Source organism: Methanolobus bombayensis (assembly GCF_017873415.1).
GTDB lineage: Archaea > Halobacteriota > Methanosarcinia > Methanosarcinales > Methanosarcinaceae > Methanolobus > Methanolobus bombayensis.
The window spans coordinates 230,686-288,356 of the sequence record NZ_JAGGKD010000003.1 but is presented as its reverse complement, the minus strand read 5'-3'; the positions used below and the strand labels follow the sequence as shown (position 1 = coordinate 288,356).

The window sequence follows — 57,671 nt, the reverse complement described above, 5'->3', positions numbered from 1 at the left end:
CGGGAATCAGTATGTCACTATTGTTAAGTCCCAATCCTGAAACGGCAGAATAAATAACTGGGGACGGATACACAAGATTATACGAGGCCAGCGTTCCAAATACAAGAACGGATGCTGTGAGAACTTTTGGAAATCCTTCTTTTAATTTTATTTCTCTTGCAACAGGGATGAATATTACATAGGCAAGGATGCAACACATAAGTGGCACGGCAAAGATAAATCCAAGGATATTCAGTCCGAAAAGTGGTTTTTTTGATATCCTGATGATATCAGATGCAATTAACTTTGCTCCACCTGTCCTGTGTAATATAAGACCAATAATGCTTCCTGAAGCGATAATTATGGCAAAATGTGAGAATACTTTTCCCATTCCGGTTGTGATTGTTTCAATTGTTGCAGATGCTTCACCTGCAAGCACACCGGTGAAAACAGAAGTTAAAATAAGACCTAAAAAAGGATGTATTCTGAGTTTCGCAGTAAGAACTAGTATTACAGCAAGTGCTAATATAAAAATGATTATAGGGTGCATTAATAGAAAATCAGTTTTAGAGCAGTATATACTTTACTGCTCTAAAAAGTTCTATTCTTATTCTTCAACGTAAAGAAGATACAGACAGCTGTTCTCCCTCATTTCCATGAATCCCTGGGTTTCGGTAATTCCTGCTTTTTCCAGTAATACCTTCTTCCATGATTCAGGAGGAAGTGCTATCTTTCCGGTGTATGCCTTTGCTGCTATCTGAGCATACTGGAGTGGTTTCCCTCCGATCTTTATTCTCTTAGCTACTTCCTTACGGTAAGTCTGGTGCATCATACATGCACTGTGTGCAGCGGAAGGCTGTATGGTGTGATTGAAATGATCGGTTGCTTCCATGTGAACCGGGTTGAAGTTACCTATTCTTTTTATATATTCTCTAATAGCTTTGGAAAATGGGCATACCTTTGTAACAAAACCATATTTGCTGATCTGTCCTATATGTTCAAAAGATGATAGGACAGATTCACCGTTCGTAACGGCATTTGCAAAATCATCCCATGTCTGGTATTCTTCCTCAGGGACAGATTTAGCCAGTGATTCGGCCTGGCCAACCATGTAATTGGTGAAACCTTCAACACCCTGTTTATCAGAAATATCCTCAAAGAACAGATATACTGAAACATCGACAAAAGGATTGGATTCTATATTTTCAGCCATATGATCACCATCAGTCAATTATTTCCTCGCCTGCACTCTTGCCCTTCACAATAAGTGCGAACACGCAGGAAGCATTGCGCAGAATACTTTTAATGTGTCTCTCATCCACATTTATCCTTGCAAGGTTTTCCTGTACCATTTTCACTTCACCGGTCATTCCCTTGTTTGCAAGATGAAGGCATTCAAGAGCCTGCTTTGCAACGGTAATGTTATTAGCTGCAACTTCCCTGAATTTCTGGTGGGTAATGCAGTAATTTGAAACAGCTGAATCTCTTACACGGTTATTGTAGCTGTCTGCTACATCGGTGTCAGAGTCAGGTATCGGTCCGATCCTTGAAATGTATCTTCCCATGGTAGGTGCCATTGGGCACACTTTTAAAGCATAGACATAACCAATGACATCCCCATCCTTGTCAGTTATAGCAAGGTCAGTCTGGACATTAACAGCACCTTCAACTGTAAGTGATGTTCTTCCATCCTTCATTGCTACATTAAAGGCAGGCCATCCTACATATGCTTCTTTTCCCATTCTTTCTGCATAGCTCTCACCTACACGAAGCCAGTATTCAACGACACCCTCAGTGCCGGCCTTGCTGACCATGTCATCAACAAGTGAGTAAATTGCAATGTCCATCATAATTATAGATCTCCTTTATCTCTTGAGTCCAGTTAGTTATTATACAATATTTATATATTAATTGTTTTACTAGTTTTTATTCTTTACCATTGAATTAATGTATATATATTAAATTTATGTTATTTTAATCCACTTTAGTTCCGGATTATCCGGATAAAGCTGTTCAGTAGTGGCATTATCTTCCTCGATAATATCCATGGCTTCTTCTTCAGATCTTACTGACATTTCAAAAGGTGTTTCTCCAGCCACATCATATCTGAGGGATAATCCTCCATCTTCAGCCATAATAAGCCGTACACTGTCTCTTTTAGATGAATCTATTCCGAGTTCGTATGCTTCATGACTTTCTGCCATCCAGGTACATAATTGGGTTTCTGCTTTGTTGACATCAATATTACCAGTATTTTTATTCTTTTGTGAGATCCCCATGGAAATGCCTGTATGCATCTTCTCATCATTTCCTGTTCTTACAAACGAATGGAGCATCTGTGAGAATGTACTATCGCCATCATTGTCATTGGCGTTGGATTTTTCCAGATGATAAGTCCAGATATTTTTCATATAGTTCAACCGTAAGATCTGATTAATAATTAGGAATTCATTTCAACATGTCCTGTATGGAATTCTGCATCCTGTCAAGTGATTCTGAATCCAGCAGCAAGAACATATCTCCATAGATAGTACCAGCTCCAACATCCTTTTCTGAGGAGTAGACCATGAACATTGTTTCAATATTCAGTATTCCCTCAGGTTCTTCCTGCATCTTATTGAGCCCTTTTTCCAGTATGTCATCAATTGTACCGATACTAATATCCGGGACTGAATGCATTATCTTGAGGTTAAGGAATGATGAAAGGGAGTTCAGGTAGGATCCGGCAATAATGTTTCCTGTTTCAAGTAGTGCTGATTCATAGATACTCGGATCATCATCATGTTCAATACTCTGGAGCAGCAGATTACTAAGATAAACAGCATTACCAAACTCAAAAAGCAACATTGTAAGACCATTAAGATCTCCATGTACCGGAATCATAATACTTGTCATTGTTATTGAGTCGGGTATCATATCAACAATGGCAGAAGGTTCAAACAAACGTGCGTCGGAAAGATTCAACTGCACCCTTTTCTCAATGAGTTTAGAAAGGGATGTAGTAGCATTTCCCATGCCTATACTGCCGATTTCCTTGAATGCATCGGTCAGGAAATTGTCAAGCTGTCTGTCCATTAAAACTCAACCTTTTTTTCTTCAAGTATTACCTCTACATCCTGTTCCATGAAGAATTTCTCTCCAACGTAGAATCTTACGTACTCTTCCTTTCCACCTTTTACAACACGGATCTTAGCATCCTTTTCTTCAGCCAGATTAAGGAAAAGTCCTTCAAACCTTGAAACTGTTTGATCGTCATGAGCTTCTTTGTTGATCATGCCCACAAGAAGTAATTGGCTGGCAGAGAAACGCTCTACCATTTCAGAAATGAATTCATAGGTCTTTTGTTCTCCATCTGTAAGTATCAATTGGGTTATAGGTTCAAAGATAACCGCACATCCTTCAGGCAGCTTACTTGTGAGTTCAAAGAATTTCCCCATCTCATCTGAAGGTAACTTGATTATTCCATCCTCATCATTAACATGTTTAGTTGTAGAGGATATTTCAATAAACTTCATTGCGCCTATATCCATCAGGTCTCCGATCTTCTCCTTGTACATTTCAGTACGCGGTTGTGTAGATACCAACACAGTATTCACCATTTCACCGTAAAGACGAAGGCATATCTCTATTACGGAATCCTCGTATCTGGTTTTAGGAGTGTATTCGATAAGTGTGGACCTGTTGAGAAGTGTAGATACCTGTTCTACTTCCGGCAGTTCTTCCATGTCATCTTCTGCCTTGACTGGTTTTGTAAATACCATTCCTTCTATCAGGAAATTTCCAAGATTTTCCCGGGGAATTGTCTTAAATGCCTGGAACATCAAAAAACCGGCTGCTGCAAATATACTGGTGTACACAGCACTCCAGAAACCGAGGAAAAGGAATACCATTTCAGTAATATCTGTATCCTGGGAGCTAATAGCAATTGATGGGAATATTGAAGAAGTTATAAGGAAAATGGCTGTAAGTGCAAGAAGTAACCAGGCAATAGATCCTTTTTTAGTTTCAAAATAAACCTTCACCCAGAAGTATATAGCTGCCAATCCACAAGCTAATGATATGGATACAAAAATGATATGTGTTAGAGTTATTTCCGGAGTTAACATCCTGCTGTCACCTATTATTCATCCATTTGATATATTATTACGCTGTATATATTAATATATTTTTATACCTTTAAGTGCGCTCTTGACAGTAAGTTCTCCGTTTTCAGTGTCAAGCACAATAGTACGTCCATAGTTCTGTCCGGTATCTTCAGCAACAATGGGTATTTTCAGTCCATCCAATGTATTTTTAGTAGCTGTTACGTTTCTTTCCCCAATATTGAGCTGGGTATTTGAATTGAATGAGAACATGCTTGCACCACCAGCTATTTTGGCAGTGGTGCGATGTTTATATGCACCTGCATCCACCATGTCATCAACAAGTGAAGGGATACCTGTATCTGCAAATTTTGCAATGTTTTCCTTTGATCTTGCACTCTCTATGCTTGGAAGCATAATATGCACCATGCCGCCAACACCTGTACTTTTATCATATAATGAAATACCCACACAGGATCCCAGGCCGAGGGTGGTGAGCTTTTCAGGTTTTTTTACAACAGCGCTGTCAGCCATTCCCACTATTATCATATTTATCTCGTACGCATCTCTTCTATCCTGTCGATAATTGACTGCAAAGAAGCTGTATCCAGGAGCATGTACATATCTCCGCTCAAACTGTGGTACTCATCCTCACCATGGATCTCAAATAATGTTGTCAGGCCAAAGATATGGTCTATCTTACCGCTCATATGTTTTTTTGCTTTTTCGAATATCTCATCTGAATCACCTTCAGATATTGTGGGTATTGAAGGTATTATTGAAAGATTAAGGAATTTTGAGAGTGAATTATAGTAACTACCTGCAAGTATATTAGCAACTTCAATAAAAGCTGATATTTTCATGTAAGTATCTTCACCGGAACTATCTTCAAGAAGCATATCAGCCAGAATTTCAGATTGTTTCTTGCCAAGAACAAGTATGAATCCTCCATTCATATCCCCCATTACTCTGACTATAGCTCCGACCCTCTCATCATTCTGGTTCTCGGCAATATCCTTGGCTTTAAGCAAAGTCAGGGACGAGCCACTAACCTCTATCCTCTTGCTTACAAGCTGTGATAGTGCGGTTGTTGCATTCCCCATTCCTATGTTTCCCACTTCATTCAGTGCATCATAGTAGAACTTATCAAGTACTATATTCATTCATATCTCTCCTGTCAGATCATTTTATCAACACGCCCGATTATAGTATCCATGGAATCAGGATCGAACATCGTAAGGAAAAATCCATCTGTTCTATCGCCCTGGAGTATGAACAATGTGTCAAAAAGAAGTGCATACTCTACTTTCTGGCTCATTTCGATCAATATATGGTCTATGATGGCACCGAGCATGTCAAATGTCTGCATTGGTGTTGAAATCTTAATATTCAGACTCAGAAAATCAGACAATGAACTTACATACGAGCCTGCCAGGATATGTCCGACTTCTTCAATCAGTGATTGGTTTATAGGAGTCAGAATATCCGTGTTCTCTTCATGTGTTATTATTTCACAAATTGTCCGGGCTGCTTCTTCAGGAAGCATCATTATGATGTAGCCGTCGATATCACCTGTGACCTGCATGATGACGCCTGATACAACATTAGCAGGTCCTCCCAGCACCTCCGGAACATCTTCGATCAACTCTACTTTAAAATCAGGAACCTCTATCTTAACTCCTGTTTCTATCATTTTTGAAAGCGAGGTAACAGCGTTCCCAACTCCAATGTTCACAATTTCCCTTAAGGCACTCACCTGCATTTCGGTCAGGTTTGATATCTTATATTTCATTTGTAGACTCCCTAATTAAGTATAAGATGCTTGCTTTTAGTTCATCAACATCATTTCTGGTAGATTCTCTCCTTGGAATTGTATGATTTGAATTTGTCTTTTGACGGTCCTATAAGTGTCTCTGTCTTACCCATCACAAAGAATCCGTCTTTTCCAAGGGCGTTGTAAAAGTCCATATAGAGTTGCTCCTGCAATTCTTTCTGGAAGTAAATTGTGACATTTCTACAGAATACAGCATCAAATCCGCTCATTTTCGGACCTGATATTAAATCCTGCTTTTTAAATTGAGTAATCTTCTTGAGTTCATCTGAAATGAGGTATTTACCTTCTTCTTTTGTAAAATATTTTTTAAGGAAAGCAGGTCTTACATCTTTCATTTCTGCTTCAGAATAAACGCCACTCTGGGCTTTTAGAAGACTTTCTCTATCAATGTCTGTTCCGGTTATCTTGATGTTATATTTGCCGAATTCTTTTCCAAGTAAGTTATGGAAAAGCATGGCCAGGGAATATGCTTCAACACCGATGGAACATCCGGCACTCCATATTCTTATGGAACGCAGGCCACCTGTTTTCGATTTGATGATGGCTGGAAGTATTTCCTTTTCTACAATATCATAGACTTCAGGATTCCTGAAGAAGTTGGTAACATTAACTGTCAGTGTTTCCATAAGCTCAGGATATTCGTTTCGATCACTTTGCAGCAATTCCACATACTCTTTGTATGTACTGGTATTTGTTGCGCGCAATCTGACATCTATCCTCCTTTTAAAGTGAGAATCCTTGTACTGGTTTGAGTTGAATCCAAGATTTTTCTGGATAAGGTTTTTCAGTGTCTGGTAGTACTCATCATCTTTTTTCTCAACAGGTTTTAACATTTTTTATACCTCTGCAAATTCTATTGTCACATTGTTTCCATCCCTCAGTGGGGTTGTAAATCTGGCCGGAACATTGTTCACAAGAAGTCTCATTCTCTTGCCAACAAGTTCTTCCTTTTTAATATCCATAAATTCGAACAGATCCGAAAGTATCGGGTCCGCATCCTCCCCCATTTTAAATATGATGTTATCTCCATCATTTATCTTATCAAAAAGAGATGCCCTTTTTCCATTGAGGACAATTTGGGGCACTGATCCGTCGAATGTAACTTCATCACCATTGAGAAGTACACTGATCCTTTTGCCTTCTTCAGGTTTGCCAAGAACGTTTTCTATTCTGTATTCAAACACTGATTTTTCAATAATAATTATGTCATCATCACTTACATGACATTCATGAAGCTTATCTCTCTCCACTACATCGCCATTCAATCTGAATGTGTAATTTATCCTGTTCAGATACCTTGGTTTATTGTTCACGGTCACAGAGATCATTTCATTTTCTTCGTGTCCGTATTCCATCTCAAGTACGTCTTCAAGATTTGGTGCACGGATTATCACCTCTGATCTGTCAGGTATTGTATCTTCAAAAGATGCTGGTTTGCCATTGATACTGATAAAAGGTCTGAACTCTTTCTCGTTTCCATTGACATTTATCCTGTGCACGCTTTTTGTTCCCTCGATCTCCATGAGGTCTTTCACTTTAAGATGTGCATCTTTACCGTCAACAGGTGCTGTGAATTCAATGGAAGAACCATTTATTACCGGATCTCCAAGACTTGCTTTCTTTCCATTAAGCAGTATCTTTGCATGCACTCCCATGTCACCTTCAACTGTCCTGAAATCTGAATTGACAGTAAGGCTAAGGGCCATACCAGGACGCGGATAAAGGCGTGTGACCTTTGCAGCCACAAGTGCATCCATGACAGAAAGACCGTTTATGTCCATCAGGTGTATTTCCAGACCATTGACATTCAGTTCAATAAATTCGATTCCTTCATCAAGGATAGCCATGCGTGCTATGCCAAGTGGAGTTATCATGTCTGCACCGTTGACCATTCCGGTGCCATCAGCCAGTCCTTCTATCTGCTTTGGAAGACGTGACCCGATTCTCTGTACTGGTATATCAAGATGTTTCGATAAATGTTCTTTAAGTCCTGCGGTTTGTGATCCACCTCCGACCAGAGCCACAGCACTCGGTTTTTTGTTATTAATTGTAAGGATCTCTTCAGCAATATGCTGTGACAGTTTGTCAATTTCAGCTTCAATATCACTAATTACCTGGCTTACCGGTATTTCAGTTGTAACACCAAAAATATCTTCCAGCTCGATCATTTCCATATCGTTCAGGGAACGTTTGATGTTTTCTCCTTTCTTGAAATCAACAAGATAATAGTCACAGATAAAATCAGTAATTTCATCCCCTGCCTCAGGGACCATTCCATAGCCTATCACTGTTCCATTATCCGTAATGGCAATATCAGATGTTCCGGCGCCGATATCTACAAGCGCAATATTGAGTTTGCGCATATCAGAGGGAATAGCGACATTAAGAGCTGCTATTGGTTCAAGTGTAACACTTGATGCTTCAAGGCCACATCTGTCAAGTACGGCAAACATACTGCTGATAACAGCTTCCGGAAGAAAAGTAGCAAGCACTTCCACAGAAACCGAACTTCCTTTTTGTCCGACTATATTGGAAATACCTTCTCCATCAAGTTCGTAGCTTATAACCGAGTAACCAACACAATTAAAACCCTTTCCACTACCAAGTTGATTGCCAGCTCTTGCAACAGCTTCAAATTCCAGTTCAGAAATGTCCTCACGGCTAATTTCCCTGTAAGGCATCTCAACTGAAACTTTTACCTTGGATGTCTTAAGTGCTCTGCCTGCAACGGCCACTGCTACTTTGGATAATTTTGATCCTGTTTGTTTTTCCAGATCTTTTCTGACCTCATCTACAACTTTTGCAACCTTTTCGACATCATGGATCTGCCCATCCTGCATGCTGCGCTCATTGTGCTCTTTAACACATGCAGCTTTTATGTTGAGGTCCCCATCTTCTGTGACAAGTCCCACAACAGTTCTTGTTCCTATATCCAGAGCAAAATGGGCAATGTTCATTTTATCCCATCATCTTCTTCATGATAGCTGCCATAATTATATCTGTAGCTCCGGGTTCGAAAAGCATGTTAAATTCGTTCTTTGAGTTTGTAGAAGGTATCAGACATTCACCTTTTACAACGATGAATTCATCGGCAAGTTCTCCAATCTCTTTCTGAATGAAGTCACCTACACCTTCCAGGTTGACTTCCATGCTTGGATCTCCAATGCTGAGATTTATTCCCAGGAATTCATTGACAACACGCATGTAGGCACTACAGAGATTTACTCCCATTTCACGGAGTTTTTTAACCTGTTGTTCTTCAATTTTATTTGTTGTTCCTATTGGCTTTTTCATAAGAAGATCTGAAAAAGACAGTGCAGAGAATTTTGGAAGTAGTATGAGCGTTCCTCCGGATACGTCTCCTGTAATATGAAGATGTATTCCAACAACACTCTTATTTTTCCCTTCTACATTGCTTTTTGCTATTATGTCATCAAGGCTGAGCATTTCAACCACAGGAATGTCTATTTTCACATCCCTGTTCACCATTTTAGAAAGTGATGTGGCCAGATGTCCCATTCCAATGTTTCCAGCCTCCTGAAATGCTCCTTTTGCCATCTCGTCCATTTCCGCCATATTATTCCCTCATTTTAGATCAATGTAGCAATATCAAGGATCAGTGCGACACTTCCATCTCCAAGTATAGTCGCACCTGCAAATCCTTTCATGTTTTTCAAAAGTTTATTATCAAGTGATTTGATGATTACTTCCTGCTGACCGAGGAGTTCGTCAACTACCAATCCTATGTTGCTTCCCATCTTTTCAACAACCACAACAATGAGATTCTGTTTTTCTTCCTCTTCAGTAGGACATTCAAGTACATCATGCAGTCTTAACAGTGGTAGTACTTCACCCCTGAGCATGATCACTTCTTTTCCTTCTATTGTTTTTATGTCACTGGCTTTTATTCCTACATCACGGATCACATTACCCAGAGGTATTGCGTATGTTTCACCGGTCACAGTGACCATGAGTGATTGAATGATGGCAACTGTAAGTGGCAGTTGTAGTTTCATTATACTGCCCTGGCCTACCACGGAACTGATCTTTACGCTTCCACCAAGTGCTTCAATCTTTGTCTTGACAGCATCCATTCCGACACCTCTTCCTGAAATGTCGGTAACGACCTTAGCTCCGCTGAAACCAGGCATAAATATCAGGTTCAGGGCATCATTGTCAGATAATTTGTCAACCTCATCTCTTGTCATAATGCCTTTCTTTACAGCTATATCTCTAAGATGAGCGGGATCCATTCCCTTACCGTCATCCTCAACCTCAATTAGTACACTGTTTCTCTGACGTGAAGCCGCCAGTCTAACCATACCTGCCGGAGGTTTACCCAGTTCCTTACGTTCTTTCTCGGATTCGATACCGTGGTCTACAGCATTTCTGAGCAGGTGTACCAATGGGTCACCTATCTCGTCCAGCACTGTCCTGTCAAGTTCGATTTCCTTACCTTCAATAATAAGATTGATCTGCTTACCTTCGGACTTTGCAAGATCCCTGACCATTCTCGGGAATCTGCTGAATATCTGGTCGATAGGAACCATTCTTGATTCCATTACTTCGGTCTGGATCTCATTGGTAAGGCGGTCAAGGTTTGCAAGTGATTCGTCCAGATCCTTTGCATTAAGATCGGAAGCAAGCTGGTTAAGTCGGATCTTATTGATAATAAGTTCTCCAACAAGGTTCATCAGATTATCAAGACGCTCTATATTGACCCTGACACTCTGAATGCTCTTGACAGCATCAGGTCTTTTTACAGCTGAATTGCTTTTCTTAGCTTCTGAGTCTTCCTTCTCTTCATTTTCTTTCTTTGCTTCCTGTTTACCATCACTTTCTGCAATTGTTGAAGGAATTACGTCCTTGATCTCCGATATCTTCTTTATTGTGCCAACTATATCTTCATCAGCAGATTTAGTTGCAAATATTACAGTAAAGTCAAGATCGAATTTCTCGTCTTCAAGCTCTGCTTCCGTAGGGACACACTTTATTATTTCTCCCATCTTGGAAACATTGATAAGTACAAGAGTTGACCTTGCAGACTTCAGAACACAAGATTCGTCCAGGATTACTTTCATTGAAACAATACGATTTCCTTCGTTAACAGCTTCCTTTATTGCTTTTTTATCATTATCAGATAACTCTATATCATCTGCAACAGGGACAATCTCTGGCTTTGATTCGTTTTCTTCTGCTTCAGGTACCTCTGGTATTTCCTTACTTATCTCATTTTCAATAGTATCTATGCTTGAAGCTACTGATCCTTTAATGTCCTGCACAGGCATTGAACCTTCCATAGCCTGTGTAAGTGTTGCCTGAAGATGACCAATGTCCACTTCTTCTTCACTATCTACGGTTTCAACAAGTGCCTCGAGGGTGTCAAGGCATTCAAACAGAATATCTATTAAACTGTTGCTCACTTCTACCTGCGATTTTCTTACCATGTCCATCAGGTTTTCCATTTCATGAGTGAGTTCTGAAATGGTGTTAAAACCCATCGTTGCTGACATTCCTTTCAAGGTATGTGCAGAACGGAACATTGTATTGATGTATTCAAGTTCATTGGGATTCTGTTCAAGTCCCAGTAATGAATCGTTAAGCTGTTGCAGATGTTCTTCTGATTCTGCTTTAAATATTTCTTTGTATTCTGACATATCCATGGTCACACCAACCCTGAGATCATACTGATCTTCACATTTTCCAAACACATTTTAATCACCGGATGAATTCAGCATTCGTACTATTTCGGAGGAGACTTTCTCCAGAGGTACAATGCTGTCTGCAAGTCCTCTCTGAACGACTGCTTTTGGCATACCATATACCACACATGACCGTTCATCTTCAGTGATTACTTTTCCTCCTGCTTTCTTTATCTCTTCCACACCATCGGCACCGTCAGCTCCCATTCCGGTCAGGATCGCTGAGACTATGTTAGCTCCGTAGATTGGTACAAGTGATCTGAAAAGGATGTTTGCACAGGGCCTGACCCCCTGTTCACGGGGTTTTTGATTAAGTGTTACTACCTCATGGTAAATTCCACCTTTTTCAGTGGATTTGATCTCCATGTGATAATTTCCCGGCGCAAGGTAGACATGTCCCGGATGAAGTACGTCTCCTTCTTTTGCTTCGGTGACCGTTAATGCAGACTGTCCGTCTAATCTCTGTGCCAGTGATGCAGTAAATCCGGCAGGCATGTGCTGGACGATCACTACGGGAACTTTCAGGTTCCCTGGTAATTTAGGAACTACCTGTTCAAGAGCACGAGGACCACCTGTAGAGGATGCTATGGCAACGATCTTACCATTTGCATGATGAACCGCACTCTTTGTAGCAACTCTTCTCTTTGGTTTGGATGGCAATGGTTTGCTCTTCTTCTCACGTGAAATTTTCACGTGTTCTTCCATGAATCCTAGTTTCTTCAGATCCACTTTTGATGCCATCTTTACTTTTTTGCGAATATTGTCGGCGATGTCCTCAATGTTTACACTGATATTTCCCGAAGGTTTTTGTATAAAGTCTACTGCCCCATATTCGAATGCATTTAGTGTACTTTCCGCAGACCTGGAGTCGACCGCCGTTAACATGACTACTGGAGTAGGGCACTCACTCATGATATATCCAAGAGCGTGCAATCCGTCAAGTACAGGCATCTCAATATCCAAGGTCACCACATCCGGCCTGAACTGTTCGACCTTTTCAACAGCTTCAAGACCGTTCCTGGCCGTAGCTATTACGTTTATTTCCGGGTCTTGTTTCAGGATATCCGAGACGACCTTTCGCATGAGTGCGGAGTCATCGACTACAAGTGCATTTATAGTCATGTTACATTACTTTTCCAATTACTTCGAGAACCTTTGCTGCATCAAAAGGCTTAACTATAAAGTCAAGTGCTCCTGTTTTGAGTGCATCTGTGACAACTGACTGCTGTCCTATGGATGAACACATGACAACTTTTGCACCAGGATCCATCTCCATGATCTTCTTAAGTGCATCTATTCCTTCCATGTTTGGCATAACAATATCCATGAAGACCAGTTCCGGTTTAACTTCCGGATATTTGTTTACGGCATCAAGCCCGTCAACACATTCGGCAACCACTTCATGACCATTTTTTGTTAATATGTCTTTGATGACCATGCGCATGAAGGCAGCATCATCCACAATCATTACTTTTACCATTTGTTCATATCTCCCATGTTTGGTGTTGCATAACATGTGCAAAATTTGCACGCAATATCAGTAGAATATGGATTGTATTTCTACGTTATTATATAGTATATTATATAATATATTAATTTATTGTTCATTAATTACTTTTACTTAAATAGTAATTTTGTAAACCAAATTATAATATTCCATCTGGCTAAAAAATACAGCCTGTGCAAATTATGCAATTTATGTATATTGCGGCTACTATATAATATTTCTTGTTATATATTAATAAAAAAATGTTCCAACCCGGAATAGGGAATATCTAATAAAAATTAGAGTTCAACTTGCAATTGTAAGTAATATTATGAGAAAGCAGAAACGAACCAATATACTCATCCCGGTGGAAAAAGCAACAATTCTGACACCGATGCGAGGTCCGAAAATAGACACATACCTGGGCAGGAGTGTCCTGACACTGAATATCGGAAGCATGAACATACTTCCAAGCATAAGTACGATCATGGCTTGGATATAGGAAATACCATTGTTGCTTATCATTGGTCCAAGCAGTGAAATTCCAAGAATCGGGCTTGCAACATAGCTTGTCAGGGGAACAATGCTTTCTGATGGTATTCCAAATATTTCAGCAAGAGGAAGCACATTGAATATTTCAAAAGCACCATTTTCTCTAAGTATGAATACCAGCGTTGTCATTGAAAGATATATAACGGCGATTTTTGTGAAAAGCCTGCGATTACGTTTCAATGATTTCTTTATAGCATCTTTCAGAGAAACTCTCTTCTCTGAAACGTTCTCTGAATAGACACAGTCATTCTTATCCAGGAATATCCTGCTTAGTAATATTACTGTACCTACTTTTACAATGGCTGTGATTATGAAAACCATCACATAGAACCCACCAACTATGGGACCAAGTGCCGGTAGAACTATTGGTATCTGATAGGTGATAATTTCCCTGACATAGGCAGGCGTGCTGTTAAGTAAGGCACAGAGCATTGTTTCTTTTTCATTTATACATCCGCTTTCCTTAAAGTTAACAACCATTCCATTGGCAGCTACTGTGGACCCCAGAGCAACCAGAAATGCCGAAGCACAGGTATCAGGAAGATTTGTATATTTGAAAAGAGGCCTGACAATACCCGCAAATTTTTGCATGAATCCAAGTTCTATGAGAATACCTGTTCCGAATAATCCCACGAATATCATAATAAGGATAGGGACAGCAAAATCGAGTACCTTCATAAAAATGGAAAACATGGGTTATTGTACATTTCAGGTTATAAATTAAACTATCTCTTGAGGCATGATATTTTCTGGCAAACAGGTTCTATTTTGGTAGTTCAGGTGATAGAAAAACCTTATATTTATTGTAACGTATTGAAAGGTGGTGATCGAATGAAAAAGGACCTTATGGATATTCTTGCTTGTCCCATCTGCAAAGGGGACCTTGTCCTGAACATCGAAAAAGAGGACGACAATGAGGTTATTTCGGGCACCTTGTATTGTTCTGCCTGCGATGAATACTATCCCATAGAAGAAGGCATTCCGAATATGCTTCCACCTGATCTCAGGGAATGAAACTGTGAGGACATTCAATTGCAGCAGGTTCACATTAACAGACTTGGAGTAAATTCTATTGAATTCGACACAGATAGTGTCGAGTTACCTTTGTCTCCCGGTGAGGAACGCAGTTTTGAAGTTGTGCTGATCAATTATGGCGCTCCAACCCATGTCAACCTTTCTGTAAGCGACTCCCTGAGAGAGAATATCACTGTTCTTGAAGACAATCCTTATGTTAAGCACGAGGAATACATTCCTCTGATAGCACGTATCCCGTACGATGGCAGACTCTACACAAAAGGAGAAGTATATATTACTGTAGGGTATGGTTCAAAAAGACAGGGTTTCAATTTAAATCTCGGAAACCCGGGTCCCAATGAGACCGGTTTTTCAGTGGATGTAGATGAATCACTTTACAAACCTGCTGTTCAATCAACAAAATCCAAATCAAAATCATCAGGATCATCCAGGTCATCAAAATCTTCTTCCATTTTCGGTGAAGATCACTGGAGTGCGCAGATTCCTTCCATATCAATGGAAATGCTCGGTTCAACCTTTGAGGCAATTTCTCCATATTCAGGTAGGATACTGAAAATTATCATTTTACTGTTATTAGCTGCTTTATTCGTTTCATTTATATTGTCGCTTGATCTTGAACAATTCTTTAGTTTCTACAATTCTGTTCTCTATTCGATCATGCTGACATTTCTGATGGCTTATCTATTATTGAGACTTCCTAAATCTAAAAGATAATCAAGGTGAATAATATGAAATATATCATAGTTACCGGCGGTGTAATGAGTGGTCTTGGAAAAGGAATAACCACTGCTTCAATAGGACGTAATCTTAAGAATAAAGGCTACAAGGTCACAGCCATTAAGATCGACCCCTATATCAATATTGATGCAGGTACTATGAGCCCTTTCCAGCACGGAGAGGTCTTTGTCCTGAAAGACGGAGGTGAAGTGGACCTTGATCTTGGAAATTATGAGCGCTTCCTTGATACTGAACTGACACGGGAGCATAATCTGACAACAGGCAAGGTCTACGAGTCTGTTATTTCCAAAGAACGCAGAGGAGAATACCTTGGAAAGACCGTCCAGATTATCCCTCATATCACAAATGAGATTAAGGAGCGCATCCGAAGAGTTGCTGCAAAAAGTGGTGCGGATGTCTGTCTTATAGAAGTTGGCGGTACTGTTGGTGACATTGAAAGTATGCCATTCCTTGAAGCTGTAAGACAGATGTACCGGGAGGAGCCAAAAGAGAATCTTGCTTTTGTTCATGTGACACTTGTACCAATGGATCCGCAGGGTGACCAGAAAACAAAGCCAACACAGCATTCGGTAAAAGAGTTAAGAGAACTTGGCCTGAAACCTAATATTATAGTAACCAGATGTCCTGAACCTCTGCTTGAAGGCACTATCTCAAAGATATCTCTTTTCTGTGATGTTTCAGAAGAAGCTGTTATCAGTGCTCACGATGCAGATGATATTTATGAAGTCCCTCTTATGCTTGAAAAAGAAGGTCTTACTGATTTCCTTATGAAACATCTTGAGCTTACCTCTACCGGATCAGAGGACAAGTCCTGGTCAAAGATGGTTGACAGAATGCATCATCTTAAAGGTGATGTGAAGATAGGGATTGTTGGAAAATATACTCATCTTGAAGATTCATATCTGAGTATAAGCGCATCTATCAAACATGCTTCAATTGAATGTGGTGTCAACTATGAAGTTTGCTGGATAAACGCTGAGACCTTTGAAGACCATCCTGAAATGGTCTCTTCACTCTCTGAATACGATGGAATCCTTGTACCAGGAGGTTTTGGTGAAAGAGGAACCGAGGGCAAGATCAGGGCTATCCAGTATGCAAGGGAGAATGATATCCCATATCTTGGTCTATGTCTTGGAATGCAGTTATCTGTTATCGAGTTTGCAAGAAATGTTGCAGGTCTTGAGGGTGCTAACAGCTCGGAATTCGATGAGAACACACCTTATCCTGTAATAGACATCTTACCTGAACAGGAGAATGTGGTTGATATGGGTGCAACAATGCGCCTTGGTGACTATGATGCGGCTCTTAGACCAGGCTCACTCGCAGAGAAAATATATGGTCAGTCCAGTATAGTTGAACGTCACAGACACAGGTATGAGGTCAATCCTAACTATGTTGAAAAGATAGAGGCAAAAGGAATGGTATTTTCAGGTAAGAACAGGAACAGAATGGAGATTGCTGAGATACCCGGTAAAAAGTTCTTTTTTGCATCACAGTTCCACCCGGAATTCAAATCCAGGCCTGGAAGACCTTCACCACCATTTAAGGCTTTCATTGAGTCTATGATCAAATGAATGAGAATTGAAAACCTGAAAAATTAAACAATAATTTATTTTTGATTATTGGAAAGATAAAAGGCCCACAGTTGCAATGGGCTTAACTCATTTTTAAAGGATCTGTTTTCATGTATTCCCTGAGGACCGTTGTTGCATAGCTTCCTTTCGGGAGAGAGAACTTTATTGTAGCTTTGCTTTTTCCGGGATTCAGCTCATCTTCTGCCGTTTCAAATCCCGGCTCACAATGAAGTAATATTTCCCTGCGAAGTCCTTTTGAATCAATTTTCGGGATATCTTTTATTTTGAAATCATCTGTCTTAAATCCTGTTTCACTGAAAACAGCAAGCTCAAGTTCTCCTGGCTCATCCGAAGCAAATTCGCTCTTGTATCCAATAAGAGGGCCTGTCACAAATGCCCTTCCTCTTTTCAGAAGATTGTTCATTCCGCTTACATTATCTTCCGTTGCTTTTTGCAGTTTAGCTGTATCAGGTAGGCCCTCTTTGTTCTTGAAACAAACAATGTCCCCTTTGACAGCCTTGTCAAGTGGGAGTCCCTGTTCGATCCTTTTGCATATTATACGGTTGAACATGTAGGATTGATAAGCGTGGATGAACATCTTACTGATATTACGTGAAAGTACACTGAAAGATCCTGCATAGTCTCCCGGGTTCTCAATCAGGTAGTGCATCATGGCTCTCTCATACCTGAGCCGGAGAGGATATATTTTGAGTCCTTCTGCAAAATCCTTTGTTTCCCATACATAATCTCTTGCTTCTTTCACATCATCTGTCTCATCAGGGAATGATCTTGCAATGTATATCAGAGCAGCTTTTTCTATGTCCCCTTTAAGTAACTGTTCTCCAACCATGTGGGTGACAGGTCTGACAGCTCCGAATCTCTGAACTCCGAAAAAGTTAGGAACTCCTCTGAATTTCAGTATCTCATCGGTAATTTCATTTAATATTTTTTTGAGTTCATCAGGGCTAGCATCAATGTCCCTCACTGTAATGATAAACTCATTTCCGTAAAGGTCTCCAAGACCTATGGATCTGTCAGATCTTCCTATGACTTTAAGCTCTACATCTTTAATGTAAAAATTCTCAATATCCTCTTCGGACATGTCATAAATACTGATCTTCTGGGTAGTTTTAGCCCTTTTATCCTTGGTGCCGGCAAAACCGATTCTCTTCTGGCTGATACCAAGTTTACGGGACATATCCCTTACAAGATGGTGTGTATCCCAGTTGGTTTTTGTGAGTTCAAGTATCAGGTTCTTACCACTATCGCCTTCTTCACGGTTTGTGATCTCTTTGACAATAAAATCTTCAGGCTCCTGCCTGAGTACACCACCTATACCTTCGGTATGTGTGCAATAAAGGTCTATTCCCATTTTTTTTTCAATTTCAGGTATTATTGGTATCATTAATTATCATCCTAAGTCCGGAGCAATGTCAATCACAGTGACAGTACTTGTATTAAGAAAAGTCCATCCCGTATCTGTTGGTGCTGTTCCTCCTGGAAGCCCTCCTGCATAGATACTGGATGTGGGGTCCAGCATAAGCCAGCAACCATATTCGTCCGTAGTATAGTATATCGGCACCGGTCCGTAATAATTACTGATGGCATCTGCCATGATCTCAGTATCATTCCCAATATATGCTGCTGCAAATGCATGCGTATCTGTAAGGTAGACTCTTGAAGTTCCTCCGATTGCTTCTATCAGTGAGGCAAGCAGGATGGCATAGTCATCACAGTCTCCGGCTCCGACAGTCATCGTTTCTCCGGGAGTTGACCACAGGTCTTTCCCTCTGGGGTCGCTTATGTATTGTATGTTTTCTTTAGTGTCATCAAAAAGGTGACATATCTGGTATATATTGTATTGACCGGGATATTTCTTTGCTGAAGCCGCTGCCATGGTGCGGACCTGGACATCGTAAGGATCTACTTTTTCATTAACCTGATTGAACATCTGTTCGGGATTATTTGAGTAATCAGGATTCTGTGTTTCCATTTCCGGGCTAACTTCTATTGTGATTTCTTCGAATTTCTGAGTTCTGTAATCATGCCACTTTCCCGATTCAGTTTGAACAAGGAGTGATATACGGGGTTCCAGTTCCATTTGTGTGGCTTCCCGGCTTATGTCAATTGATAATATACCTACACGAGCCTTATCATCGGGTTCTATAGTAACTCCTGCTTCATGGAGTACCATTTCGTTCTCTTCACTTACCAAAAAACCGAATTCATAAATGTATATTGGTGTATTTCCCATGTTGTGTATAATTACACTGATCACGGCTTCATTTCCCTCTATGAACTCGGTGTAATAATAGGAACTTGACAATTCAAAACCAGGCATCTTTTCAGTCAACTGGTCAGGACTCTCTTCATAAACAGACACATCCTGATCAGGAACTATCGGTACAGTTAGTTCACTGGGTTCTATCTGGTAATAATTTTCGTTCTGGAACAGAGTTACTGATGAAGGCTTGAAAATTCCCTCGACTTTATTCATAGACTCTGAAATACAGCCGGAGCTTAACATGATACCTGATAGCAAAAAAACTACCATGATAAGTTCAAGAATCTGCGTTTTTTTCTCATTTTTCATGCCAAACCCCCAAATACAATGTATTACTCTATGACTTAGAGGAGTTTTAAATTTCCTGTCACTTTATCAATGTCATCTACTTTTGCAGGTCCTATGCCCAGTACAGTTACAGTTCCCGGAGCAATCTGGGTCAGTCCTGCATCCTGTATTAGTGCAGTTGGAAGCCCCTGTCTTCTTGCAACTTCTTTCAGTTCAAAGAGGTCTTTTAATGTCGGAACTCTCAGAACCACTTTTTTCTGCCCGCCTTCCTTCCACTTATCAAATGCAGAACGTTCAGCCCACTCTGAAGCAGAGACTGCTGCATGCGCAACCTGAACGGCAAGTTTACCTTTGGATAGTTTAAGATCGTCCCTTATAACAATGCATTGTTTGTATTCAGTCATTTTGATGCCCCGTTTTTATAAGTCTGCTTTCTATGGCAGTTATGATATGCTCTGCAACATTGATATTCAGGGATTTATAGATGCCTGCTCCTGAAGGTGTGGCGTTTATTTCAAGGATGAAATATCCATTGTCACTTTCAATAAAGTCAACACCTGCATATATGGCCCCAATGGCCTTTGAAGCATCGATACACATTTTTTTCTGCTCTGCTGTAAGTTCACAGGCTACTGGAGTACCGCCCTGACTCAGATTGTTCAGCCACCACCCCTCAGGTGCTTTTCTGTAAATAGCCCCTGTTATTTTGCCGTCAACAACAAATGCGCGAATATCCTGTCCTGAGTTTTCTATGAACTCCTGTATATAAAGCATTCCTTTTTCATCTATTATTTGATGTATTAGTTCTATTGGAGATGTTTTCATTTTATTTCCATCTGGTGCAAGAACAGTTCCCTTCTTAATACGTTGAATGCCAATCCCTTTGTATCCGAATACAGGTTTTATAATTACATCCTCAAGTTTTTCAATGATTTCAATAGCCTTTTCTGCTTCCTGAGTTACAAAAGTTTCAGGTGCAGGTATTCCGGCTCCTGCCATCAGACAGCTTGCGTAGAACTTGTTGGCAGCATTTTGTATGGCAACTGGAGAATTTATTATAAGCACGCCGCTTTGCTCGAGTTCTCTCAATGCATCAAACCGAAATATATGTGCATCATTCTTTCCAGGTCCCATGTCCCTGATAATAATTGCATCCAGTTCTGATAAACAGACATCTCCTGCTCTGTGGCTTACACTCCTGCCAATGGATGTTTCGAGTTGCATCAGATCAGGAAAAAATGTTTCAAATCCTCTTTTTTCCGCTTCCTGAATAAGAGCTTGAGCTGTCCAGTCATGCGGATCAGTTACAATAATTCCCAGTTTTTTCATATTCCTTCCTTTATTTCTAGGTATTATGAACTATTAGAACTCTTGCCTGCAAGTTAACGGTTGGAACTGCTGAAAATACAACCTGGAATATCCACAACATTTTCCACAGCATCAATAATTACACCATCTGCTGTAGCCACCACATAATCTGAATCACAGTTTTTCAGGTCATAGTCCACATGTTTTGATGTTTTTGCATCACCAGTGATCAATAGTTCATCCATGCGTTTCCTGATGAATGCTGCAAGTTCTCCGCTGTTCTTCATCTGAGTATCAAGTAGTACTTCAGCACTTTCAGTATTTGAGTTCCGGATGAAATCCAGCATTTCTTCAACAGCTTTGAATGTATTATTGCCATTAGTATGATTTTTGAATACTCCTCTTGTGTCCCGTAGGAACGAATCATCTGCTAACCATACCTCTTCTCCGTCAATCAGGCTTTCCAGTGTAATAAGAACGTTATAACCATCTATGAGTACTTTTCGACTTTTCAAATCGCTAAAGTTAAGTTTCTTTCCTTTGCGAGAGCTGGCTATTTTTTTGGAAAATACAGTACGTCCCAGTATGTATCTCTCATTTTTATCCAGTCTGTAATGGTCAGCTACAAAACGGATTGCACTATCTCTGCGGTAGTCTCTTTCAAGAAGGTAACGAATGTCTTCAGCAACCTCATTTCCGGATTTGATCTTATCATTCAGGCTTTTGATTATGTGTTTGTTCTCTGACATTATTTGTTTAATATTCTTCCTGGTCAGTCTTTCATTCTCTATGTTTAAATCTTCTTTTTGAGAATTATATATGTTGGCATTGAGTTCTGACATTTCATGTAGCTGTCATGTTCTTTTCAAGTTTGTCAAAGAATATGAAGTTCAGTATGGCAGCTGCTGCGTACATCCCACAGGTAATAATGAAAGGTAACCTGTAATTGCCTGAAGCTAGTATATAGCCACCTGCATATGTTCCCACGCCAACAAACACATAACACGTCATCCAGGCAATACTGTTCATTGTTGCTCTTTCTTCTTCACTGACAATTTCAAGTTTGAAGTTATTTAATATTGGATTTGCTAGATTCATCAGGGTTGACCTCATAATGTAGGCAAATCCTACTATATACAAAACCGGACTTGATATGAACATCAAAAGAAAAGGTATGGATAATATCTGGACAATAGATGCTACTCTTATTTTTCCAAAACTCTCAGTAAATCCCGGAAGGAACAAAAGCGCTATCATCATAAGAATTTCCGCAAGGGAGAAAATGAATCCTATTTCATCAGAACCAGCATTGATTATCACGTCAAGGTATACATTAAAATAGGGAAGTGCAAGTCCCCATCCCAGTCCGAAAAAGATGTATACTACAATCATTTTCAACACATTTTGTGATTTCAGAAGACTGCTGAAGATGTATGAACGCTTTTTACGGTGGACAACGGTTTTTTCCTCTTTTATTTTAAGTAATGGCAAAAAAGAGACCATTATTGTCAACAGTGACAGCATTAGTGTGATTCGGTATGCAAGTGAACCACTGGCGTCCATTGCAGTCACTTTTGCCAGTATAGCAGGAAAAGCACCTCCTACTAGATTTCCAGCCATTGTAGCACCGGTATAGAGTAACTGATACATTGAAAACAGGTGCATCCTTTCAAAAGGCTTCGAATTTTCCAGCATGAACGTCGAACCTGTTACAATATTCAATGCAGATGATGCTCCGTAAAGTATACTGAAAAACATCAGGAGTTCTTTTATTGCTGTGTTATAAAGGAATACAAGGGAAATAGTAAGCAGTAAACATGATAACAGAAGTGTTCTTTTTCTTCCTATGCGGTCACATATCATAGCTGCAGGGATTGAGAAGACACCGGTGGCTATTGATGTTAATGATAATATCAGCCCAAGAAAATCTTCTGAATATCCAAGCCTCAGGATGTAGAGATTAAAGATTACCTTATACACTCCAAGGTTTAGGGAAATCATGAACACATATGAAAGGAACATCCTTGCGTTTGGTGTGAACTCCTTTATCCGTGAAAAATAGTTTCCAGTTGATGCTTTAGCCTTCTGTATGACCATTAGTATTCCTGCAATTGATATGTTTTTGTTCGAGTTTTTTTAAAATAGTGTTATAGTTCAGAACTTCTGTTTTTTCTGGGATCAAGAATATCTCTCAGGCTGTCACCCAGATAGTTGAATGCAAGAACTGTCGCCATAATAGCAATACCTGGGAAGATCATTATATAAGGTGCGGAGCGGATGTATTCTCTTCCATCAGTAAGCATGGATCCCCATTCGGGAGTTGGTGGCTGGATTCCAAAACCAAGAAAACTGAGTCCTGCAGATGCAAGTATTGCATATCCCATTCCTATGGTTGCCATGACTATGAGTGGTGACATTATGTTTGGAATTATGTGCTGTATAATTATGTGTGAATCCTTTGCTCCAAGACCTCTGGAAGCTGTGACATAATCATGTTCTTTTACATCTATTACAGAGCTTCTTGCAAGTCGTGCATAACCTGTCCACTCCACTATTATAAGAGCGATGACCATATTGGTGAACCCTGCACCGAAAAGTCCCGATATGCCAAGTGCCAGCAGCAGTCCGGGGAATGCAAGGAACGTATCAACTATACGCATAATAATCTCATCCAGAATCCCTCCATAGTATCCTGAAATAGTGCCGACGGTCATTCCGAATAAAAGAGATGAAGATACAACCAGCAGGCCAACTGATAGTGATATTCTTGACCCGAATATAATCCGGCTTAAGATACAGCGTCCAAGGTGGTCGGTTCCAAAAGGATATTCTGCGGATGGTTCCTGAAGTCTCTTCTCAAGATTTGCTTCTTCCGGGTCATGTGGTGCAATATATCCGGCAAATAGTGCCACGATAAATAATATTGTAAGAATTACAAAGCTGAGTATGATACCTGCACTGTGTTTTTTAATTGCGGGTCTCATATCTGATCCTCGGGTTAAGGTATGCGTAGGATAAATCAACAGCGAAATTGATCAGCACGAAAATGACAGCTATGAACAGGATACAACCCTGTATCATGGGATAATCCTTGGTAAGTATGGATGAAACGATTAGTTTTCCAAGTCCGGGCCATGAAAATATGGTTTCCACGATCACTGAACCATTAAGAAGATATCCGAAATTAAGTCCTGCCATGGTAACTACTGGTATAAGGGAGTTCTTCAACGCATGCCTGGATATTACGAGATATTCCGGCAGTCCCTTTGCCCTTGCAGCTCTGATGTAATCCTGTCTGAGCACGTCAAGCATGCTTGCTCTCATGAGTCTCATGGTCACTGCTGCATAGCCTGTTCCAAGGGTGATGGCAGGTAGTATTATATGTGACAGGTCACCACTTCCGTAACCTGAGGACGGTAGTACTTTCAGGAACAGTGCGAATACGATTATCATTATGTATGCCTGCCAGAAGTTTGGCATGGAAACACCGAACAGAGCTGTGAACCTGAATAAGTCATCGATGATAGTGCCGTGTTTCAAGGCTGCTATTATCCCTGCAGGAATTGCAATTAAAAGTGATATCAACATGCTTACGATTGCAAGCTTCAGTGTTGCTCCGAATGTCCGGAGTATTGCATCGCTCACTCCTTCATTGGTCATATAGGAATATCCAAGGTCCCCATGGAGCACTTTTCCCATCCATGTGAGATACTGTATATGAATAGGCTTGTCAAGTCCCTGTTGTATCCTGAATTCCTCAACGGCTTTCTCGTTTGCACCACCTGAAGGGCTCATGAGTGCATTCTTTGCAGTATCTCCGGGTGTTATATAGATTATCCCGAAACTGACTGCTGATATCAATGTAAGGACCGGTATCAGGAGTAATACTCTTCTGACAATGAACTCGATCAAATATGCTCCTCTTTTATTCCTGTTTTGTTTCTTACTGTTTTCTGGCCTTTATCATGTACACAGGCTCAGAAAGGTTCAGCTTATCTCTCCACGTCCTCTTCTTCCCGGAAATATAGGGATTCTCAATCCTTTCAATGTTAACATCTTCAAAACCTGCTTCCTTAAAATAGCGTTTTACTTCATCAGGTTTTAGACTGAAAAGAGGTAGCTCTTTTTTGAGTGGATCATAATGCTTGTTGTAGATGCGTGGATATTTTGTTTCCCTGATCACTTTTATGGCATTTGAAATCTTTCTTAGTGTTTTGCTCAGAATGCCATCGTTATGCCAGTCACCATCTATGGCAATGATCATTCCTCCCTGTTTAAGGATTCTCTTCCATTCCATCAGTGCCTTACCTGGTTCTGGTAGTGTCCAGAGAAGATATTTGTTCATAACCACATCAAAATGACTGTCGGGTAGTTCAAGATTCTCTGCATCACCCTGCATGACATCAATTTCAAGTGATCTCTTCAGTGCATTTTCTTTTGCCTTTTTGACCATATTCTCTGACAGGTCTACAGCTGTGACATTATGCCCCATTTCAGCACATATAAGCGCCAGAAATCCGGGTCCGGTTCCAACATCAAGTACTTTCAGACTATCTCTGTTGTCCATTGCTTCGGACAAAATTGTCATCCATGTATTTCTTTCCTCATCTGACTGGTCAACGACAAAAGAGTTGTAAGTATCACTCCTGTAATCCCAATAATTCTGAATAACTTCTTTTGTTTCCATATTAATCACCTCTTTTATAATATCTGAAAAAGTAGTGTTCCGGATTTCCCGGAACATTATTCATTGAGATAGATGTCCTTTGTCAGGATCGTGATTTCATTTGGGTATTCCTTGTAACCTCCCACTTTGGTATCGTATCCGGTGATTGCATTCTGGTAGAATATGTATATCTCCGGGCAGTCTTCCAGGATCTGTCTCTGGACATTGTCGTAGTATTCTTTCCTGAGATCCTCATCAGAGCTTTTCTTGGCATCATCAATCCACTGGTCTACCTGTTCGTTAGAGTATCCAGTTTTCTGTGCCTCAGTTCCGCTAGAATAGAAATGCTTGCTGAAGAAGTAGTCCGGGTCACCTGTTGGAGCGACTCCCCATGCATAGAGGGCAAGGTCATAATCTCCTTCGACCATCTTTGCTTCTATGGCACTGCCTTCCATGGTGGTCAGACTTGTTTTCAGTCCAACTGATTCGAACTGGGTCACAATTACCTCAGCAGATGGTTTAAGTTGCGGACGGCTTGTATAGGTGTAAATGCTGATCTCAAAGTCCTCTCCGTTATACTCGAGATAGCCATCATTGTCTATATCTTCCAGACCTGCTTCTGCAAGTAGTTCTTTCACCATTGTTTCATTTCTCTCAATGACTTCAAGTTCATCGTTAATTGACCACTGAGATACTGAAGGGAATACACTTTCTGCAGGTGTTCCTCCAATTCCTTCCAGAGCAACGTCAACGATCTGCTGACGATCAATTGCATGGTTCATTGCCTGTCTGAAATTCACATCGTTGAATGGTTCCTTGTTCATGTTGATGTAGAGGAAATATGATCTGAGAGTTTCTTTGGATGTGATCTCAAAGTCCTCGTTGCTTTCAATATTTGAAACCTCGGATTGTGGTATGTATCTGGAGATATCAGCGTCTCCACTTTCGAGCATGAAAAGACGGGTCATACCATCACCTACAATATATGCATCTATAGTATCAATTTCAGAAGCACCATTCCAGTAGTCATCGAATTTTTGCAGACTGATGCTGACTTCACGCTCATAGCTCTTGAACTTGAAAGGTCCGGTTCCAACCGGTGAGTTTTTAATGTCATCTGCTTCGGGGCTGACAATTGACATTATAGGGTCTGTCAGACTTGCAATGGTAGGTGCATATGGATATTTTGTTGTAATTGTGATTGTGTTTGCTGATTCACTTGTAATGGAGTCGATGAAATCGTATTCGCTCTTTCTTGAGTTTTCAGAGTTAAGCACCCTTTTAAGGGAATATACAACCGAATCTGCATCCATGATAGTACCATCATGGAATTTGACCCCATCCCTGAGTATTATTTTCCATTCGGTATCAGAAACCTGCTCGTAACCTGTGGCAAGTTCAGGTTGAAGTACCATATTTTCATCGTAACTGAAAAGTGTCTCGTATATGCCGAATTCACGCACATACCATCCTACCCATTTGCTTGCGGGGTCAAGTGAATCGGAAGGACCCTGTGCAAGTACACAATTCAGATGACTTCCAGATTCAACGGTATCTGTTCCGCTATCATCCTGGTCAATGCAAAGAGAACCTGCAACGACCGCAGTAATTAAAATAAGTACCAGAAGTGGTACTTTTATTCTTTCCTTAATTTTTGAAATATTCATTTTAATCCTCTGCCTAAATAAACGTAACGACCTGTCGGTCGGATCAATCATTTTCTATAATATGCATCGATTTGATATTGTGACAGGCTACAAAATGTTCCTGCATATGTTCGGTGAGATAAGGAATATCATGTGCACATTTTCCTGTTTTCAAAGGACAATTGTTGTAATAGCAGCAAATATTGCTTATACCACTGGCACATGAAATCTCTTCACTATCATTTTCATTTTCATTGAGCAGCAGGCGTGTGAAAGGATGCATTGGTGAATGGAAGATGTTTTCAACGCTTGCTATCTCAACAATCTTTCCCATGTACATTACAGCAATACGGTCACACATATGTCGCATGAGCTCAAGGTCATGGGATATGAATAGCATGGTAAGTCCATACTCATGTTTCAGGTCTTTGAGCAGGTTGAGTATCTGTGCCTGTACTGAAACATCAAGTGAAGCTGTTGGTTCATCAGCTACAATAAATACCGGTTCAAGTGCTAAAGCTCTGGCAAGCACAGCTCTCTGGTTTTGCCCTCCACTTAACTGATGCGGATACCGGTCTATATGTTCTGGAAGGAGGCCCACATGCCTGACAAGTTCCTCTACCTTTTCACTGATTCTGCCTGTTTCTATTTCACTGATCTTCAATGGTTCTGCTATACTCTGCCCCAGCGTTTTTCTGGGGTTCAGGGAAGAATCCGGGTCCTGGAATATCATCTGCATTTTTGGTCTGATACTTCGCAGGCTTTCCTTATCCAGGGATGTAATTTCTGTACCATTGAATATTATCTTTCCTTCAGTTGGCTCTGTGAGTCTGAGAACACACTTTCCAAGTGTGGATTTGCCACAGCCGCTCTCTCCGACGATTCCAAAGGTCTGTCCTTTTGTTATATGAAATGAAACATCATTAACAGCATGAACTCTGCATTTGTGAAATGTACCTGTAATGTATGTTTTTTTAAGCCCGGAAACTTTAAGCATAAAGAAAACACCTCACATGTCTTCCTTCATGCTCGATCATAGGGGGATGTTCTTTTTTACAACGTTCTGTGCAGTGGTCACATCTGGAATGGAACCTGCATCCTTCAGGAAGATCGATTAGTGAAGGACTGTTCCCTTTAATAGGCTTTAGTCCTCTTGCAGGAAGCGATTCAAAAAATCCTTTTGTATAAGGGTGTAATTGTTCACTGAACATCCTTTCAACAGGTGCAATTTCAACTATTTCCCCTGCATACATGACTCCTATATTGTCACAGACATCTTCTGCCACTGCAAGGTCATGGGTGATGATGAGCATTGTCTTTTTGTTTGCTATTTCCTTGAGCAGCTTTACAATATTCTTTTTTACAGTGACATCAAGTCCCTTTGTGGGTTCATCAGCAATTATGAATTCAGATTCGTTTGCCAGACTCATAGCTATAAGAGCACGCTCTTTCATTCCACCGCTGAACTGGTGAGGATATTCCTTTGCTCTTTTTTCAGGTTCCCGTATCTTTACGCGTTCAAGGAGTGAAACGGCTTTATCCATCGCAGCAAAACGTTTCATTCTCTGATGAATGACCAGTGGCTCAGCTATCTGCTTACCTATGGGGATTACAGGGTTCAGTGATGTACCGGGGTTTTGCAGGATTATGCCAATGTCTTTCCCTCTTATCTGTCGCATAGTCTTTTTGTCAAGAGCATGCAGTTCATCTCCTCTATAGTTAATTCTTCCATTTACAATGGCATCTTCCTGAAGCAAACGAGTTATTGCAAGTCCCAGTACAGATTTTCCACAACCAGATTCGCCTATCAAACCCATGATATCTCCTGAATTTATAGAAAGATCTACACCATTGATAGCATTTACAAGTCCAACATCTGTTGGGAATCTCACATGAAGATCTGATACATTGAGCAAGTTTTCGAACACTTTTTCATCCTATTTTACGATTAGATGGTGGCTGTAATTTATTATGAAATATTGTTTTAATCATCCAATTATGTAGTGAATTATGACTATGAATTATGTTTTAATATTAATAATTTCTTGTTTAGTAATACTATTCGTTAATTATAGTAATTTATTTTTTATCACTACCGATTAAAATCAGAGTACTTTTGCATCTAAAACTAACTTAAAAAACAGTATTTTTAGCAGTCGGGTTTTATTTAAATACTTTAGATATTATATAGTGTTGTGACTTTGAGACACATTTCCCATACTGGATACCTATCAACATGTTTTGTGAGTGAAAGGGATGGAAGAGCAAAAAAAAGGTAAAGTGCTGATTGTTGACGATGAGTCAATGAATGTTAAGCTGCTGGATGCCTATCTCATGCATGAATATGAGATTATATCTGCATATGGTGGTTTAGAAGCACTGGAAAAAGTTGAGGAACATAGTCCTGATATAATATTACTTGACCTCATGATGCCTGACATAACCGGTTATGAGGTATGTAAGATACTGAAAAGTTCTGAAAAGACCCGTTTCATTCCTATTATCATGGTTACAGCATTATCAAGTCTTGAAGATCGCATAAAAGGTATCAACTCAGGCGCAGATGATTTTCTCACAAAACCTCTGGACCGTCTTGAGATCAAGACTAGAGTAGGCTCACTTTTAAGGATTAAGAAACTTCATGATGAATTGATAGCTGAGAGGGATCAGGCGCAGAATTATCTGGAACTTGCAGGAGTAATGCTTTTTGTGCTGGACGAGAATGGTATTGTTAAGGTTATCAACAGGAAAGGATGTGAGATTCTTGGTTATCCGGAAGATGAGATTCTTGGTAGCGACTGGTTTGAGAGTTATGTGCCGGAACTTTTCAGGGAAAGCGCCAGAAAGGGCTTTGAAAAACTATTTTCAACATCAGCAGAATATGTGGGTTATTTTGAAATTCCTTTCTTAAACAGCAATAAACAAAAAAGGATAATGAGCTGGAACAACATTGTACTGTATGATTCTGAAGGAAACAGGAACGGTCTGCTTGTTTCGGGTGAAGATATCACTGAAAGACTTGAAGCAGAATCAAAGATTAAAAGGGCCAACGAATATCTTGATAATCTTTTGAAGGCATCACCTATTGCCATACTGTCCCTTGACAGTAAAAAGCGAATAGTTACTGCTAATAAGAATGCTGCAGACCTGCTGGGTTATGAAGTCGGTGATATCATTGCACAACCTATCAGGGAATTTGTGGATGATGCGAACCTATTGGAATTCGCTGAGAAAAAAGATTTTGAAATGATTTTCTATACCAAGCATGATGAAAAGGTTCTAATGAATGTTTCAACTTCTCTGCTTCCTGATGATAATAAAAAAGAAGGTCTCATAATTACTCTTCAGGATCGCTCACGTTTAAGAGGTCTTTTTATCACTCCTCTGACTGAGGATATTGAAGAAGACCCCAACAAGACGGAAGTTGAACTTGAAGGTGGATTTATATATCTTTCAGGCTCCGAAGAACAGGGGCCAAGCTACAAAACATTTTCCGAACTTGTGAAAAGCGGGAAACCCGGACTTTGTATTACAAGGATGAATCCTGATAAGATACGTAATATATATGGTATTGCAAAAACACCAATCGTGTGGCTGACCAAGAACAAGACAACGGATCAGCAGTCCATCGATTCCACTGAGCTTTTCAGAATACATCCCACTATAGCTGATTTTGTGAATAAGGTTGAAGATGGTGTTGTTCTTATGGATGGTCTGGAATACCTGATACTTGACAATGATTTCCTTTCTGTTGTCAAATTACTGGAGCAGACCAATGGCACAATCATGGCATCAAATTCACGAATGCTACTTCAGCTTGATCCTGATGTTCTGGAAAAGAAGGAATTCCATTTGCTTAAAAGATGGATGCGGTCTGTCAACGGGGATGTTGTGGGCCCAGAGAACTTATAATATAAAACAATATTTGCAGATAAATTTATGCGCATTATGTGCGAAAAATTGTATCATTGCGTGCAATAAAAGATTATTATTAGGTCAAGAATAGATTCTATTTAGATATATTGTCATTTAATTATCTTACCATCATTAAAGATATATATTATTTTTACACTATTATTCTTACTTCTTTTTGAAAACTAGAAGTAAAGAGGGGTATTATGAGATTTGTGGATACCATAGAAGGTTTGAATGAGGTCTTTGAGACAGATATACCCAAAAACAGTGTAGTGTTGGTTACCGGTGCGGCAGGCACGCTTAAATCAGGTTTCACTTTCCAGCTCTTATCTAATTATCTGGAAGAGCAAGATGAGTATGGCCTTTACATAACTTTTGAGCAAAGTAAGGAAAACCATCTTCAGAATATGGACAGCATGGGAATCGAACTTTCAAAGAAGCTCCATATATCGGATTTTAGTGATTATCGTGTAATGTATGATGAATTTTCGGATGATCTCCTGAATATACTGGAAGAAAACATTGTTCAGTTCAGGGAAAACATTGGTGAGAAATGTACATGTGTAGCCATTGATTCTCTGGGCGCGCTATATTCTCTTCTTGATGTGGATCCACGTATTCTGAGAAAAATAATGTATAAATTCCTTGAGACCATGAGACGTGAAAAACTGACAACTTTCCTTATACTGGAAGAAGAAAAACTGTCCGGTATTTCTGACCCTGCTACAGGGATGGAAGGTTATCTTGCAGATGGAATTATAGAACTTGGTCTGCATCTTAAGGGTAATGTTGCCAATAGATACATGAGGGTAAGGAAAATGCGTTCCACAGCACACAGTATGGAACCGTGGATTCTTGCAGTTTCTGAAAACGGCCTGAAAGTTTACAAAGGAAATTTCTAGTACAGAACCTGTTTTGAAAATGTGATTCAGAATATCATATCAATGTAATCTGCTTTTAAGCTAGATATTTATATCTTTAGCCAAAACATATCCTTATAATTAATGGGGTTATAAATATATGTTCTCAGATTTAAATACGGTTTATGTGGACTTGTTTTTACAGATTATTGTAATTATATTGCTTGCTTTTGCTGTTACTCAGGCATCTAAAGACCCTTATGGAAAACACTGTAAATTCATTATTATTGCTGTGACAGTTCAATTATTATCTGTGATTGCATTCATGCTTCCTTCAATGTATTCACTTTCGGGATTCAACATGAGCTCTTCCTTTAATTCAATAATGTATCTTCATCATTTATCAGGTCTGGCTGTTATCATATTTACTATATACATCAAACTGTCTTTCAGTGAAAAAATACCTTCCGTTGTTGATCCCCTGAAAATGATGAAAATTACCCTCTTACTGTGGATACTGACTTTCCTGGGCGGATTTTATCTCTATCTGGTACTCTGGGAAGGAATAATCCTGATATGATTCTCATATCAGGTTCCTTATCTTCTGTCAACAATACGCTTTGGCCTGCCTTTAATGCGGTATAACTCCAGCTCCCCGGGTTTTACGTAGTTGAACAGGATATTCAGTCTTCCGTCAATGTAAGCACTTTCCAGATTCTTCTTGTAGGCAAAGAACGATCTAAGGAAATTCTCTTCAATGACCTGTTTATTACAGTTCTGTATATCGTTACATTCCATGCTTACTCTGAGGGTAGTTTCTTCTTCATCATCGCCCCCATAAAGGAATGCTTCATACTCCCCTGTAAGGTACTCCATGTTCTCCCTCTGGAAAACCCCTTTTTCGATATTAACTCTGTTAAAAGGAGTTCCTGATGTCCAGAATGTTTCAGCTTCTCTTTCAGGTGTCATTATTTTCATGTGAGTTCTACCGCAGGAACATTCTCCTCTGTCAAGGACAACCGTTGTATCCTCTGTATCATAATTAAGAAGCACGTTACCGCTTTTTGCTCCAACAGGTAGCAGCGTGGTAAGCACAAGTCTGCCACATTCACCGTCCTTTACGAATTTGTCCATGCCGGGATCGTAGACATCAAGATGTACCAGATCTTCAGGGACATGTAGTCCACTGCTGTCTGTACACTCTCCACACATGGTTCCCTCTGTACTTCCATAGTTGTTGTAAACATCACAGTTCCATATTTCAGCAACATACTTCCTGGATTCTTCTGCAAAGCTTTCTCCGCCTATTATAAGGCGTTCAATACTGGAATCTGCCGGATCAAGTCCATTATCTTTCATTCTCCTGGCAAGGCGTAAAAGTTTGAATACGCTGGCTACTATCGAGGTTGGCTTGTATGAGTCCATGACCCTGACAGGGAATGTACACTTTCCTTCAGGTATCATTGTCATTCCAAGGTTTCTGGCTGCCAGTGTCATGGTATTCGCACCGACATTCATTCCGTATGAAGCACAAACAACAATTCGGTCTTGTTCTCCAAGTCCCTGAGATACGAAACATCTGGCATATTTTTCCGCATATCTCTCCCAGTCGTTCCATGTAAGGAAAAATGATTTTGGTGTGCCACTGGTTCCACTGGTTTCGTGTATTGTAAAAACCTCTTTCCAGTCAACAGTTCTGAACCCGAAATCATCTTTTACAGGTGGCTGGTTTTCCCTGATCGTCTTACCGGATATTATGGGAAGTTCCAGCAGGTCTTCATGTGATCTGATATCAGAGGGATTTATTTTATGTTCTCTGAACCATTTTTTATAGAACAATGAGTTCTCAGCAGCATAATTAACTGTATATCTGATCCTCTCATCTATTAAGGAATCAAGCTCGCTTCTCTCCATTGTTTCAATCTCAGGGTTGTAGAACTTTCCTGTTGTCATATTAGTTCCTCTTTAAATGTGGGACAGTGCCTCTATCTGTTCTTTGATCTTATCAACATCATTGGAAGGGAGTTTGCAGATGTGGTCCTGGCATATGTGCACGGTTGTTTTGTTATCTGTCATCTCCATGTCCTTAGTATATGGTGCTATTTTTGAGAGTCTTTCTGCATCTTTTTTATTTTTTATAAGGATAACTTTTTCCGGGATGAATCTCTCGTTGATCATACGGATCACATCTTCTGATACAGCATCTTCCTTTTCTCCTGCAATCACTATTTCCACTGATCCGTTAATTGCCAGGTCAACGGCTGACATGAATTGTGTATATCCTGCAGGTGTTGAACTAACCTTTTCCGCAAATGTGCTGAGAGTTCTGTCTGCCAGTTCCTCAAGCTCGGAACTGCCTGTGATCTTAGCCAGCCTCAACATGTTCATGGCAGTCACTGAGTTTCCGGAAGGTATTGCACCATCATAAACTTCTTTACTCCTGAATATCAGTTCTTCTGCTTCATCAGATGTATGGAAGAATCCTCCCTCATCAGCGTCATAGAAATGGTCGATAAGATAATCATTTAGTTTCAGGGCATGTTCCAGATATTTAATGTCAAAAGTTGTCTGGTAAAGTTCAATAAGCCCCTGGGTAAAGAAAGCATAATCTTCAAGGAAAGCATCAATAGCAACATTTCCCTCACGATATCTATGCTTCATTTTTCCATTGCTTTCACTCATATTCTCCATGAAGAAATTTGCAGCTTTAATTGCTTTCCGTGTGTAAGTTTCATCATCAAATGCCTGTGATGCTTTACATAAAGCTGTAATGGCAAGTCCGTTCCAGTCTGTCAGGATCTTGTCGTCCTTTGATGGATGTATTCTTTTTTCACGCCTTTCGTATAATTTTCTTATGGAATTGTCAACGGAATTTGATATGTATTTTCCATGCTCTTCATTCCATAAGCGGATGTTCCGGATACTTTCTGTCAGGTAAGGGATATTCTTTCCCGTCAAAACATTACTGTGTTCTTCAGTAAAATTGCCTTCCTTTTTTATGTTATATACTTTCATGAAGAGGTCAGCATCTTCCTTTCCAAGTATACCTTCAATTTCTGATGTACTCCACAGATAGAATTTACCTTCTTCTCCTTCACTATCTGCATCCTCTGCAGAATAAAAACCTCCTTCCGGTGAGGTCATATCCCTTTCAATATATTTCAGGATATTTTCAGCAGCTTTTTTGTATTCCGGGTTTGCAGTTGCCTGATATGCTTCTGTCAGAGCAATGACCATCATGGCCTGATCGTACAGCATTTTCTCAAAATGAGGTACAAGCCAATGTCTGTCTGTGGAATATCTGTGTATTCCGTAGCCTATATGGTCGTATATTCCTCCCATTAGCATTGCTTCAAGTGTTCTTTCGGTCATTTCCAGTGCATCTGCATTACCTGTTCTTTTCCAGTATCTCAGAAGAAATGTAAGATGATGCAGTGTTGGAAATTTTGGAGCTCTGCCAAAACCTGCATATTCTTCATCATAGATACTATAGAGTTGATCAAATGTATTTTTGAGCAGTCTTTTTTCGATAGTCAGGTTAGTTTTCTGTTCTGCTCTGTTATTCTCTGAAACAGCATTAATTATGGCATCTGCACTTTCAAGAAGTTCATGCCGTTTACTATTCCAGAGTCTTGAAATGGCAGGCAGCAGGTCAACCATTCCTGGTACACCGTATCGACTTTCCCTGGGGATGTAGGTGCCAGCATAGAATGGTTTCCTGTCCGGTGTCATAAGAATGGAAAGGGGCCACCCTCCACGACCGGTTATTGCCTGAGATACTGTCATGTATATATTATCTATATCCGGTCTTTCTTCACGGTCTACTTTGATGGAAACAAAAGACTCATTTAACAGTTGTGCAACAGAATCATTTTCAAAGGATTCTTTTTCCATCACATGACACCAATGGCATGTAGAGTATCCAATGGAAAGGAATATTGGTTTGTCCTCTTCCTCCGCTAGATTGAAAGCTTCATCTCCCCATGGAAACCAGTCAACCGGATTTTGTGAATGTTGTAACAGATATGGGCTTTTTTCATTTTTCAGTCTATTGTATCTGTCATCTGGATTTTTATTGCCTGGATTCACTCTTTCACTCCCATTTATTATTGGGTGTAATGTATATGTAATTATAGGATTGAATATTGTGAATATTGCCTATTTATATTTTTATTAATAATGCTCTGTTGTTTTCGTTTTCAACTTTGTAATTATGGTATATCATAATGAGTATGACTTTCAGCAGTGTGAAAAAACTTATATATGACTCTCTCTTATGCTTAACATAGTAACGATTAATTTGGATTATGAAAAAAAGGTGGTACGATTATGGACAGACGATTATTTTTGCCAGTTATAGTAATGTTCCTTTCAGTTCTCTTGCTTGCAGGACTGATCAATTATCAGGCTGGTTCTGCTCAGGAATCTCCTGAAGAAGTGCCTGCTCCGGTAATTGGGGACAAGGAGACGGTTGTTCAGGACAGTCCTAAGGCAAGTTCCAAGGAACCTGAACAAGTAAATACAAATACATCAAAAGAAGAAGCACCTGAACCACCCGCGACTATGTTCTATAGTGGTGGAAGTCTAGGTACATCCAGCACAGAGGATGAAAATGATGGGAATGATGTAAAGAAAGTTGTTGAAGATGACTCTGACTCAGTTGTAACAGTCATAGCAGACTTTAATTACACTGTTGACGGTCTTAATGTGACTTTCACTGAGGAATCTGAGAATGCTTCATCCTGGTACTGGGACTTTGGTGATGGCGCAAACCGAACAACAAGTGATAATTCTTCCTTTGTACATAAATACTCAGATGCTACTAAGTACACAGTCAAGATGGTCGCATATGGTGAAGATGAATTGAATAATGCTTCAATAACAAAGGATATTGATCTGACTTCAAAGAGCGGTGAAGAAGAAAATGAAGAAATAGGCAATGATGAGGAAGGTTCAGAAGAGAGAACTCCTGTGACCCAGGAAGTTCCTGAATTCCCAACCATTGCAATCCCAATGGTAGCAATCATTGGTATGGCTTTCATCTTCAGCAGAAGACAGTAAACGAATCTGATTAAAACCGTAGGATTACGGTTTTAACTTTTTTATTTGTTCTTATTTCTTTTTTACCTGTGTTTTTTCTGGTATTACAGTTTCCTCCTTTTAGAAATATGTACATTATAAGTCTTTTGAAGTAGTTTTTTCCGATTTTTATTTATTTGTAGCAATATTCTGTTTCTTAATAGCGATGGTTATTTATATAGTAGTATTCTTTAAGACCTCCTCAGGTATTATTCAAGTATTACTTATCATCAACTAACTCTTAGGAGGAATCCCTATTACTGCAATTGTTTTGTTAAGTAGCGGTCTTGATTCAGTGACTTCCGTTGCGGCAGTACTCGAAAAGACTGGCATAAAAATGGCTCTTATATTCAATTATGGGCAGCGTGCTGTCGAGCGTGAGATACAAAATTCCATCAAGGTTTGCGAACACTTTGGATTAGATTATCGTATTCTCGATATTACCTGGATGCAGGAGATTACCACTACATCTCTTGTGAACACAGATACTGCCGTTCCAAAACTTGATATAGATGAGATTTCCGAAGAAGCTGATCCTTCCATCACAGTTGAATCTGCCAAGGCTGTGTGGGTTCCTAACAGGAATGGTATTATTATAAACATCGCAGCAGCTTATGCAGAGAGTATGGAGTGTGAGTATGTTGTTGTGGGATTTAACAAAGAGGAAGCTGTTACATTCCCTGACAATTCCCCTGAATTCATTGCTGCAATTGATGACTCTCTTTCATATTCAACACAGAATGGAGTTAAAGTGCTCGCTCCGCTCATTGGGATGGGCAAAAAAGAAATAGTTGCCAGGGCCATTGAACTGAAAGCTCCTCTTGAGTATAGCTGGAGCTGTTACCATGGTGAAGATGCTCCATGTGGGGAATGTGAAAGTTGTACAAGGAGAAGAAGAGCATTTGAAGCTGCAGGTACCAAAGACCCTCTGCTTGTAAGACTTGGTAAGGAATAGAGTTTGTAGTTAAGTCGTACTATGGGTGCTAATTATGAAATGCTTAGTTCTTGATGAAAAGATGGATTATGATGGTAGTCAGATATCATCTCTCTGGGCTTACAATCTTGAAGATATCCAAGAAGATTCCATCATAGCTTTCAGGGGTGTATGTGATGTTAAGATTGAACATATGATCGATCTTGAGGATAAGAAACAGGGTGATATAATATTTTCAACTGATATGATTCATTTTATCATCGAGCACTTTGATTCAAGTGATCTGAAACTCATATATTCAAGACAGCGCCTGTTCACTGCAATAGTCAAAGAGGTTCTTTCTGAATATCACAATGATATTGTCAGACAGGGTGATGATCTTTTTGTAAATGGCAAAAAGCTAACAGTGTCCATCGCAAGCACATCGGCAGTATCACAGAAGATTCATTTTGGGATTAATGTTGTTCACGATTTCTATGGCAGTTTTGAAGACCTTGGACTTGGCAACGATGATGTTGCAGGCCTGATGGACAAAATAGCAAAGCGATATTACAATGAATTCATTGATATTGAGAAAGATCTTCGCAAATCCAGACCATTGGATGTGATATAATGCAGGCTTCTCTTAGTGAAGTATTCTGTTCAGTACAGGGTGAAGGTCCATATGTGGGATTCAGGCAGGCTTTTGTTCGGTTTACCGGATGTAACCTGAAATGCAATTATTGCGATACTCCTGTTGAAGTTACAAAGGTTTGCAGGTTTGAAGCTGTTCCCGGATCCAATGAGTTCCATGAGTTTGAAAATCCTCTGATTGCTGAAAAGGTCGGTGAAATGATCAATTCTTATTCCGGTCTACACTCGGTATCCCTTACAGGCGGTGAACCACTGATACATTCTGATTTCATCAATTTACTTGAAACGGAAGTTCCTCTGTACCTGGAGTCGAATATGACACTTCCTCGTATGGCTAAAAAAGTGAAGGACAAAATTTCCTATGTTTCCGGTGATGTCAAGCTGCTCCCTCATTCATTGCTTGAAGACCCTGAATTGCATCTTGAAAGTACTATTGAGTGTTTCAGAACTCTTAAAGTTACAAAGGACAGGGATTGTTTCTGTAAGATCGTTGTAACAAAGGACACACCTGCAGATGATATTGAAGGTGTTGTCGGAGCGATCTCCGGCTATATTTCCAGTTTGATACTTCAACCGGTCACACAGAAAGATATGCAACCTGAACCTGGATTTTTGTTACAATTACAGGAATCTTTCCTTAATGATATTGATACGCGAATAATACCTCAGACACATAAGATGTGGGGTTGTTTATAATGAAAATGAGACTTGGAATTGTTGATTATATTGATAGTGCCCACTATTTGCCAGGGCATGAAACATGTGGCATAGTTCACGGACATACTTACAAGACAGAAATTGTAATTGAAGGTGAAAAGAAAGAGACGGGTATGGTCATGGACTTCTATGAGATAAAAAAGGTCATAAAAGAAGTTCTCAAGGAGTACGATCATGTGCTTCTTAACGATATACTTGAATTCCCAAGTGTGGAGAACCTGTGTGAGCACGTTCATGCAAAACTTTCTTCAAGACTTGATTTTCCACTCTCAGTCAAGATGTGGGAAGGTAACGGAAAGTGGTGCGAAGTAAGTACATGTTGAAAGTGTGAAAAGTAGTTTAATTTTGGTAAATTTGTCATAAGTTTATACAAAGCTATATCTAGTAGTTTCCCTTAAATTGAGCCGTGTTTATTGGAGCTGCTCAGAACCATAGGAGCTATAGAAATGGAAAATGAGAAAGATGATTGCGAAATAGAAGTTTCTAGGGATGAAGATATCAAGAGGATAATATCACAACATCCTTGTTATTCCAAAGAGGCTCAACATAAGTTTGGCCGAATTCACCTTGCAGTAGCTCCGAAATGCAATATTCAATGTAATTATTGTGATCGTAAGTTTGACTGCGTAAATGAGAGCAGACCGGGTGTTACCAGTGAAGTACTCACCCCGCAGGCAGCTCTTGAAAAGACAAGGCAGGTACTGGATGCTTATCCATTCATAAAGGTAGTTGGTGTTGCAGGACCAGGAGATCCGCTTGCTAATGACGAGACCTTTGAAACACTGGATCTAATCAAGAACGAATTCCCTGATGTAACTCTCTGTCTGAGTACAAATGGGTTGAATCTCCCTGATAAGATGCCCGACCTTCTAAGAGTTGGGGTCACCACCTTGACAGTGACGATGAATGCCATTGATCCTGAGATAGAGGCTCAGCTGGTCAGTCACGTATCTTATAAGGGAAAAGTTTACCGTGGTCTTGAAGCTGGTGAGATAATGGTTAAGAACCAGCTTAAAGGCATCAAGATGGCTGTAGAGGCAGGTCTTGTGGTAAAGATCAATACAGTTCTTGTACCCGGTATAAATGATGAGCATATTGTTAAGCTTGCCCAGAAGATCAATGAACTTGGTGTATTTATAATGAATGTGATGCCACTTATCTGCCAGGCAAAGTTTGTTGACAGGACAGCACCAACACCGGCAGAATGTAAGGCTGTTCAGGACAAGTGTGCACCTTATGTTCAGCAGATGAGACATTGTCGCCAGTGCAGGTCCGACGCATACGGACTTATTGGACAGGATATGTCGCAGATGAGCGAAGAACGCAGGAACATTATTAAAGTTGATATGAAAAAGAAGCATTCAGGTGGGAAGGCATGAGCCTTTTCACTGAAACATTTTCATAATAGCTCTACATTTATTCTATTTATTCTACTAATGTTGTACAGGTGTTTTTTTGAATATCGAAGAGCTTGCGGCAAATTTGAGGAATTTTGAAGGCGTCACCAGAAAAAAACCGATTGCAGATATTGTTAGTATATTTGAGACAGTTCGTTCTGAGTATGGTGAGGTTATAGATGATTTTGGTGATGATGCAGCTATCATCGATATTGGTACCGATGATGTAATTCTTTTTGCAGCTGACGCCATATGGGGTAGAATAGTTAACAAGAGTCCCTGGTGGACAGGATATACTTCTGTGGTCGTCAACGTGAACGATATTTCTGCAATGGGAGGCCGTCCTCTTGCAATGGTAAACGTAATGGCTTCAAGTGATCTTGAATCCACAGAAGAGATAATGAAAGGAATTCGTGATGGTATCAGCAAATTCGGAGTTCCTATGGTTGGAGGTCATATGCATCCTGACACTCCTTATAATTCTCTTGCGGTTGCAATAGTAGGAATTGCAAAGAAGGACTGCGTTATTAGAAGTGACAGTGCAAAACCCGGAGATGCCGTAATAGTTGCTTATGACATGGACGGCCGGGTTGGTAAGAACTCACCTTATAGCTGGGATACAACATCTTTTAAGGATGCTGAAGTTGTTCGTGAGCGTTTTATGGTAATGCAGGGGATCGGAGAAAAGAAACTGGTAACTGCAGGAAAAGATATCAGCAATCCTGGTACGATTGGTACACTTGGTATGCTCTGTGAGGTTAGCAGGATGGGTGCTTCTATTGATCTCAGAAAAATTCCATGCCCCGATGATGTTGATTTTGAGCAGTGGCTAAAGATATATCCTGCAACAGGCTATGTCGTCACTGCAAAAGAAGAGAATACTTCAGAATGTGTAGCTGTATTTGAAAATGCAGGGCTGAAGGCTGCTGTTATAGGTGAGATCAACGACAGCCGGATAATCGATATTTATGATGGTAACAGCAAAGCTGTTGTTTTTGACCTGAACAATGATAATATAACAGGCATTTAAAATCTTCTAAAAAGATTCAGCCAGCCTGTTATCATGAGTTCTTTTAATAACACTTGTAAATAATAGTTCAGTCACTTTCTATCCAAGCCTGGAGTTCTTCATGGAGGAACTTTTCAGCAGCCTGAACTTCTTCCATAACTCCCCTGAGGACAATCACTTCCCTTTCATCAGTATCCACGATGTGGACATTGATCTTCCTGCCTACAGGTTCGAGATCAAATTCCTCAACAAGATCATAGATGATATATGAAGGAGTTCCAGGTGGGATTATAAGATCATAGAGATTTTCAAGATCCTTTTCCTCAGGTTTTGATTCCTTTTTGCTTTTTGATCTCTCAAGATCTTCAAGTCTTAGTTTTCTTACCAATGTGATCACCGTCTTTTCTGTTCTGATGGTAGAATACACATAAAAAGTAATCGCTGCTTTGAGGGAACTATTAATATTGTTAGTTATAAAAGTGTAGATTGTCATGTTCATTTTAAAACTGGTATTGAGTGAAGGAGTGTATGAATGAGATTAATTGATCTATCCGATGCTAAAGGACAGATAAGGGTTGAGTTTGGTGGCTGTAATATGAAGTGTCCGTATTGTGTTCACATACATCAACCTGTTAAACAATGGACTGTAGATGAGGTAGTGGAGTATGCAGGCAAGTCTACAACTGAAAACGTTTATCTTGGTGGGGCAGAACCAACATTGCAGAAAGATCTTCTTCCCCTTATTGAATCCCTTCACGGTTCTGGAAAGCGTATTATATTGAAGTCCAATGGTATGAAACCTGATGTCCTTGAAAAAGCTCTTCCGTTTGTATATGGATTCGTGCTTGAAATAAAAGCACCAGGGGATGATGTAAAAGGAGTCATGGAACTCACAGGAATGTCAGAGGAAAGGACTAAAAAATATCTCAAGCTCCTGGATGAATCCATGGTGATTGCAAAGCAAAAATGGCTCCGGGTATGGATACGTGTTATTCCTGAATATGTGAATGAAGAGACTATGTCTCGCATTTTGCCTGATCTTGAAGATGCCTCTGAGGTTATGCTCTATCAATTTATGAGCAATCCGGATTTTGATCTCCCGTTTAAGGGTCACAATGAACCCACGCCAGAATGGAATGAGCTAAAGAGACTTGGTAAAATGGTTCTGGAAAAAGTTCCTCGTGTAAGACTTGTAGGTGACAGGGGAAAATTGGTATTGCAGAAATAATCTTCACAAATAATAGTGAATAGCTGATGGTACTAATTGATCATCCTATGTCAGGTTTTTATTCAAAAGTTGCCCTGATTCCCGGAAATTGTCTTTTTTGCGATCTGAAGGCACTGGAACCTGACAATCAAACTCTTTTTTTCATGGCTGAGGATATGGGTTTATGCAGGAGTTTTGCCTATCATAAACACAAGCTAATATTGATGCTTTCTGCAATGAGATCATATCGTGACTGGTTGTCTGAAAGTTTTGATCTTGTTTATTATGGTATTGGTGAAAACAAAAATCAAAATTATGGGGAAAAACTCCTTTACACCATGGAAATCCACAACATTGACAGTATCATAACTTATGAATTTGAATCACAAGGACTTAAATCCATGATTGGTGGTATTTGCAGAGAATATGGGATTGATCTTAAAACTGTAAGTTCTCCCGGATTCATGACCACTATTGATGAGTTTAATTCATATCGTGATGGCAGGGATAAACTCCTGATGAACAACTTTTATATTTCCCAGCGCAGGAAATTTGGAGTTCTCATTGATGAAAAAGACAAGCCTGAAGGTGGTAAATGGAACTTTGATCAGGAGAACAGGAAACCTTTGCCTGATTCGGTCAATGTTCCGGGGATTATACGTGTTAAGAGAACTTCCCATACAGAGGACCTGATCAATATTGTGGAGAATACTTTTCCATCCAATCCCGGAAAATCCTCTGATTTTTATCTTCCTACTACCAGGAAAGATGCTATTCCATGGCTGGATGATTTCATTGATAAGCGTCTGAATTCTTTTGGTCCTTATGAGGATGCGATAAGGAAGGATGAATCTTTTCTTTTCCATTCGGTGCTCTCTCCTTTGATTAATATTGGTCTGCTAACGCCGGATGAGGTTGTAGGGAAGATTCTTGAATATTATATGAAAAACAGCGATACTGTTCCTGTATCGAGCATAGAGGGATTTATAAGGCAGATAATTGGCTGGCGCGAATTTATGAGGGGTATGTATCATGCCTCTGATATGACAGGCAATTACTTTAGTCACCACAGGAAAATGGATGAACGGTGGTATACAGGAGAGCTGGGAATTGAGCCAGTTGATGATTTGATAAAGAAATTAATAAAGTATGGATATTGTCATCATATTGAGAGACTCATGGTACTTGGCAATTTTATGCTCTTATGCGAGATTGATCCGGATGAAGTCTATAAGTGGTTCATGGAGATGTTTGTTGATTCATATGAGTGGGTTATGGTTCCGAATGTATATGGTATGAGTCAGTTTGCCGCTGGTGGTACTCTATCAACCAAGCCTTATGTTTCCGGTTCAAAGTACATTCTAAAAATGAGTGATTACAAAAGAGGTGAATGGTGCAATATATGGGATGCACTTTACTGGCGTTTTATTAATAAGAACAGGAATATGCTTATGAATAATTTTCGAATGAGAATGATGGTTGCAGCTTATGATCGTATGAATGATGAAAAGAAGAAAAGACTTTCTTTGCTCGCTGAGGAATTTCTTGGTACTTTGTAACTTTAATACATATGATGTAGTTTGTTTCCCGGATGCCTTTTTATAGTTAAACCGGTACATTTATTCATCTGGAGATTATTATATAGGGTTGATTGAAATGCAGGAATACAAGTTAAAGCGTGGTTATAAACCTGAAATGGATAGGATTTACGAGTGCCTTACAGATAATTTTCCAAGTGAGATAAAGGAAGAGGATGGCAAGTTCGTTACTTCTTATGGTGTTCTTTCCAGAGTTACGGTGTGGTTAGAAGGTAAGAAACTGGCCGTTGATACTGAATCTGATACTTCAGTTACAGATGATGAACTTATTCTTGATTCCAACAAGCGTTTCAGAAATTTTCTTCAAGCAGCTACGGGCTATACTGCAAAGGAACGCCTGAAGCAGGCTAAGAAAGCAGTTTCCAAGTAAATTTCCTTTTTTTTTCACTATTTTATAACTAAGGATAGTTGAATATGAACTTTCTTGAAAAACTGAAGAGCTTTGATATCCCAACCTGTCTGAGAATATGTGCAGGAACTGATGGCTCAGTTACTTTCCTTCTGGAGATTATGACCAGGCATCCCACTGCTGTTGTTACTGATTATCAGCACATTATTTCTGCTGATGAGCAAATGGCCGAACTGTTCGATGTGAGTGTGGGTTCAGATATCAATGAACGTGTTGTCACTCTGACAGCAGGCGATATACCTTATGTGTTTGCCCGTTCACTCTCTGCAATTGAGAAAATGCCTGAGGGTGTGCGCAGTGATATGATGAAAGCGGACATTCCGATAGGCAGGATACTTCGTGATCATGATATTGAAACACGCAGGGATTTTGAGAATATCGAAATTGTGGAGAATGACACTCTCTTTGGATCTGAAAAAGTTCTTTCCAGAAGCTACAGGATCGTTCATCACAACGGCGTCCTTATGTGGATCAATGAGAAGTTCCCTGTTGATGATCGCTGGTGCTTATAAATCATCTCTCTTCCAACCGAAAGCTTATTAATTGATTCTGTGTATTAGGGGAGAGCACCCCAATACTCATTCTGTGCCTCGGTGGCTTAGGGGTATAGCGCGTCCTTGGTAAGGACGAGGTCGCGGGTTCAAATCCCGCCCGAGGCTTTTACTATTAGGGTAATAGGTAAGCCAAAAAACGGAATTTTTGTTCTAAATTAAGAATTTTCTGTTGATTGAAAAAGCAAGAAAATACAAGGGACATCTAAAAATCAAATGTTAGTGTTTGTATTAAAAAATATAACATTTTTATTTAGTAAATGTTAGTTCAATAATTTTTTATTCTCCCCAATACTCTGGTTTATTCAAAGCATCTGCACAAACAACCCTGCCCTTAAATCCATCAGTTGCTCCTGTGCTTAAAGGATAGATCATCCATGCACCTGCATGTTCATCCGGAATCGGATAAGTTGCAGCAAAACCCATACTTCCGGCATCCTTCTTAAATCCGTATCTTGGATAATAGCTTTCATGTCCGAGAACAAAAACCATTTCAGCACCAATTGTTTTTAACTTATTCAATCCCTCATTAATTAACATACCACCAATTCCTTGTCTCTGATGTTTCGGTTTAACTGCCATAGGTGCAAGAATGTAAACTAATGGTGATGTTATATTCCCATCAATAGTTGCTTTTGTGAAAAGAATATGTCCAACTGCTTCTTCTTTCTTAAAAGCTAACAAAGATATTAATGGTTCTGCGCTTTTATCTTCCAAAAGCTGGGATACAAGATTTGCTTCTTCCTCGGATCCAAAAGCCTCTTTTTCAATTTCCATTATATCGTTAAAATCTGAGTCTTTTGCTTTCCTTATCTGAATATTATCTGTTACCATATTACACATTCTTAGTTTAAGGTAATTTAAAAACTGTCCCCCACAGTTCCAACCTTTCCCTTGCATGAGCATTCAGAGTAAAAGGCTTATCAACTTCAGCATTCTGCTTCATGTAATGAAGAGTACCTTTAGAAAAACCTATCTTTTTCATATTCATAATAAGAAATAATTAGAATCTTTGCCTTATAGGAGTATTAAATGAATTATAAGAGTAGTTACTCCTATAAGACACGAAAGAGTACTAGTATTTGATAAAGAAACAACCATAAAAAAGAGCAGAACTTTAAGTTTCATAAGAAAGTTCCGTTCTTTTCTTGTTTTTCAATTAAGAATAACTATTATTAATAGAAGTTCGTTTTTTTGAGCTTACCTATATCCTGGCTCTTTCTATTATAGGGTCACAGCCTTAGTTCATTCTTTGTATTCTGATTTTGGGTTATTATTTCTAATTCTATTAAAAATCTGAAAATGCCTGATATCATGTATATGATTCTCAAAACACAGGCACATCATATCGTATGTCTTAAGAACATTCCTTTTACAGAATGATCTTTTTCATCATTATGTCAGGATTCTAATCACTTGATTATGTTTTAATAATTTGTAGGAAGTCATATGATTTGATTCTATGCTGACATTTAGTTCTTATGCAGAAGGTATAGAATTTGGGATCTTTCTGTTTTGTCTGTTTCAGAAGACGAGTTGATATTATTAGTTAGCTAGTTATGCATCTTTTGATATTAAAATTTAAAAATACTATCTGTTTTATTATCTATACTTTATAAATATCTGTAGAAAGACTTATACGTCAAAACTGAGAATATAGTTTTGGAATAACCAGATGTAATCTATGGTGGTATAACATGGAAAACTCAATAAATGATGCCTATGAGCTTTGCTTTTGTAAGTCAGGTTTGAAGGACGTCAGTCTCTGCATTGATCCGGCGGTTGGCTAATTATGTCTTTCATGAAAGACATGTGGTTTGTGCTACTTCTTTATGTCCTTGGTGACACTATAACGACAATATATGCATTGAGCACCGGGAATTTCTATGAGGGGAATCCCTTTTTATCTGATATCTTCCACGCATATGGTTTTGCTTCACTTATACCTTTGAAGATAGGCTTTTTATTTGTAATGTACCATGTATATAAAAATGCGGATCGTTATTACTGGAATATAACAAGACACTCTGTTGCTTGTATTGGCCTTCTGGCAACATTGAGTAATACGGTATCGGTTTTTCATGGTTAGGTCATTAAAAGCAAAAAAATCCGCGTGCCCGAACTACACAGGTGAAGAATTCTATCGTGATGAGCCTGTTGTTATTGGTAATAATGTTATTACTGCTTCAGGTGTTGCTCCATTGGAGTTTTCCTGTTAGGTTTTGTGAGGATGAGATTGATGGGAAAGAAATTGAGGTATGTTCCATTGTTGTAGTTGATATTGGAAAAAGAGCCTTGAAATCTAAGTTGCTATTTTTTCCCTCTGTTCCTCTTATCCCTGACATATATCAAGACACTTTTTCCAGAACCACTATGTGTTCTTCTGTCGATATCGAAAAGATTTGTTGCTTCCACCAGTTCTCCAAGTTTTTTGTAGCCATAGTTTCTTGGGTCAAAATCTGGGCTGCGTTTGATAAGATTTCCACCGACTTCTGCAAGGAAGGCCCAGCCTTCTTCATCAGCAGAATCTTCAACAGCATTTCTCAGGTGATTCACAAGTTTTGAATCGCCTTTAAGCTCATTCGTACTCCATTTATCAGATCTGGAGGACGTTGAAACTTCAGATGTGGATGTTTCTTCTTTTCTCAGGTTTTCAGTATAGATGAACTTGTCACAGGCTGAGATAAAAGCCACAGGTGTTTTCTTTTCCCCGAAACCATAGACTTTTAGGCCTGATTCTCTTATTCTCTGGGACAGGCGGGTAAAATCACTATCACTTGAAATAATGCAAAAGCCATCAAGTTTTTCAGTATAAAGAAGGTCCATGGCATCAATGATCAGTGAACTATCAGTTGCATTCTTTCCTGTGGTATAAGCAAATTGTTGTATCGGCTGGATAGAATGATCAAGTAATGATTCTTTCCAGGAAACCAGGCTTGGTGATGTCCAGTCTCCGTATATCCTCTTCACACTGGCAACACCATAGATAGCAATCTCGTCCATCAATCCTTCTATTATTGAGGGCTGTGCGTTGTCAGCATCAATCAGTACAGCAAGTTTATCCTGTGTTCCATTTTCTTCCATATTCTATACTATCCTCTAAGTTAGACAAGATCAAAGTATTCCTTATGTAAAAACGTATAAGTTGTTAATCGATTGAATTGAAATAAGAAGCAACTTATTGTTGCCCCTTTCTCATTTCTTTCATTCTTTCAAGCTCAGCTTCAAGTTCCTGGATCTTAAGTTCATCCATCCTGTCAGTAAGCTCACCCAGTTCTTTATCAGCTACTTTTACCGAATTGTGCAGCTTTTCAATAATATTCTTTTCCAGACTGAGCTTTTGTTTTTTAGTTTCGCTTACAAGGTCTTCAACAAGGACTTTTCCTTCTTCCCTGCTAATCATTCCGGTATCAACTTTTTCCTTAACGAACTCCCTGATCCTTTCTTCCGAAAGTGCTGCAAGTCCTGCACCGATAAGTGCTGCTGCTCCTAAAAGACCGACTTTTTTCATTTTATCCATATTTATAACTCCCACAAATTTATTTTCAACATCTTGTTTATATGCAGATTCAGGATACAACCCCCTTTATCCTTAATCAGCATTTATTGACATAAATAAATGGTATTTCAACATATATCAAATCAATGGAACGTTCTTAAATATCAAAAATATCGACAGTACTTAGATAAAATAATTGTGTATCAAAGAATTACCCGTAAGTACTTGAAATGATATTTTGCAGGTAGTGGAATATAAACTTGGTTTTTTGATTTCAGGAATGTATTTATCTTCAGCTATCAATAATTATTTTGAACATGAAAATAAACGATTTGAAAGCAATTCTCAAATTCAGTTCAAGGGAGGAAGCCATATTTGGAAGATTTGATCTCCCCAAAGATGCATTCTATCCCATGATACTTTCACTGAAGATAGGAGGTGCCTGGAGTTATTCCACAGATGACCTGAAAAGTATCTCAGTGATGAAGGTCTTCACAAGTTATGACAAGGACAACAAAATCGGTCACACCATTGAAGAAGTCTGGTTATTGTTGAACCCTGTGTATGTATCAAAGGAAGGGACAGTTCACAGGCTGGAAAAATGCGGTGGAAAAGACGAACGATCTCTTGTCACAAGGCCCTATTCGGTTACTTTAAGGGCTGAAAGAATAATAGTTGCTTCCATCAGCACAGCAAAAAAGAAGATCTACGTAAAAGAATCCACAGAAAAAACTGTATCATTCTCAGGTCCTTCCGCATTCTATGCTGCACACGAGATGGAGCATCTTGAAAATGTGGAAATAGAAGGACTTCCTATGTGGGCCTTTGAATATGAGGAAGTCAGGGATTGATTTTGCATTTAAATGCATAGATTTTTATATACAATGTACATGCTTAAAAATGTCCAAATACAGTAATTAATGGATTAGCAAGTTAATGACTGGTTAAAGGTATTGATTATTACAAACCTTCCGGCAGGCTGTTCCGGTATTAAAAGGTGTTCATATGGGAATGTTAGATGACGTAAAATCAAAGAAAAAGCAGAAAGCTGCTGAAAACTGGATTAAAATGGCCGACTCGGCTAAAACAACTGAAAAACAAGTAGAATATTATACTAAGTCACTTGATATCAACCCTTATAATGCAGAAGCATGGTTCAAGAAAGGCAAAGCCCTTGAACAAGCAGGGCGTTTTGAAGAAGCAAAAAAGAGTTTTGATCTTGCAATAGAGATCGATCCTGACTATCAGGGTCTAATAGGTGGTTCTCATGGTTCATCAGCAGAAATGTCTGAAGCTTCTTTTATGGAAGAGGATGTTTATGAATCTGAAATCTCCGAACCTGTGATTGAAGAAGAAATGATGGAAGAAGAACTCACTCCTGAGCCGGAAATTGTCACCAATGATTCAGTTTCTGATGAAGGTGTTTCATCATACCGTCCTCCTGCTGGTGAAGAATCAATATTCAGTAATGTTATATCCGGAGAAGACTCCGACAATGTTTCTTCCTCTGACTTAAATGATGATTTTCTGGAAGAGCAGGAAGAACTTATTGAGGACATAGCTACAGAGCCTGAAATAGTATCTGATTTTGGACCAGAGTCTGTATCAGCATCCCAAAATGAACCTGAAACATTTTCAGAACAGGATTCCAGATATGAATCCCGTGAAGAGCCCGAAGAGAATGTTTTCGGAGGCACTTCTGTTTCTCCATCTGAATCCACGGGACATGATGTAATTTCAGGCTCCTCCTCTGTTGCTGAAAATGATGAATCATCTGTATTCTCATCTCAATCAGAACCAGCACCCCAGGAAACAGTTTCATCTTACACGACTGAAGACAATGTTATTGGAAGAACCGAACCTGAAACAATAAGGTCTGAATCTGTAAGTACCCCTGCAAGTACACATGTGGCTGCTTCAGTACCGCCAGTTTCAGAATCAGCAAAAGGAAGGGCAGCAGGATATGAAGCATCTTCCGGCAGTATAACAGGCTCAAAACCAGTTGCAATTTCAGGAGTAGATCTTGTGGATATAAGGATACCATTGAATGAAACGATCAAATTCTGGGCAATAGGCATTGTTGCAATGCTCATTGTGCTGATCCTATCTAAGATTCTTTAACGCTGCAGATAGCAGTACTTTTCAAAATAAAGTTAAATCAATATCCGTTTCTGCGGATATTTTCTTTTTTCAATACTTATCCTTATCTAGAATGAGAACAAAACAGTTGCACTAATGTTTGGACGATTCAGGTGTAACAATAACATATTTTACGGAGAAGTGGAAGATAATAAAGTTACTTCCATGGAAGGCTCTTTCATGGAGTGTGAACTCTCTGATGTAGAAATTCTTCCACCTTCCACCCCTTCCAAGGTAGTATGTGTGGGTCTGAATTATCATGACCATGCAAAAGAGCTTGGACTTAGTGTTCCTGAAGAGCCAATACTTTTTATAAAGCCACCTTCTTCTGTTATTGGACAGCACGGGAAGATTCTATATCCAAGGATAAGCAAAAGGGTTGATTATGAAGCAGAGCTTGCGATAGTGATCGGAAAAAGATGCAAGAGTATAAAATATGAGCGTGCTTATGATGTTATTGCCGGTTTCACCTGTTTTAATGATGTTACTGCTCGCGATCTGCAACAGCAAGATGGGCAATGGACAAGGGCCAAGAGCTTTGATACTTTTGCACCAGTGGGTCCTTTTGTAGTTCCTGTTGAAGACTTTAATCCGGAGGATGCTTCCATTGTAAGCCGGGTAAATGGTGAAGTGATGCAGGATTCCAATATCAGTAATCTGATATTTGACATTCCTTATCTGATAGAGTTCATTTCAGGAGTAATGACACTGGAAGTCGGTGATATAATTGCAACAGGTACTCCTCCCGGAGTAGGTGAGCTTCATCCAGGAGATGTTGTTGAAGTTGAAATTGAAGGAATAGGAACATTGGTCAACGAGGTTGCATAATGCTATTCGATCAGGTTAACAGAGAGCTGGAACTTTCCCAGCGACATTTAGAGGTTTTAAAAGTGGTCGTTGAAAGAGGACCAATCGGTATACTCAAGCTAGCAGAAGAAACAGGTATGCCAACACATAAGGTACGCTATTCTCTACGTGTTCTTGAACAGGAACAGCTGATCAAACCCTCATCGCATGGAGCGGTTGCCGGAGATTCGGTAAAGGATTTCCTTTCTTATTTTGAACAGAACATCAATGAACTGATCGACAAGGCTGAAGCAGTGAAAGAGCTAGGTACTCATTTTAAGTGACATTAACAGATCAGCTTTATCTGACCATATCTTTTAAGTTCAGTTCTTATAATTCACTCTACTATATTGATGATTGCAGTTCCGGAATAATTCCGGGATTCTGGCATTTGATCTTTTATTATCATATTTGATTCCGGAGATCTATAATGACTTTAACTAACGACGATAAAAAGACTATAGAAAAATACGCTTTGCAGAATGCTGTTAAATACGGCCAGGCACCGCAAATGGGTGCTGTCATGGGTCGTGTTATGGGTGAATGTGCTCACCTGCGTCCAATGGCAAAGGAAGTGGGACCTGTGATCCAGGAGATCCTTGCAGAGGTAGCAAAAGAAACCCCTGAACAGTGGCAGTCCCGCCTTGAGGCTCTTGCTCCTGAACTTATTGAGGAGCTCAATACAAAGAAGGAACCCGACAAGGGTCTGAAAGGGCTTGATGTTGAAGAAGGACAGCAGGTTGTTATGCGTTTTGCACCAAATCCGAATGGTCCACCAACTCTTGGAAGCACACGTGGTATCGTTGTTAATTCCGAATATGTGAAGAAATATGGTGGCAAGTTCATCATACGTTTCGATGACACTGATCCACAGACAAAGCGTCCTATGCTTGAAGCATACGACTGGTATGTTGATGACTGTAAGTGGCTCGATGCAGACCCTGATGAGGTTGTCATTGCGTCAGACAGGATGCCAATCTATTACGATTACGCACGCAAGCTCATAGAGATGGGTAAAGCCTACGTATGTTTCTGTGACGGTGCGGATTTCAAGAAATTCAAGGATGCTAAGGAAGCATGTCCTCACAGGAATGTAAGTCCTGAAGATAATATGGTTCACTGGGAAAAGATGGTTGCCGGAGAATATGAGGAAAAGTCTGCCGTTCTTCGTATAAAGACCGATGTTACCCATAAGGACCCTGCACTTCGTGATTTCGGAGCATTCAGGATTGTTAAGGTGCCCCACCCACGCCCGGAAGTGGATAACAAATATTGTGTCTGGCCTTTGCTTGACTTTGAGGGTGCGATTGAGGACCATGAACTCGGAATGACTCATATTATCAGGGGCAAGGACCTGATGGACAGTGAGAAACGCCAGACCTTCATTTATAATTATCTTGGTTGGGAATATCCGAAAACAACTCACTGGGGTCGTGTGAAGATGCACGAGTTCGGTAAGTTCAGCACAAGCGGACTTCGTAAAGCCATTGAGGATGGCGAATATTCAGGCTGGGACGACCCACGTCTTCCAACACTGAGAGCACTCCGCAGGAGAGGAATTCTTCCAGAGGCCATTCGTAAGTTCTTCATCGAAATGGGTGTTGGAGAGACCGATATCAGCATCAGTATGGATACTCTTTATGCAGAGAACCGTAAACTTGTTGACCCCGTGGCAAACAGGTATTTCTTTGTCTGGGATCCAGTTGAGATCGAGATAACAGATACTGAACCATGCACCGTAAATCCTTCACTTCATCCAACAGAAGACAGGGGATGCCGTGAGATCGAAGTTACTGATAAGGTCTGCATATGCAAAGAAGATGCTGACAAGTTAGAAGCAGGCTCAAAGATCAGGCTCAAGGACCTTTACAATGTAGAGGTAACTTCCACAGAACCTCTTCAGGCAAAATATCTCAATGATTCAATTGAATCCGTGAAGAAGGAAAAGATGAGAATCATCCACTGGGCTCCAAAAGATGGTGTTCCTGTAAAGGTATTATCTCCTGATGGAGAGTCTACCGGTATCGGTGAAAAGCAGGTTACAACCGAGCTGGATAAGATCGTGCAGTTCGAGAGATTCGGTTTCTGCCGTATCGATTCTGTAGATGGTGAAGTAGTGGCTTATTATACACATAAATAATACTCAAATGGGGATTTTTAATTCCCATAACTTTCTGTTTCTCATTTTTGTAGTTCTTATCCAAAAAGTCTTTTTTACATTCCACTGTTTTACTTAGCATGGAATCTCATCCCAAATGCAGTTTTTCACGTCCGGTAATTGTGATAAGCAGATGTCTTGGATTTGATCACTGCCGATATGATGGAAAAATAGTCCAATTTCCTTTAGGAGAAATCATGAAACCTTTCGTTGAATTTGTTGATGTATGTCCTGAGTATGATATTGGTCTCGGGATTCCAAGGGAACCCATACGCATAGTTGAGAAAGTTGAAGGTGATAGCAGGAAACTGATACAACCGTCAACAGGACTCGATCTGACTGATAAGATGGATTTGTTTTCCCGCTTTTACCTTGAAAAACTGGATGATTTCCATGGATTCATTCTAAAATCCAAATCTCCCTCATGTGGCGTTGGCACTACAAAAACATTCCTGAATTCAGATGCAGATGAATTTATTCATCATGAAGGGAATGGATTATTTGCAGAAACAGTGCTTCAAAATTATCCTGGCATTCCGGTCATCGATGAAGAACAGATCAAAGACCCTATAAAAAGAGATCACTTTCTTACGCAGATATTTGTACTGGCATCTTTCAGAGATTCATCCGTTTCATGCAAACTTCATTCACTTGTTGAATTTCATACTGCAAACAAGCTGCTCTTCATGGCCTATAACAAACAGATGATGACTACCATGGGTAATATTGTTGCAAACAGGGATGGACTTCCGGCTGAGAAAGTCTATGAGGATTACACTGAGCTTTTAATACAGATATTATCCCAAGTTCCGCAAAGTGGTTCTCTTATCAATGCTTTCATGCATGCGTTCGGTTATTTTTCAAGACATCTCAGTGCTGCTGAAAAATTCGGATTCATGCAGCAATTGCAAAAGTTACGTACAGACGTCTCGGCAATATTTGAACTGAGGAAATGGTTCATTTCTATGTCAGAAAAATATGATGTGGAATATCTTTTAAAGCAAACATTTTTCTGTCCTTATCCATTGGAATTATCTTTGCTTAAAAGACACTCTAATTAAATTCATATATATTCTGTCTGAATCAGATAGTTTGATATGTTTTGAGCATCCATATTCTATTGTCGGTACACTGCATGTGGGGAATCAGAAGGAGATGCTATCGTGGAAGACAATGATGATATAGAATTTAAAGATGTTCAGGAATCTGATGACGACAAAAACCTGATACAAGTTTGTCCTGTATGCGGCAGTCCTGACCTCTATTACGAGGCAGGTGGGGTGGAAGGTCTTTACCACTGCAAGTACTGCGGTTATATTGGTGGTTTTGTAATCGATGCAAATCCAAGAATGATGAAGCTCATACGTGATGAGTACGAAAGCAAAGCACGTATTTCTGAATAACTAAAGCTATGCTTCCTGAGTTCAATCAGCCAATAAAAAGATATATTCAGGTGGCATAGGCCACCTATTGTTTTAAGTTTTAAAATTAAGCTTTTGTAGGAACAGACAATACTTCTGTCTTTCTGATCTCTACTCTTCTGAGTGGATAGATTGACTTTGCGTTCCTGTAGATGTTTGCGGAAAGCTTGCCCATGATGGCTTCTTCGATGAACTGCTCAAAGTTAAGCTCTGCTGCACGTTCCTCGGCAATCTTGGTCATTACTTCCCTGATACCTTTGATCTGGCTGCTTCTTGCTCTTTTGACGGTGAATGCTATAGGTTTGACCCTGATAACATATCCATCCTTTGTTGTAACATCAAGGTTTGAGTCAATTCTTGATGTCTGACGCTTTACGATAGAACGAAGGTAATCTGTTGTTATCTCGTGACCAAGGAATCTTGTATTTGCAATGTCACCGCTTACATCGTTGATCTCGAGTCTGATCTTTGTGTTGTGCTTTGTGAAATCGTTAGCAATTTCTCCAACAGTGGTCTCAACTACACGACCTATGAGCTGTTCAGGCTCCTCTGCAGGTGTAACACCAATGTTTGACCTGCTAATGAATTCAGGTGTTTCTACGTTGTACCATGTTTTTGACTTCCATTTGTCTAACTTTCTCTGCACTTTCCTTGCCAAGTAATAATTCCTCCGAATGAGTGTGATTTAATAATTAATTTAGTGAAATTGTAATCTGTAATTGTTCAACTAGCTATCTTATAATTATGAAATAGTGTATGCACTGATAAATTGGCTCTCTATAGTATGCATATCTATATATAAATAGATCGGTTCAGGCTGTTCCGGGAAGTGAAATATACAGTATTAGAAATCATCAAGAGAATACGTTGCTGACAAAAAGTATTTTATTAATTAATACTTCTCTTAGTCATTCACAATTGTAAATTCGTCAATTGATTTTCAGTGACATAAAGGGGACATAAGATATGAATCTTCCACTTAAAACGGTCAGGGATACAAAACCACTGGTTCATCACATCACTAACTGGGTAACGATATATGACTGTGCTAATATGACAAGAGCTTTTGGTGCCCTGCCCGTAATGGCACATGCTCCACAGGAAGCTGCAGAGATGACAGGTATTGCATCAGCATTGGTTCTCAATATCGGCACCCTCACAAAAGAGTTGATAGATGCAATGCTGATCTCAGCCCGGGCTGCAAATGAGAAAAAGATCCCGGTTGTACTTGATGCTGTTGGTGTCGGTGCCACAAAGTTCCGTGATGAGATGGCAGCAAAAATACTTGATTCTGTCAACGTGAATATTATCAAAGGTAATTATTCCGAGATAGCCAAACTTGCCGGGGAGAATGCACAGACCAGAGGTGTAGAAGCAACATCTATTGATGCTGATCCTAAAAAAGTGGCAAAAGATTTTGCAGCGTCCAGGTCCTGTGTTGTAGTTATGACCGGGGCGGAAGACATCATCAGCGATGGAAAAAAGACATTTGTTGTAAAGAATGGCCATGAATCCATGGGTCTTATTGTTGGTACCGGATGTATGGCAGCATCAGTTATCGGTTCATTTGCTGCTGTAAATGAAGACTACTGTGACGCTGCAAAAGATGCTCTCTGCTATTTCGGGATTGCCGGAGAACTCGCAGCTGAAAAGTCAGAAGGTCCGGGAACATTCAAGATGTATTTCTATGATGAGGTTTTCAACCTTGCAGATGAAAAAGCACAGTCCATGATGAACTCCGAAGAGTGCTGAAATCTATGAATGACAAAAGATCATTGCTGGATGAAATTAATTTCTATCTTGTAACAGATTCCGGTCTGTCCAGAAAAGGTACTCTGTCAGATGTGGAAAAAGCTGTTGCTGCAGGATGCAGGATCATACAGTATCGTGAAAAGTCCATCAGTACAAAAGCCATGATCCTTGAAGCCGCTAGAATCAAAGAAATATGCGGAAACAAGGCAATTTTCCTTGTGAATGACCGTGTGGATGTTGCTTTAGCAGTGGATGCAGATGGTGTGCACATCGGACAGGATGACATGCCAATAGATATTGCCAGAGAAATTCTTGGACCAGACAAGATCATTGGTCTCACAGTTCACAATGTCGAGGAAGCACTTGAAGCAGA

At 39.7% G+C, this 57,671-nt stretch carries 64 protein-coding genes and 1 tRNA gene (2 of these 65 only partly in view); 29 read left to right on the top strand and 36 right to left on the bottom strand.

All coding sequences use genetic code 11. From position 1 onward, the window contains the following. From J2746_RS05425 to J2746_RS05350, 16 genes are all read right to left on the bottom strand, one after another. Positions 1-529, bottom strand: partial view of a GntP family permease gene (locus J2746_RS05425; protein WP_209617408.1) — the start only. It extends 752 nt beyond the left edge of the window; only the first 529 of its 1,281 coding nucleotides appear in the window; its start codon is at positions 527-529; its stop codon lies beyond the left edge, outside the window. A 57-nt stretch (positions 530-586) separates the two neighbouring features. Next, positions 587-1,192 (bottom strand): hypothetical protein, encoded by a 606-nt coding sequence (locus tag J2746_RS05420; RefSeq protein WP_209617405.1) that lies wholly within the window; start codon positions 1,190-1,192, stop codon positions 587-589. Positions 1,193-1,202: 10 nt separating this feature from the next. Next, positions 1,203-1,829, bottom strand: coding sequence for a hypothetical protein (locus tag J2746_RS05415; RefSeq protein WP_209617402.1), 627 nt, complete (start codon positions 1,827-1,829; stop codon positions 1,203-1,205). 114 nt (positions 1,830-1,943) lie between these two features. Continuing rightward, complete coding sequence (locus J2746_RS05410; RefSeq protein WP_209617399.1) at positions 1,944-2,390, bottom strand: hypothetical protein; 447 nt, start codon at positions 2,388-2,390, stop codon at positions 1,944-1,946. A gap of 37 nt (positions 2,391-2,427) precedes the next feature. Next, a complete protein-coding gene (locus J2746_RS05405; protein WP_209617396.1) occupies positions 2,428-3,054 on the bottom strand; it encodes a chemotaxis protein CheC in 627 nt (208 codons plus the stop codon). Next, a complete protein-coding gene (locus J2746_RS05400) occupies positions 3,054-4,085 on the bottom strand; it encodes a DUF3795 domain-containing protein (RefSeq protein WP_209617393.1) in 1,032 nt (343 codons plus the stop codon). Before J2746_RS05400 ends, J2746_RS05405 begins: the two co-directional genes overlap by 1 nt. A gap of 51 nt (positions 4,086-4,136) precedes the next feature. Further along, the gene (locus J2746_RS05395; RefSeq protein ID WP_209617377.1) at positions 4,137-4,610 is read right to left on the bottom strand and encodes a chemotaxis protein CheD; all 474 of its coding nucleotides are present in this window, start codon (positions 4,608-4,610) and stop codon (positions 4,137-4,139) included. Positions 4,611-4,612: 2 nt separating this feature from the next. Continuing rightward, positions 4,613-5,224, bottom strand: a complete 612-nt coding sequence (locus J2746_RS05390) for a chemotaxis protein CheC (RefSeq protein ID WP_209617374.1) — start codon at positions 5,222-5,224, stop codon at positions 4,613-4,615. A gap of 14 nt (positions 5,225-5,238) precedes the next feature. After that, complete coding sequence (locus J2746_RS05385; RefSeq protein WP_209617372.1) at positions 5,239-5,853, bottom strand: chemotaxis protein CheC; 615 nt, start codon at positions 5,851-5,853, stop codon at positions 5,239-5,241. Positions 5,854-5,903: 50 nt separating this feature from the next. Further along, a complete protein-coding gene (locus tag J2746_RS05380) occupies positions 5,904-6,728 on the bottom strand; it encodes a CheR family methyltransferase (RefSeq protein WP_209617369.1) in 825 nt (274 codons plus the stop codon). Positions 6,729-6,731: 3 nt separating this feature from the next. Then, complete coding sequence (locus J2746_RS05375; protein ID WP_209617366.1) at positions 6,732-8,852, bottom strand: cell division protein FtsA; 2,121 nt, start codon at positions 8,850-8,852, stop codon at positions 6,732-6,734. A gap of 1 nt (position 8,853) precedes the next feature. Continuing rightward, positions 8,854-9,471: a chemotaxis protein CheC gene (locus J2746_RS05370; protein WP_209617363.1), complete on the bottom strand. Its 618-nt coding sequence runs from the start codon at positions 9,469-9,471 to the stop codon at positions 8,854-8,856. 14 nt (positions 9,472-9,485) lie between these two features. After that, positions 9,486-11,558, bottom strand: a complete 2,073-nt coding sequence (locus J2746_RS05365; RefSeq protein ID WP_209617568.1) for a chemotaxis protein CheW — start codon at positions 11,556-11,558, stop codon at positions 9,486-9,488. Between the two features lie 51 nt (positions 11,559-11,609). Beyond that, positions 11,610-12,719 (bottom strand): protein-glutamate methylesterase/protein-glutamine glutaminase, encoded by a 1,110-nt coding sequence (locus J2746_RS05360; protein WP_209617360.1) that lies wholly within the window; start codon positions 12,717-12,719, stop codon positions 11,610-11,612. A 1-nt stretch (position 12,720) separates the two neighbouring features. Beyond that, positions 12,721-13,077 (bottom strand): response regulator, encoded by a 357-nt coding sequence (locus tag J2746_RS05355; RefSeq protein WP_209617357.1) that lies wholly within the window; start codon positions 13,075-13,077, stop codon positions 12,721-12,723. A gap of 312 nt (positions 13,078-13,389) precedes the next feature. Continuing rightward, on the bottom strand, positions 13,390-14,328 hold the full coding sequence (locus tag J2746_RS05350; RefSeq protein ID WP_209617354.1) for a nucleoside recognition domain-containing protein: 939 nt from the start codon (positions 14,326-14,328) through the stop codon (positions 13,390-13,392). 138 nt (positions 14,329-14,466) lie between these two features. On the opposite strand from J2746_RS05350, the gene J2746_RS05345 reads away from it, so the two are divergent. The 3 genes from J2746_RS05345 to pyrG are packed head-to-tail and all read left to right on the top strand — an operon-like array spanning position 14,467 to position 16,982. Continuing rightward, positions 14,467-14,649: a methytransferase partner Trm112 gene (locus J2746_RS05345; RefSeq protein WP_209617352.1), complete on the top strand. Its 183-nt coding sequence runs from the start codon at positions 14,467-14,469 to the stop codon at positions 14,647-14,649. An 18-nt stretch (positions 14,650-14,667) separates the two neighbouring features. Continuing rightward, positions 14,668-15,384, top strand: a complete 717-nt coding sequence (locus tag J2746_RS05340; RefSeq protein WP_209617349.1) for a DUF7524 family protein — start codon at positions 14,668-14,670, stop codon at positions 15,382-15,384. A gap of 14 nt (positions 15,385-15,398) precedes the next feature. After that, positions 15,399-16,982 (top strand): glutamine hydrolyzing CTP synthase, encoded by a 1,584-nt coding sequence (gene pyrG, locus J2746_RS05335; RefSeq protein WP_209617346.1) that lies wholly within the window; start codon positions 15,399-15,401, stop codon positions 16,980-16,982. Positions 16,983-17,064: 82 nt separating this feature from the next. Here the strand turns inward: pyrG and truD are convergent, their stop codons facing one another. The 12 genes from truD to J2746_RS05275 are packed head-to-tail and all read right to left on the bottom strand — an operon-like array spanning position 17,065 to position 29,102. After that, positions 17,065-18,387 carry a tRNA pseudouridine(13) synthase TruD gene (truD, locus tag J2746_RS05330; protein WP_209617345.1) on the bottom strand — a complete coding sequence of 441 codons (1,323 nt, stop codon included), beginning with the start codon at positions 18,385-18,387 and terminating at the stop codon, positions 17,065-17,067. A 6-nt stretch (positions 18,388-18,393) separates the two neighbouring features. Continuing rightward, entirely contained in the window at positions 18,394-19,575 is a 1,182-nt protein-coding gene (locus tag J2746_RS05325; protein WP_209617344.1) for a transglutaminase-like domain-containing protein, read from the bottom strand. A gap of 35 nt (positions 19,576-19,610) precedes the next feature. Further along, positions 19,611-19,958 (bottom strand): peptidyl-tRNA hydrolase Pth2, encoded by a 348-nt coding sequence (gene pth2, locus J2746_RS05320; RefSeq protein ID WP_209617343.1) that lies wholly within the window; start codon positions 19,956-19,958, stop codon positions 19,611-19,613. Next, the gene (gene mptN / locus J2746_RS05315) at positions 19,951-20,883 is read right to left on the bottom strand and encodes a tetrahydromethanopterin:alpha-L-glutamate ligase (protein WP_209617342.1); all 933 of its coding nucleotides are present in this window, start codon (positions 20,881-20,883) and stop codon (positions 19,951-19,953) included. Before mptN ends, pth2 begins: the two co-directional genes overlap by 8 nt. Before the next feature lie 53 nt (positions 20,884-20,936). After that, the gene (locus tag J2746_RS05310) at positions 20,937-21,704 is read right to left on the bottom strand and encodes a DUF434 domain-containing protein (protein WP_245249994.1); all 768 of its coding nucleotides are present in this window, start codon (positions 21,702-21,704) and stop codon (positions 20,937-20,939) included. A gap of 1 nt (position 21,705) precedes the next feature. Then, on the bottom strand, positions 21,706-22,959 hold the full coding sequence (locus J2746_RS05305) for an MFS transporter (protein ID WP_209617341.1): 1,254 nt from the start codon (positions 22,957-22,959) through the stop codon (positions 21,706-21,708). A gap of 50 nt (positions 22,960-23,009) precedes the next feature. After that, complete coding sequence (nikC, locus tag J2746_RS05300; protein WP_209617340.1) at positions 23,010-23,846, bottom strand: nickel transporter permease; 837 nt, start codon at positions 23,844-23,846, stop codon at positions 23,010-23,012. Continuing rightward, on the bottom strand, positions 23,830-24,774 hold the full coding sequence (gene nikB, locus J2746_RS05295; protein ID WP_209617339.1) for a nickel ABC transporter permease: 945 nt from the start codon (positions 24,772-24,774) through the stop codon (positions 23,830-23,832). Before nikB ends, nikC begins: the two co-directional genes overlap by 17 nt. A gap of 31 nt (positions 24,775-24,805) precedes the next feature. Then, a complete protein-coding gene (locus J2746_RS05290; RefSeq protein ID WP_209617337.1) occupies positions 24,806-25,549 on the bottom strand; it encodes a class I SAM-dependent methyltransferase in 744 nt (247 codons plus the stop codon). Positions 25,550-25,605: 56 nt separating this feature from the next. Then, positions 25,606-27,195, bottom strand: a complete 1,590-nt coding sequence (locus J2746_RS05285; RefSeq protein WP_209617334.1) for an ABC transporter substrate-binding protein — start codon at positions 27,193-27,195, stop codon at positions 25,606-25,608. A gap of 43 nt (positions 27,196-27,238) precedes the next feature. Next, entirely contained in the window at positions 27,239-28,171 is a 933-nt protein-coding gene (locus J2746_RS05280) for an ABC transporter ATP-binding protein (RefSeq protein ID WP_209617331.1), read from the bottom strand. After that, entirely contained in the window at positions 28,164-29,102 is a 939-nt protein-coding gene (locus tag J2746_RS05275) for an ABC transporter ATP-binding protein (protein ID WP_209617326.1), read from the bottom strand. The genes J2746_RS05280 and J2746_RS05275 overlap by 8 nt, the downstream gene beginning before the upstream one ends. Positions 29,103-29,430: 328 nt before the next feature. Here J2746_RS05275 and J2746_RS05270 point away from each other — a divergent pair, with 328 nt between their 5' ends. The 3 genes from J2746_RS05270 (at position 29,431) to J2746_RS05260 (ending at position 32,529) form a co-directional block, all read left to right on the top strand. Further along, complete coding sequence (locus J2746_RS05270) at positions 29,431-31,086, top strand: DUF835 domain-containing protein (protein WP_209617324.1); 1,656 nt, start codon at positions 29,431-29,433, stop codon at positions 31,084-31,086. A 206-nt stretch (positions 31,087-31,292) separates the two neighbouring features. Further along, positions 31,293-31,991 (top strand): RAD55 family ATPase, encoded by a 699-nt coding sequence (locus tag J2746_RS05265; protein ID WP_209617321.1) that lies wholly within the window; start codon positions 31,293-31,295, stop codon positions 31,989-31,991. Between the two features lie 118 nt (positions 31,992-32,109). Continuing rightward, positions 32,110-32,529 carry a hypothetical protein gene (locus J2746_RS05260; protein ID WP_209617318.1) on the top strand — a complete coding sequence of 140 codons (420 nt, stop codon included), beginning with the start codon at positions 32,110-32,112 and terminating at the stop codon, positions 32,527-32,529. Positions 32,530-32,546: 17 nt separating this feature from the next. Here the strand turns inward: J2746_RS05260 and ftsA are convergent, their stop codons facing one another. Further along, positions 32,547-33,902: a coenzyme F390 synthetase gene (gene ftsA / locus J2746_RS05255; protein WP_209617316.1), complete on the bottom strand. Its 1,356-nt coding sequence runs from the start codon at positions 33,900-33,902 to the stop codon at positions 32,547-32,549. A gap of 12 nt (positions 33,903-33,914) precedes the next feature. After that, positions 33,915-36,038, bottom strand: coding sequence for a thioredoxin domain-containing protein (locus J2746_RS05250; RefSeq protein WP_209617313.1), 2,124 nt, complete (start codon positions 36,036-36,038; stop codon positions 33,915-33,917). 240 nt (positions 36,039-36,278) lie between these two features. On the opposite strand from J2746_RS05250, the gene J2746_RS05245 reads away from it, so the two are divergent. The 7 genes from J2746_RS05245 (at position 36,279) to J2746_RS05215 (ending at position 41,739) form a co-directional block, all read left to right on the top strand. Beyond that, positions 36,279-37,010, top strand: coding sequence for a PKD domain-containing protein (locus J2746_RS05245; protein ID WP_209617310.1), 732 nt, complete (start codon positions 36,279-36,281; stop codon positions 37,008-37,010). Between the two features lie 274 nt (positions 37,011-37,284). Further along, positions 37,285-37,983, top strand: a complete 699-nt coding sequence (queC, locus tag J2746_RS05240; protein ID WP_209617563.1) for a 7-cyano-7-deazaguanine synthase QueC — start codon at positions 37,285-37,287, stop codon at positions 37,981-37,983. A 34-nt stretch (positions 37,984-38,017) separates the two neighbouring features. Continuing rightward, a complete protein-coding gene (locus J2746_RS05235) occupies positions 38,018-38,575 on the top strand; it encodes a DUF366 family protein (protein ID WP_209617307.1) in 558 nt (185 codons plus the stop codon). Next, positions 38,575-39,291 (top strand): 7-carboxy-7-deazaguanine synthase QueE, encoded by a 717-nt coding sequence (locus J2746_RS05230; RefSeq protein ID WP_209617304.1) that lies wholly within the window; start codon positions 38,575-38,577, stop codon positions 39,289-39,291. The genes J2746_RS05235 and J2746_RS05230 overlap by 1 nt, the downstream gene beginning before the upstream one ends. Further along, positions 39,288-39,635, top strand: coding sequence for a 6-carboxytetrahydropterin synthase QueD (gene queD, locus J2746_RS05225; protein ID WP_209617561.1), 348 nt, complete (start codon positions 39,288-39,290; stop codon positions 39,633-39,635). The genes J2746_RS05230 and queD overlap by 4 nt, the downstream gene beginning before the upstream one ends. A 123-nt stretch (positions 39,636-39,758) precedes the next feature. Then, on the top strand, positions 39,759-40,691 hold the full coding sequence (nifB, locus tag J2746_RS05220) for a nitrogenase cofactor biosynthesis protein NifB (protein WP_209617301.1): 933 nt from the start codon (positions 39,759-39,761) through the stop codon (positions 40,689-40,691). Between the two features lie 76 nt (positions 40,692-40,767). Continuing rightward, positions 40,768-41,739, top strand: coding sequence for a methanogenesis marker 2 protein (locus tag J2746_RS05215; protein ID WP_209617298.1), 972 nt, complete (start codon positions 40,768-40,770; stop codon positions 41,737-41,739). Between the two features lie 67 nt (positions 41,740-41,806). Here the strand turns inward: J2746_RS05215 and J2746_RS05210 are convergent, their stop codons facing one another. Beyond that, positions 41,807-42,106 carry a hypothetical protein gene (locus J2746_RS05210; protein WP_209617294.1) on the bottom strand — a complete coding sequence of 100 codons (300 nt, stop codon included), beginning with the start codon at positions 42,104-42,106 and terminating at the stop codon, positions 41,807-41,809. Positions 42,107-42,250: 144 nt separating this feature from the next. Between J2746_RS05210 and J2746_RS05205 the strand changes: the two genes are divergently transcribed. The 5 genes from J2746_RS05205 (at position 42,251) to J2746_RS05185 (ending at position 45,591) form a co-directional block, all read left to right on the top strand. After that, positions 42,251-42,946, top strand: a complete 696-nt coding sequence (locus J2746_RS05205) for a radical SAM protein (RefSeq protein WP_209617288.1) — start codon at positions 42,251-42,253, stop codon at positions 42,944-42,946. Positions 42,947-42,972: 26 nt separating this feature from the next. Next, positions 42,973-44,484 carry a cryptochrome/photolyase family protein gene (locus J2746_RS05200; protein ID WP_209617286.1) on the top strand — a complete coding sequence of 504 codons (1,512 nt, stop codon included), beginning with the start codon at positions 42,973-42,975 and terminating at the stop codon, positions 44,482-44,484. 97 nt (positions 44,485-44,581) lie between these two features. Next, positions 44,582-44,893 (top strand): DUF5611 family protein, encoded by a 312-nt coding sequence (locus J2746_RS05195; protein ID WP_209617282.1) that lies wholly within the window; start codon positions 44,582-44,584, stop codon positions 44,891-44,893. A gap of 44 nt (positions 44,894-44,937) precedes the next feature. Then, a complete protein-coding gene (locus tag J2746_RS05190) occupies positions 44,938-45,444 on the top strand; it encodes a chorismate--pyruvate lyase family protein (RefSeq protein WP_209617278.1) in 507 nt (168 codons plus the stop codon). Positions 45,445-45,519: 75 nt separating this feature from the next. Then, positions 45,520-45,591: transfer RNA gene (locus tag J2746_RS05185), tRNA-Thr, on the top strand. A gap of 171 nt (positions 45,592-45,762) precedes the next feature. Here J2746_RS05185 and J2746_RS05180 read toward each other — a convergent pair. Further along, positions 45,763-46,317 carry a GNAT family N-acetyltransferase gene (locus J2746_RS05180; RefSeq protein WP_209617274.1) on the bottom strand — a complete coding sequence of 185 codons (555 nt, stop codon included), beginning with the start codon at positions 46,315-46,317 and terminating at the stop codon, positions 45,763-45,765. Positions 46,318-46,333: 16 nt separating this feature from the next. Then, the gene (locus tag J2746_RS14855; protein WP_280921221.1) at positions 46,334-46,468 is read right to left on the bottom strand and encodes a hypothetical protein; all 135 of its coding nucleotides are present in this window, start codon (positions 46,466-46,468) and stop codon (positions 46,334-46,336) included. Between the two features lie 807 nt (positions 46,469-47,275). On the opposite strand from J2746_RS14855, the gene J2746_RS05175 reads away from it, so the two are divergent. Together J2746_RS05175 and J2746_RS05170 are read left to right on the top strand one after the other, a co-directional pair. Next, on the top strand, positions 47,276-47,572 hold the full coding sequence (locus J2746_RS05175) for a DUF5658 family protein (protein WP_209617272.1): 297 nt from the start codon (positions 47,276-47,278) through the stop codon (positions 47,570-47,572). Next, on the top strand, positions 47,565-47,702 hold the full coding sequence (locus J2746_RS05170) for a type 1 glutamine amidotransferase family protein (protein WP_209617269.1): 138 nt from the start codon (positions 47,565-47,567) through the stop codon (positions 47,700-47,702). Before J2746_RS05175 ends, J2746_RS05170 begins: the two co-directional genes overlap by 8 nt. A gap of 91 nt (positions 47,703-47,793) precedes the next feature. On the opposite strand, the gene J2746_RS05165 is transcribed toward J2746_RS05170, so the two are convergent. Further along, complete coding sequence (locus J2746_RS05165) at positions 47,794-48,567, bottom strand: NYN domain-containing protein (RefSeq protein ID WP_209617267.1); 774 nt, start codon at positions 48,565-48,567, stop codon at positions 47,794-47,796. A 94-nt stretch (positions 48,568-48,661) separates the two neighbouring features. Continuing rightward, positions 48,662-49,003, bottom strand: coding sequence for a hypothetical protein (locus J2746_RS05160; protein ID WP_209617264.1), 342 nt, complete (start codon positions 49,001-49,003; stop codon positions 48,662-48,664). Positions 49,004-49,299: 296 nt separating this feature from the next. On the opposite strand from J2746_RS05160, the gene J2746_RS05155 reads away from it, so the two are divergent. The 7 genes from J2746_RS05155 to J2746_RS05125 all read left to right on the top strand — a co-directional run bounded on the left by J2746_RS05155 (position 49,300) and on the right by J2746_RS05125 (position 55,528). Next, positions 49,300-49,833 (top strand): putative ATP-dependent zinc protease, encoded by a 534-nt coding sequence (locus J2746_RS05155; protein WP_209617262.1) that lies wholly within the window; start codon positions 49,300-49,302, stop codon positions 49,831-49,833. A gap of 154 nt (positions 49,834-49,987) precedes the next feature. Next, positions 49,988-51,103, top strand: a complete 1,116-nt coding sequence (locus J2746_RS05150; protein WP_209617260.1) for a tetratricopeptide repeat protein — start codon at positions 49,988-49,990, stop codon at positions 51,101-51,103. A gap of 114 nt (positions 51,104-51,217) precedes the next feature. Next, positions 51,218-51,949: a fumarylacetoacetate hydrolase family protein gene (locus J2746_RS05145; RefSeq protein WP_209617258.1), complete on the top strand. Its 732-nt coding sequence runs from the start codon at positions 51,218-51,220 to the stop codon at positions 51,947-51,949. Then, positions 51,949-52,251: a hypothetical protein gene (locus tag J2746_RS05140; protein ID WP_209617256.1), complete on the top strand. Its 303-nt coding sequence runs from the start codon at positions 51,949-51,951 to the stop codon at positions 52,249-52,251. Before J2746_RS05145 ends, J2746_RS05140 begins: the two co-directional genes overlap by 1 nt. A gap of 146 nt (positions 52,252-52,397) precedes the next feature. After that, positions 52,398-54,107 (top strand): glutamate--tRNA ligase, encoded by a 1,710-nt coding sequence (locus J2746_RS05135; protein ID WP_209617254.1) that lies wholly within the window; start codon positions 52,398-52,400, stop codon positions 54,105-54,107. Between the two features lie 98 nt (positions 54,108-54,205). Continuing rightward, positions 54,206-55,186, top strand: coding sequence for a YbgA family protein (locus J2746_RS05130; protein ID WP_209617252.1), 981 nt, complete (start codon positions 54,206-54,208; stop codon positions 55,184-55,186). A 102-nt stretch (positions 55,187-55,288) separates the two neighbouring features. Beyond that, positions 55,289-55,528 carry a hypothetical protein gene (locus J2746_RS05125; protein ID WP_342451795.1) on the top strand — a complete coding sequence of 80 codons (240 nt, stop codon included), beginning with the start codon at positions 55,289-55,291 and terminating at the stop codon, positions 55,526-55,528. Positions 55,529-55,613: 85 nt separating this feature from the next. Here the strand turns inward: J2746_RS05125 and J2746_RS05120 are convergent, their stop codons facing one another. Continuing rightward, positions 55,614-56,204 carry a 30S ribosomal protein S3ae gene (locus J2746_RS05120; protein ID WP_209617249.1) on the bottom strand — a complete coding sequence of 197 codons (591 nt, stop codon included), beginning with the start codon at positions 56,202-56,204 and terminating at the stop codon, positions 55,614-55,616. A gap of 308 nt (positions 56,205-56,512) precedes the next feature. Between J2746_RS05120 and thiM the strand changes: the two genes are divergently transcribed. Continuing rightward, on the top strand, positions 56,513-57,298 hold the full coding sequence (gene thiM, locus J2746_RS05115; protein WP_209617246.1) for a hydroxyethylthiazole kinase: 786 nt from the start codon (positions 56,513-56,515) through the stop codon (positions 57,296-57,298). 5 nt (positions 57,299-57,303) lie between these two features. Then, positions 57,304-57,671 carry the 5' portion of a thiamine phosphate synthase gene (gene thiE, locus J2746_RS05110; protein ID WP_209617243.1) on the top strand. 283 nt of this gene lie beyond the right edge of the window, so the window shows 368 of its 651 coding nt (coding positions 1-368); its start codon is at positions 57,304-57,306; its stop codon lies beyond the right edge, outside the window.

Coding starts and splice junctions, on each gene's coding strand:
- J2746_RS05420 (WP_209617405.1), bottom strand. CDS start 1,192: ATGGCTGAAAATATAGAATCCAATCCTTTTGTCGATGTTTCAGTATAT.
- J2746_RS05415 (WP_209617402.1), bottom strand. CDS start 1,829: ATGATGGACATTGCAATTTACTCACTTGTTGATGACATGGTCAGCAAG.
- J2746_RS05410 (WP_209617399.1), bottom strand. CDS start 2,390: ATGAAAAATATCTGGACTTATCATCTGGAAAAATCCAACGCCAATGAC.
- J2746_RS05405 (WP_209617396.1), bottom strand. CDS start 3,054: ATGGACAGACAGCTTGACAATTTCCTGACCGATGCATTCAAGGAAATC.
- J2746_RS05400 (WP_209617393.1), bottom strand. CDS start 4,085: ATGTTAACTCCGGAAATAACTCTAACACATATCATTTTTGTATCCATA.
- J2746_RS05395 (WP_209617377.1), bottom strand. CDS start 4,610: ATGATAATAGTGGGAATGGCTGACAGCGCTGTTGTAAAAAAACCTGAA.
- J2746_RS05390 (WP_209617374.1), bottom strand. CDS start 5,224: ATGAATATAGTACTTGATAAGTTCTACTATGATGCACTGAATGAAGTG.
- J2746_RS05385 (WP_209617372.1), bottom strand. CDS start 5,853: ATGAAATATAAGATATCAAACCTGACCGAAATGCAGGTGAGTGCCTTA.
- J2746_RS05380 (WP_209617369.1), bottom strand. CDS start 6,728: ATGTTAAAACCTGTTGAGAAAAAAGATGATGAGTACTACCAGACACTG.
- J2746_RS05375 (WP_209617366.1), bottom strand. CDS start 8,852: ATGAACATTGCCCATTTTGCTCTGGATATAGGAACAAGAACTGTTGTG.
- J2746_RS05370 (WP_209617363.1), bottom strand. CDS start 9,471: ATGGCGGAAATGGACGAGATGGCAAAAGGAGCATTTCAGGAGGCTGGA.
- J2746_RS05365 (WP_209617568.1), bottom strand. CDS start 11,558: ATGGATATGTCAGAATACAAAGAAATATTTAAAGCAGAATCAGAAGAA.
- J2746_RS05360 (WP_209617360.1), bottom strand. CDS start 12,719: ATGACTATAAATGCACTTGTAGTCGATGACTCCGCACTCATGCGAAAG.
- J2746_RS05355 (WP_209617357.1), bottom strand. CDS start 13,077: ATGGTAAAAGTAATGATTGTGGATGATGCTGCCTTCATGCGCATGGTC.
- J2746_RS05350 (WP_209617354.1), bottom strand. CDS start 14,328: ATGTTTTCCATTTTTATGAAGGTACTCGATTTTGCTGTCCCTATCCTT.
- J2746_RS05345 (WP_209617352.1), top strand. CDS start 14,467: ATGAAAAAGGACCTTATGGATATTCTTGCTTGTCCCATCTGCAAAGGG.
- pyrG (WP_209617346.1), top strand. CDS start 15,399: ATGAAATATATCATAGTTACCGGCGGTGTAATGAGTGGTCTTGGAAAA.
- truD (WP_209617345.1), bottom strand. CDS start 18,387: ATGATACCAATAATACCTGAAATTGAAAAAAAAATGGGAATAGACCTT.
- J2746_RS05325 (WP_209617344.1), bottom strand. CDS start 19,575: ATGAAAAATGAGAAAAAAACGCAGATTCTTGAACTTATCATGGTAGTT.
- pth2 (WP_209617343.1), bottom strand. CDS start 19,958: ATGACTGAATACAAACAATGCATTGTTATAAGGGACGATCTTAAACTA.
- mptN (WP_209617342.1), bottom strand. CDS start 20,883: ATGAAAAAACTGGGAATTATTGTAACTGATCCGCATGACTGGACAGCT.
- J2746_RS05310 (WP_245249994.1), bottom strand. CDS start 21,704: ATGTCAGAACTCAATGCCAACATATATAATTCTCAAAAAGAAGATTTA.
- J2746_RS05305 (WP_209617341.1), bottom strand. CDS start 22,959: ATGGTCATACAGAAGGCTAAAGCATCAACTGGAAACTATTTTTCACGG.
- nikC (WP_209617340.1), bottom strand. CDS start 23,846: ATGAGACCCGCAATTAAAAAACACAGTGCAGGTATCATACTCAGCTTT.
- J2746_RS05290 (WP_209617337.1), bottom strand. CDS start 25,549: ATGGAAACAAAAGAAGTTATTCAGAATTATTGGGATTACAGGAGTGAT.
- J2746_RS05285 (WP_209617334.1), bottom strand. CDS start 27,195: ATGAATATTTCAAAAATTAAGGAAAGAATAAAAGTACCACTTCTGGTA.
- J2746_RS05280 (WP_209617331.1), bottom strand. CDS start 28,171: ATGCTTAAAGTTTCCGGGCTTAAAAAAACATACATTACAGGTACATTT.
- J2746_RS05270 (WP_209617324.1), top strand. CDS start 29,431: ATGGAAGAGCAAAAAAAAGGTAAAGTGCTGATTGTTGACGATGAGTCA.
- J2746_RS05265 (WP_209617321.1), top strand. CDS start 31,293: ATGAGATTTGTGGATACCATAGAAGGTTTGAATGAGGTCTTTGAGACA.
- J2746_RS05260 (WP_209617318.1), top strand. CDS start 32,110: ATGTTCTCAGATTTAAATACGGTTTATGTGGACTTGTTTTTACAGATT.
- ftsA (WP_209617316.1), bottom strand. CDS start 33,902: ATGACAACAGGAAAGTTCTACAACCCTGAGATTGAAACAATGGAGAGA.
- J2746_RS05245 (WP_209617310.1), top strand. CDS start 36,279: ATGGACAGACGATTATTTTTGCCAGTTATAGTAATGTTCCTTTCAGTT.
- J2746_RS05235 (WP_209617307.1), top strand. CDS start 38,018: ATGAAATGCTTAGTTCTTGATGAAAAGATGGATTATGATGGTAGTCAG.
- J2746_RS05230 (WP_209617304.1), top strand. CDS start 38,575: ATGCAGGCTTCTCTTAGTGAAGTATTCTGTTCAGTACAGGGTGAAGGT.
- nifB (WP_209617301.1), top strand. CDS start 39,759: ATGGAAAATGAGAAAGATGATTGCGAAATAGAAGTTTCTAGGGATGAA.
- J2746_RS05205 (WP_209617288.1), top strand. CDS start 42,251: ATGAGATTAATTGATCTATCCGATGCTAAAGGACAGATAAGGGTTGAG.
- J2746_RS05200 (WP_209617286.1), top strand. CDS start 42,973: ATGGTACTAATTGATCATCCTATGTCAGGTTTTTATTCAAAAGTTGCC.
- J2746_RS05195 (WP_209617282.1), top strand. CDS start 44,582: ATGCAGGAATACAAGTTAAAGCGTGGTTATAAACCTGAAATGGATAGG.
- J2746_RS05190 (WP_209617278.1), top strand. CDS start 44,938: ATGAACTTTCTTGAAAAACTGAAGAGCTTTGATATCCCAACCTGTCTG.
- J2746_RS05180 (WP_209617274.1), bottom strand. CDS start 46,317: ATGGTAACAGATAATATTCAGATAAGGAAAGCAAAAGACTCAGATTTT.
- J2746_RS14855 (WP_280921221.1), bottom strand. CDS start 46,468: ATGAAAAAGATAGGTTTTTCTAAAGGTACTCTTCATTACATGAAGCAG.
- J2746_RS05175 (WP_209617272.1), top strand. CDS start 47,276: ATGTCTTTCATGAAAGACATGTGGTTTGTGCTACTTCTTTATGTCCTT.
- J2746_RS05170 (WP_209617269.1), top strand. CDS start 47,565: ATGGTTAGGTCATTAAAAGCAAAAAAATCCGCGTGCCCGAACTACACA.
- J2746_RS05165 (WP_209617267.1), bottom strand. CDS start 48,567: ATGGAAGAAAATGGAACACAGGATAAACTTGCTGTACTGATTGATGCT.
- J2746_RS05160 (WP_209617264.1), bottom strand. CDS start 49,003: ATGGATAAAATGAAAAAAGTCGGTCTTTTAGGAGCAGCAGCACTTATC.
- J2746_RS05155 (WP_209617262.1), top strand. CDS start 49,300: ATGAAAATAAACGATTTGAAAGCAATTCTCAAATTCAGTTCAAGGGAG.
- J2746_RS05150 (WP_209617260.1), top strand. CDS start 49,988: ATGGGAATGTTAGATGACGTAAAATCAAAGAAAAAGCAGAAAGCTGCT.
- J2746_RS05145 (WP_209617258.1), top strand. CDS start 51,218: ATGTTTGGACGATTCAGGTGTAACAATAACATATTTTACGGAGAAGTG.
- J2746_RS05140 (WP_209617256.1), top strand. CDS start 51,949: ATGCTATTCGATCAGGTTAACAGAGAGCTGGAACTTTCCCAGCGACAT.
- J2746_RS05135 (WP_209617254.1), top strand. CDS start 52,398: ATGACTTTAACTAACGACGATAAAAAGACTATAGAAAAATACGCTTTG.
- J2746_RS05130 (WP_209617252.1), top strand. CDS start 54,206: ATGGAATCTCATCCCAAATGCAGTTTTTCACGTCCGGTAATTGTGATA.
- thiM (WP_209617246.1), top strand. CDS start 56,513: ATGAATCTTCCACTTAAAACGGTCAGGGATACAAAACCACTGGTTCAT.